The sequence below is a fragment of the Streptosporangium heterodermiicola genome (assembly GCF_051390675.1).
In the GTDB taxonomy this organism is placed as follows: Bacteria; Actinomycetota; Actinomycetes; order Streptosporangiales; family Streptosporangiaceae; genus Streptosporangium.
On the sequence record NZ_JBPJSR010000005.1, the window covers coordinates 338669 to 393541 of the forward strand.

Here is a 54873-nt window from a genome sequence, read left to right on the forward strand (position 1 = left end):
GGTTCGGGGTGGGTGTCACGGTCGGGTTGGGCGTGGGGCCCGTCCGGCCGACACCGGTCACCTCGCCGTTGCCGCCGTCGAAGACGACGTCGGAGCAGTTGTAGAACGTCTCCGCGCTGTCGGAGCGCTTCCACACCGAGTAGATGATGTGACGGCCCGACTTGCCGGACGGGAGCGTGGCGTTCCAGTAGTAGTGGGCGTCGTTCGTGCCCGGCGAGCCGACGCTCTGCGGGTGGTCGGCCGTGTGGAAGGGTTCGCTCTCCAGGTCGTCCCAGGTCAGCGCGCGGTTAGGGTTCCAGCCGTCCTTGGTGATGTAGAGGTAGAACCAGCCGGGGTGCGCGGCCCACTTGTTGTACTTGAACTGGATGGGCGCGCCCGAGGTCAGGTGCGTCACCGGCCAGTTGGCGCTCGGGAGGTCGTACCCGCTGTAGCCGGGGTTGCCGCCGCTGCACGCCTGGCCGTCGGGGATGAACCCGCGGGTTCGCCCGGCCCCGTCGGACCGCAGCAGGCTGAACCAGTTGTACAGGGAGTTGGCCCCGCTCTGGGCCACCGCCGCCGAGCACGCCTGGTTGATGGGCACGATGTTCCCCTGCGGGGAGAGACCGTCCTGCCAGCAGAAGAAGGTCCGGCTGCCGGGTGTCATCATGGCGCCGTGCGCCGAGGCCGACTGGGGAATGAGGACGACGGCAAGAAGCGCGGTCATGAACGTGACCACACCGGCGATAGCCATACTTCGCCATTTACTCACAGAATTACCCTCCCTTTCGAGGGGTGACGAGCCGCTGATCAATGGCGGTGAGGCGCTCACGCGAGACGGACTCTAGGTCGCCGATCCCGGGGTGTAAACGAAGCGCCTTTCCCGTGGTGCGGCGACGACTCGTCGTACCAGTTCAGGGAGGGTGTGCGGGGGTTTCGCGAGATGAAAGGTTCACGGCCGGAGCCGTGTCCCCGTGAGGTTTTCCCGTGCGGCTTCCGGGAGATGGGAGAAAGCCGTGCGGGGGATGGAAGATCGGCCGGAAGGGCGTTCCGGCCGATCCTCGCCGCGGCCCGGCCCGGGACGAAATCCCTTTTCCGGTACGGCTACCGCGTGTTTCCCGCCGCGACCTTCTCCAGCGCGGGGCCGGAGAGCCGGTACCTGTCCCATTCGCCGAGCGGTTCCGCGCCGATCGCCCGGTAGAAGTCGATGGCCGGGGTGTTCCAGTCGAGCACCGACCATTCGAAGCGGCCGTAGCCGCGCTCCACGCAGATGCCCGCCAGCGTGGCGAGCAGCTTTTTGCCGTACCCGCCACCCCGGTGGTCGGGGTGGACGAAGAGGTCCTCCAGATAGATCCCGTGGGTGCCGAGCCAGGTCGAGTAGGAGACGAACCAGATCGCGAACCCCGCGATCCTCTCCCCGTCGACGGCGATGTGGCAGAACACGCTGGGAGAGGGGCCGAAGAGCGTCTCGTGGAGCATGCCGGGGGTGTTCCGGACCTCGTCCAGCGCTCTCTCGTACTCCGCGAGTCCACGGATCATGTCGATGATCGCCGGGACGTCGTCCGGCGTTGCGGGGCGAATCATGCCCGAAGTCTAGGTGCGGGTCGGGGACACGCCTGTGTCAAAAAGGGATTTTTGGTGATAAAAGATGTTATATGGGGTCGCTTGGCTGGACGGGGCGCCCCTCCCGTAAGTTGTCTGCTGATCGAAGTGCGGGTCGTTGAGAGAGGTGGGTCACCATGTCGACAGAGCCCAACGGGGAGCGTCTGGCGGAGCTCAGGCAGGCGTTCGCGGCCATCGACACCGATGGCGACGGGTTCATCACGGAGCGGGAGTTCGGTGCGCACTTTCCCGCGCTGCCCGCCGAGGCCATCGGGTCGCTGAACCAGAACGGTGACTCCGACGGCGACGGCCGGTTCTCGTTCGAGGAGTTCGTCCGCCTGGTCTCCCGCGACTGATCCGCCTCCCGCTCCCGGAAGCGGACCCTCCCGGAAGTGGCTTCGCGCTCGTCGCCGGAACCGGCGGCCCCTTCCGGGAGCGGGTCCCTTCCCCGTCCGGGCCCTCCGCCGACGGGAGTTCCGTCGATGAGAACGTTGACGGGAACGTCGATGGGGAACGGTTGATGGGAACAACGGGAACAGGGCGGGGTCAGCGCGAGACGGGGACGATCCCGTCGTAGACCTCGCGCAGTGACTCCTCGACGGTGGAGTCGATGGGGAACGCCTCTCGCAGCCTGGTCAGGTCGAGCAGGCGGCCTAGGAATCCGTGCACGCCGACGAGGCGCAGCCACCCCTTCCGCTCGTAGGCGCGCCGCAGGCTCGTCAGCAGCACCCAGATGCCCGTGGAGTCGCAGAATCCCAGCCCCGTCGTGTCGACGATCAGGCAGACGTGGCCGCGTCTCATGAAGTCCGTGAGTCTCTCCTCAAGCAGGGGTGCCGAGGACTTGTCCAGATCGCCGATCAGAGTCACCACGGAGAAGTGTGGATGCGCGTCCACAGTGACGGATAGTCGAGTCATATCGCCCCGCTGTCTACGGCAGTTGGAGACAGCGCCCTGTTGGGAGCCGTACGAAGGACGGGTGCCATTGGCCCCACCGTACGCCCGTCGCTCATGACAGTTCAACAAGCGATTGTGAAACGCCGGCGGTCAAATATCCCGGTGGCCTGGTGCCGCGACCCGTTCCGGTCACCCGGTCCCGAGCATCGTCACCCCAGGTCGTCGCGGTAAAACAAGCCCCCACGGCGCCTCGGCGACCCCCCTCGGGCGCCCGCGCGGAGCGGTGAACAACGGGACACCGTTTACCCCGTTCACCCTCGGGCGCGCCGGGAGAGAGGGGGCGCCGTTTGTCCTGTTCGCCCTCGGGCACGCCAGGAGAATGGGAACCACTGATCCGGCGGTGCTCACCGTCAACGCGGGATCGTCGAGCCTCCAGCTCCACCTCGTCCGGGACGGCGAGGTCCTGCGCACCGAGCACAGCGAGCGGAGCCCCGGCCCCGAGACGGCCGAGCGGGCGATCACGGACTTCCTCGACGCCGCCCCCGGCACGGACCTCGCCGCGGTCGGCCACCGCCTCGTCCACGGGGGCGAGGCCGTACGGGAGCCGGTGGTCGTGGACGACGGCGTGCTGGAGGCGGTACGGGAGTACGCCGACCTCGCCCCGCTGCACGTGCCGCCCGCCCTCGCGCTCGTCGAGGCCGCCCGGCGCAGGCTGCCCGGCGTCCCGCACGTGCTCTGCCCCGACACCGCCTTCCACGCCGGGCTTCCCGACGCCGCCGCCACCTACGCGCTGCCCGCGGAGTGGAGGAGCCGCTACGGGTTGCGGCGCTACGGCTTCCACGGCCTGTCGTACGCCTGGGCGCTGGGGCGGGCCGCGGAGCTGCTCGACCGGCCCGCGGGAACCCTCCAGGTGGTCCTGGCCCATCTCGGCGGAGGCTCCTCGGTGTGCGCCGTCCGCGAGGGCCGCAGCGTGGACACCTCGATGGGGTTCACCCCGCTGGAGGGGGTCCCGATGAGCAAGCGGTCGGGGAGCGTCGATCCCGGCATGCTGCTGTGGCTGCTGTCCGGTTCCCGGCTCACGCTCGACGAGCTGCGCGACGGCCTGGAACACGGGTCGGGACTGCTCGGGCTCTCGAACGGGAAGTCGGGCGACACCCGGGAACTGGTCGCCTCGGGGGATCCCGCCGCCGCGCTGGCTCTGGAGGTGTTCGAGCACCGGGTGAGCCGGGAGATCGCCGCCGCGGCGACGAGCCTGGACCGGCTCGACGCGCTCGTGTTCACCGGCGAGATCGGCTGGGACCAGCCCGAGGTCCGCGAGGCCGTCTGCCGCAGGCTCTCGCTCCTCGGCGTCGAGCCGCCCGCCCGTACCGCTCCCGACGCCGACGCCGACGGTACGGTCAGCGCGCCCGGCGCGTCCGTGCCCGTGCTGGTGGTCCGGCCGAGAGAGGAACTGCAACTCGCTCGCGACACTCTCGGCGCGCTCGGCTGACATCGCCGAGAGGCAGGCGCGAGGGCCGTTCGTCCTCAAGGCCGTTCGTCGCCGTCGCTGTCGGTCCGACGGATTCGACGGGTCGGGGGAGTTCGATGGATCCGGGGAGTTCGGCGGGTCCGGGGAGGGAGAGTTCGGCGGGTTCGTCCGCGAGTTCTCGCGGGGCGGCCCGCCCCTTCCGTGTCCCTGCCGGGAAGGAACGGGGCGGGCCGCCACACTGATCGCGGAGACGGTGGAACGGTCTGCCCCGCGAAGGGGATCCGCTCCTACGGGCGGTCGCCGAGATACTAGGAGGCGGCCACCGAAGCCGTGACCGGCTGCCCGGCCGAGAGCGTCTGCCGCATCGGCTTGCCGACGTTACGCGCCGTGTTGGGGCCTTCCGGCGCCTCCTGGACGTCCGCGGGATTGATCCGGCCGCCGTGCTCGTCGTGGTGGTCCGCGTCCGCGTCGTCGAACCACACGCCGCCGTCCGCGAGATAGCGGAAGCGGATGGGCTGCCGTGCGGGGACCATCAGGCTCACCTGGTAGGTGCCGTCGTCCCTGCGTTGCATGGGATGGGCGTAGGGGTCCCAGCCGTTGAAGTCGCCGACCAGCGAGACTCCTCCGACGGTCGGGCTCTCCGCTATGCTGAAAGTCAGCTTGACCTGGCCGTTCTTGGTCGGCTTACCGCGCTTGATCACTGAAGTCCTCCTGACATCGCTGTCTCCGTGCGTAACGTGCCGTGATCTTGGTTGCGGAAAGACGTGAAGATCACGCCAACTACCGGATCGCGCCGACATGGATGTGACGCGACCAGGAGGCCGACGCCCAGTCACGGCCGAACCGTCGATCCATATGGATCGTTACCGCCCGTAGCGGCGGGACAACCCGGACAGACCGATATTTGATCGGCATCACGTCCGACTTTGACCGGGTCATGATGGTTGCCCGGTCCCGGCCGGAGACGGGTGCGCGTCGGCCAGGATGGTGGGGTGAACATACGGCCGATCTCCCCGTCGTCGCTGGTGGAGCGACTCGCCGACCGGGTGGCCGCGGAGCCCCGCGACTCCTGGGTGCGCGTCGCGCTCGACGGGGCTCCGGCGGCGCGTCCGGAGAGCCTCGCCGACGCGCTCGTCGAACCGCTCCGGCTCCGCGGCAGGGAGGTGCTCCGCGTCTCCACCGCCGACTTCCTGCGCCCGGCCTCGCTCCGCTTCGAGTACGGCCGGACCGACCCCGACTCCTTCTACGCCGACTGGTTCGACTACGGAGGGCTGGCCAGGGAGGTCCTGAAGCCGCTCGATCCCGGCCGGTCGGGGAAGGTGCTGCCCACGCTGTGGGACAGCGCCGTCGACAGGGCCACCCGCGCGCCCTACGTCACGGTTCCCCCTGGCGGGGTGCTGCTGCTGGCCGGACCCCTGCTGCTGGGCCGGGGGCTGCCGTTCGAGCTCACCGTGCACCTGCGGCTCTCCCCGGGCGCGCTCGCCCGGGGCACCCCGGACGAGCGGCGCTGGACGCTGCCCGCCTACGCGCGCTACGAGGAGGAGGTGGCTCCGGCGGAGGTCGCGGACGTGGTCGTCCGCGTCGACGACCCGAGACATCCGGCCCTGGTCACCCGGCCGTGACCCGTCCCCGGACGGAAGCCCGGACGGGGTGACGGGCGGACGCGGAGGCAGGGCGCGTCCCTCGGGACGCGCCCTGCCTCCGATCGTCCGGCGGTGGCGCTACACGCCCGCGCGCGAGGGAATCCTGCCCTCGGAGTCGGAGTACGAGCCGCGGAGCGAATCCTGCTCGATGGAGGACCCCATCTCCTCGCGGGTCTCCTCCATGCGCAGCGCGATCCCGATCGCGAAGAAAGTCGGCGCCCACTCGCCGATGAAGATCCCCCACCGGTCGGCCCGGTCGACCCCCGCGCTCTCCTTCGAGTTCGACGTGAACCACACCGCGACCGACGCGCCGATCGAGGCGAGCCCGGCGACGTACATCGTGCTGGACTTTATGCCCATCTTGTGAAGCGTATTGATCATTTCATCCCCCTGATGATGGTTCGTTCTTATGGTTACCCCGGGAAACCATGGATAACCGAATGTGACGAACCGCAGGTGGGGGATCCCCCGGACGGGTGGACGTCGTCGTCTATGTCGTCCCGCGTGGTCGCACGTGGTCGTGCTCGTCCTCCCCGCCGAGGCGTTTGAGGAGGTCCTCGCGCCGGGCTTCGAGCTCGCCGACAAGGATCTCCTGCTCGTCGGCCTGATTGATCATCATCGACCGCTCGGCGGGGTCGGTGGGGCCGACCTCACCGACCTGCCTCCGCATCTCGGCGACCTCGGCGCGCAGCCTCTCCAGATCCTCTTCGACTTGCCGCAGTTCTTCCTGAAGGCTCATTCGCTGTCCATACCCCTGCGTCCGGCTTCAACCCCACGGCCCCGGCCGTGTCGCCCCGGTCCGTGACCTCGACGGCCGGGAGATACTTCGCGGTGGCGGGAACCCGGCCGGCCCGGCCGGTGTACCTCCCGCATGAGACGAATCCTTCTCCTCCTGGCGTTCATCGTCCCCCTGCTCGCCCTCGGTGCCCCGGCGCGTGCGGGAGGCTGGGCGCTCACCGTGATGGACCCGGTCCCGGCGACGAGCCCGGACACGACGTACACCCTCGGCTTCTGGTTGCTCCAGCACGGCACCCACCCGTACGAGGGCGCCGACCTGGGTGAGGTCGCGCTGAAGTTCACCGACGGCAAGAGGACCTTCCAGTTCTCCGGCGTGGCGCTCAAGGAGCCCGCCCACTACGCCGCCGCGGTCTCCCTGCCCAAGGGCACCTGGGAGGTGGAGGGAATCCAGGGCTGGTTCTCGCCCTACCCGATCGGCACCCTGACCGTGCCCGGCGGGCTGAAGGTCGCCCCGGTTCCCAGGGAGTTCAGGCAGATGATCGCCAACCAGCCGCCGCAGCGAGATCACTGGGGTGTGATCCGCCCGCCGAGTGTGCCCGTCGGCGACGTCACTCCCGGCACTCCTCCCTCCAGGGCCGCCACCCCCACCCCCGCCGCCACTCCGGCGGCGGCGCCCGCCGGAGGCTCGCCGGGGGAGACGACCAGCGTCGCGATCATGGAGCAGGGATCCTGGTGGCGACCCTCGTACGTGATGGCGGCGCTTGCGGGGGCCGCCGCCATCACGTTCCTCGTCCACCGGGTACGGCGGCGCTGACCGACGGGACGGGTACGGCGGCCCCGAACGCCGTGGGCGAGCCCGGAACGGCTCGCCCACGGCCCGGGCCGGCTCACGTTTCGGGCCGGCTCACGTTTCGGGTCGGTGAGGGTCGGTGAGGTGAGGGCCGGTGCGAGTCGGTGGAGTCTTGCCCATGGTTCGGGCCGGGTCGGTGGTCTCGCCTGCGGCCCGGGTCAGCGGAGCAGGGATCTCGCCGTCGGCGTCAGGTTCATCCGCTCGGGAGGAGAGACCAGGCGCGCCGACAGTTCGGGAAGGACCTCCCGTGCCCACCTCTCCGAACGCGCGAGCCGTGCGGCGTGCTCGTCGTGCCGTTCCCGGCTCGCGAAGGCGGAGAACCACACGAAGACGTCTTCGCCCGTCCGTACCGGCAGGGCCGGGTAGGTGTTCTCGGCGTGTTCGGTCCGCAGGCGGGCCAGCGGGGCGGCGCCCGTCTCCGACAGCAACGGTGCCACCCGATCGTCGAAGAACCGGGCGAACTCGTCGCCGGGTATGCCCGGGTGACAGATGGTCGCGGTGAACCACGACGAGGTGACCTCGTCGTGGTTCACCGAAGGACCGGCTGTCGCCTCGTCCGCCGGATGGCCGGCCGTCGCCTCGTTCACCGAGGGATCGGCTGTCGCCTCGTTCGCCAGGTGGCCCGCCGTCGCCGTGCCGTCCGCTGCCGGGCGGGCGGCGCCCGAGAGGTCGAAGCCCGCTCCCGGGGCCGCCGGGCGGAGCAGCAGGACGTCGTCCGAGTCGATCATCGTCCCGTTGGCCTCGTCGCAGTGGGCCTTCCACACCGGTCCTTCGTAGAAGGCCGCCAGTGCCTCGGCCCGCGACTCCATGTCACGGAACCCGCGCAGCCAGACGAACCTCTCCGGATCGTCCCGTTCGCGGAACTGGCCGATGACGCGCATGCCCACGGCCTCCTGGGACTCGACGAACTCCCTGTCGAACAGGGTGATCAGGTCGTCCCTCCTGCCGGGGTGCAGCGTGTAGCGCCTCAGTTCGAGGATCGGGCAGCGGGTGTTCTCCGTCTGCTCGTGACGGGTGTCGTTCGTCACCGTGGTGGGTCCTTCCCGGAACTGCTCAGTGGTGCCCGCATGCTAGGAGCGGGTCACTGACACCTCGCGTCAGTGACCCGCTCCCGTGGCGGGGCCGCCACCGTCGTGCCCAACCGGCTCGAAGGCCGGTTCGAAGACCGGTCCGAGGGTCGGGTCAAAGACCGGTTCGGGGGCCGATCAGAAGGCCGGTTCCGGGGCCGGTCCGGACACGGAGGAGCCCGTGACACGCGAGGTGTCACGGGCTCCCTCCCCGTCAGCCGACTTCCCGCTTCCTGTCAGTCGTCGTCCTGGTCGTCCTGGTCGTTGTCGTTGGCGTCGTCGTCGGTGTCGTTGGCGTCATCGGCGGCGTCGGCGGCCCGCTCCGCGGCGGTCTCGGTCTCCTGGTCCTGCTCCAGGATCGTGCCGCTGGTGGCGTCGATGTCGAACTCGTGCTCCACGTCACCCTGGAGGAGCTCGATCTCCCAGCTGGTGGGAGTGTCGTCGCCGTCGAACTCGGCCTTGACGAGCTTGGCGCCGGGCACCTTGTCCTGAGCGATCTTGATGGCCGCGTCCCGCTTGACCTTGGCCTCGGCCTCGCCGGGCGCGGGGGTCGCGGGAGTGGTCTGGGTCCCGGGCGTCTCGGTCACCGGTGCGGGAGTCGTCGCCGTACCGCTGGGGGCCGGGGTGGGCGTCGCGGTTCCGGCGAAGGCTACTGCGCCACCTCCGGAGACGACGGCGAGAAGTCCGGCGGCGGCGATGCTGAGTTTCGTCGTGTTTCGCATGTCCGCAACATTGCCGTGCCACCCGTTAGCGGCACGCTGCGGAAACCCTAAAGGCAGGTTAAGGCCGTCGCGCTGCTCCGGTTCCCTGTCTCCGTCCCCGCTCAGGCCCCCGGTATCCGCTCCGGTTCGATCCGGTCGCCGGGAATGTCGCGGGAATCCGGGACCCGGATCCGGGAGACGGCCGCAGGAACATCACGAATGGGGTCTTGTCGAAGTGCGGTCGGAGGATCACTGTCGAGGCAGGGGGGTTCCGCAACCCTGGAGGATCGCCATGACTGAAGTCACCCGGTCCCATCCGCTCGGAGTCAGCCGCCCCGATCTCGCCGTCGCGGACCTGCCCGAGCCCGAGGAGGTCTTCGGAGTCTCCCGGCTCGGCAAGAAGGAGCTGTTCAAGTTCGCCGTCGGTCCCAGCCTCATCGCGCTCGGCATCTCCATCGGCAGCGGCGAGTGGCTGCTGGGGCCGCAGGCCGTCGGCCAGTACGGGTTCGTCGGGGTGGGCTGGGTCATCCTGGTCTCGGCCGTCCTGCAGACCTTCTACAACGTCGAGTGCTCCCGGTACATCGTGGCCACCGGTGAGGCGCCGGTGGTCGGCTGGGGACGGGTCCCGCCCGGCTTCAAGCTCTGGGTGCCGCTCTCGGTCTTCGTCGTGATCTTCGCGTTCATCGCCGGAGGTTGGGCCGCCGCCGCCGGGCAGGGCGTCTACGCGCTCGTCCACGGGGAGGTCGCGCCCGCCGGGGCCGAGGAACCCCGGCTGTGGGCGATCGGCCTGCTCCTGCTCGTCTTCCTCATCACCGCCGCCGCCCGCAAGATCAGCCGGGCCCTGGAACTCGCCAACTGGGGCATGGTCGGCACGATCCTGGTCGCGCTGCTGGTCGTCGACCTGTTCGTGGTGCCGTTCGAGATCTGGTGGGACGCGATCCGCGGTTTCGTCACCCCCGCGGCGCCACCGGCGGGCATCACCGCCACCCAGCTCGGCGCGCTGGCCGGGTTCACCGCGCTCGCCTCCGGGCTGAACTGGTACGTCATGGGCCACTACCGCGACAAGGGCTACGGCATGGGCTACCGGACCGGGTTCATCGCCGGGATGCGCGGGCCGAAGAGCGAGCTGCTGGCCAGCGGTGTGACCTTCCCGGACGACGAGGCCAACGCGGGCCGCTGGCGCCGCTGGTACCGCCTGCTGCTGGTCGACATGTGGGGCGTCTTCTTCGTCGGGGCCGTCCTCGGGATGCTGCTGCCCACCATCCTGATGTCCAGGGCGGTCGAGCTGTCCGGCGAGCGGCCGACCCAGGAGAACGTCCCGACGTTCGTGGCGAGTGCCCTGGGCGACGAGTACGGCCAGGCCATGTTCGTCGGCGCGCTGGTCCTGGGGGTGCTCATCCTCTTCTCCACCCAGCTCGGCATCTTCGAGGCGATGGTCCGGGTGGTGACCGACGCCGCCCACGCCACCAGCCCCCGGCTGCGGGTGCTCATCGAGGGCGATCCCCGCAGGTTCTACTACCCGTTCATGTTCGGGCTGCTGGTGGTCATCGCCGTCGTGCTGCACCTGGCACTCCCGGTGAGCCTGGTGCAGTGGTCGGCCAACATGTCCAACCTGGGCGCGCTGATCTATCCGTTCATGCTCATGTACCTCAACGCGAGGTTGCCCCGCCCGGCGCGTCCCCGCTGGTGGCACTACGTGGTCCTGGTGCTGAACTTCCTGTTCTTCGGGTTCTTCTTCGTCAACTTCATCGCCGACTTCGTCGGTGACCCGCTGGTCACCTTCTGATCCCGCCCTGTCCCGGGTACGGAGGGGCCGGAGGGAGGGCGGCTGAACCCGGCACGCCGGTCCTGCGTACCTGCTGGTGAAAGCGACCTCGAAACCGGTGGCGCGAGCCGGGACCGAACCGCGGTCCCGGCTCGCGGCCGGGCGCGATCCGCCGTCGTGCCCGCACGCCCTCGACGACGCGAATCTCCACGCTGGAAGGATTGGGATGGACGACATCACGGCCTCCGCCGGGACTCTTCGCCCCCGCTCCGGGGCCTCGTGCCCCCCGTGGTGCGAGCGCGAGCACTCCACCACGTACGTCACCCACGCGGCCGACATCGCCGAGCTGCGCAACCCCGACGGGTCCACGGTGACCGTCACGCTCTCCCAGCACGTCCAGCCGGGGTACGTGGGGGAGAAGGTGGTGCGCGTCTACACCTGCCTCGGTGAGGAGACCGGCATCGCCGACCTGTCGCCGGACTCCGCCGAGGCGGTCGGGCGCTCGATCGTCTCCTTCTCCGCCGACGGATCCATGCGCGCGTACGGGCTGGCCCTGCAGCGGGCCGCCGCCCACCTGCTGCTTCCCGGGCTGGAGGTGTCGCGCGACGGGGAGGACGCGACGCGGCCGGTCAAGATGCCCGGCCGGTCGCCCGCCGAGTCGCCCTCGCAGGAGAAGCTGTTCAGGATCGCGTTCCTGTCCGGCTATCTCAACGTGACGAGGGCGCCAGAACCGTTGAGCGGGGGCGTGGTCGAGCGCCGTCTCAGCCGGGTGCTGTCGCCGAGGGAGACGAGCGAGCTGTGCGACATCGTGCGCGGCCTGCTGTCACGCCGTGCCGCCGCGAGCCGGGGAACCTTCCGCGGCGAGGCACACGGCGACCCGCGCGAGGACACGTACGACCTCGCGTCGGGACTGTGACGTCGCGTTGGGGCCTGGGCGCCGAGGGGTTTCGGACGCGATCCGCTGAGCGGGAAAGCAGCGGAAAAGGGAGATTTATCTCGATCTGCACATGCGGCTGCAAGTGCAGACGCAAGGGCGTGCGTGACGGAGCTGTGCGAAACGCGTTGTATGTGTGAAACTGTGGCACCGTAGGAAGGTGCGACAGGGAGCCCACATGGCCAGACAGACCGCGGAAGACAGCGGCGAGCAAGGCGGCGTTCTCGCGTACGCGGGTGGTGGCGGCCCCACTATCCTGCGGATTCTTCTGGGCGCCCAGCTGCGGAGGCTGCGCGTCGCCAAGGACATCACCCGCGAGCAGGCGGGCTACGCCATCCGCGCCTCCCACGCCAAGATCAGCCGGTTGGAGCTCGGGCGGGTCGGCTTCAAGGAACGCGATGTCGCGGACCTGCTGACGATGTACGGGGTGACCGATACCGAGGAAAGGGCCCCGCTGCTCACGCTGGCCCGCCAGGCCAGCGCCCCCGGCTGGTGGCACAAGTACGGGGACCTGCTCCCCAACTGGTTCCAGGTCTACGTCGGGCTCGAAGAGGCCGCCTCGATCGTCCGGACCTACGAGGTGCAGTTCATCCCCGGTCTCCTGCAGAGTCCCGAATACGCGCGGGCCGTCATCATGCTCGTGCACGGCGGCGCCGCCCCGGACGAGGTCGACCGCCGCGTCGCGCTCCGCATGGCCCGCCAAGAGCGCCTGAACAGGCCGGACGCCCCGACGCTCTGGGCCGTGATGGACGAGGCCGTGCTGCGGCGGCCCATCGGCGGGCCCCGGGTGCTGCGCGCCCAGATCGACCACCTGCTCGACGCCGTCGAGATGCCCAACGTCAAGCTGCAGATCATGCCGTTCGAACGGGGCGGTCACGCCGCGGCCGGTGGCCCGTTCTCCATCCTGCGCTTCCCCGAGCGGGACCTGCCCGACGTGGTCTACATGGAGCAGCTGACGAGCGCCCTCTACGTGGACAAGCTTGAGGAGACCGACCACTACATGCAGGTCATGGACCGTCTGTGCATCCAGGCGTACTCCGTCTCCGAGAGCAGGCGGTTCCTGCGCGACCTGCGCGAGGAGCTCCAGGACTGACCGGGCTTTGCGTGGTTTGGGGTAATTGCGATGTCTGATGACTGGGAGCTGTCTTGTTCAGTTATTGGGCGAAATATCGGTTCATGATCTGAACGCGTCGATCGCTCGTCTACCATGCGGGAAAGACGTGGTGAAGGCGAGGACATGACCGAGCACGAGCAGGCTCCCCCGGGCATCGACCCCACGGTCCCGAGTGTGGCCCGTATGTATGACTACTACCTGGGAGGCAAGGACAACTTCGCCTCCGACCGGATCGCCGGTGAGAAGATCGTTGAGCTCGTCCCCAACGTCAAGGACGTGGCGCGCTCCAACCGCGCCTTCCTCGGGCGTACCGTGCGGCACCTCGCCGCCGCGGGGATCCGCCAGTTCATCGACATCGGCACGGGTCTGCCGACGCAGGAGAACGTGCACCAGGTCGTCCTGCGCGAGGCACCGGACTCCCGGATCGTGTACGTCGACAACGACCCCATCGTGCTCGTCCACGCCCGCGCGCTGCTCGCCGACAACACGCGGACCGTCGTGATCCCCGGGGACTTGCGGGAGCCGGAGGCGATCCTCGACCACCCGGACGTCCGCGAGCGCATCGACTTCGACCAGCCGGTCGCCGTCCTCATGGTGTCCATCCTGCACTTCGTCGCCGACGACGAGGAGGTCTCCGGCATCGCCGCCTCCTTCGGGAAGCGGCTGGTCTCCGGCAGCCACGTGGTGATCTCCCACGTCACCTCGGGCGACCTCACCGAGGAGCAGGTCCGCGAGGGCCGCGGCGTCTACGGCACGACCACCGCGGGCGGCATCTTCCCCCGTACCCTCACCCAGATCCGCGGCCTGTTCGGCGGGCTGGAGGTGCTCGAACCCGGCCTGGTGCCCGTCTACGACTGGCGGCCCGACTCCGGCGACGTCGTCATCCCGCCGGGAGCCGGAGCCGTCACCGTGGGAGCCGTCGGGCGCGTCCCGTAGGACCGTCTCACCTCCGTCCACGTCCCATAGGGACGGCTCACCTTCGTCCGCGTCCCATAGGGACGGCTCACCTTCGTCCGCGTTCCTCCCAGGGGGAACGCGGACGGGGATCGGCCGGGGCGCGGAAGCGGAATGAAATCGGCCGGGGCGCGGGAAGGGATCCCCCTCCGCCGACACCGGGCCGGAGAACGGTGAACCCGCCGGAGCCGGTGAGCGTATCTGAAGGATGTTGACACATTCGCGCCAGACCGGTGTCGCCAGGAACGCCCGGGTGGTCGCCACGGTGATTCTCGCCCTGTCCTTCTCCCTCGCCTGCAGCGCGGACCAGCCCACGAGCTCCCCTGCCGCCGCGGCCGGAGCCGCCGCCCCCGCGGGCCCGCCTCCAACCGTCGAGCAGCTCGCCAAGAAGGTCGACTGCAAGCCCAAGATCCAGGTCGACGCCGTCGACATCCGGACGGGAGCCTGCAAGACCTCCGTCGGCCAGTTCTTCATCAGCACCTTCGTCACCCAGTCCGGCAAGGACCAGTGGATGGACCAGGCTCCGGAGTACAACCCCCACCTGGTCGGAGAGCTGTGGACCGTGCTCGGCGCCAGGAAGGTTCTGGACGAGCTGCGCGTGACGCTCGGCGGAGACCTGCACCTGACCGACCACCGGGTGTCCCCGACCCCCACGCCGCCCGCGGGGTGACGAGCGCGGCCGGCCCGCGCCGGGCGAACGCGCCTGACGCGGGCCGGGGCGCGCCCGGCCATCCACCTTCCGGAGCCTCGCTTGCCATAGCGGTGCTAGATGTGCGAGCAGCGTTATTGCTAGCAAAGATCGGCTTGATAGCGGTGTTAGCATCTGCGGGATGTCCACACATGAGCGCCGCGAGCGCGAGCGAGCGCGACGCCATCGGCTGATCGTGACGGTCGCTCGCGAGCTGGCCGAGGCCGAGGGGTGGGAGGCGGTCACGACGCGCCGCCTCGCCGAGCGTATCGAGTACAGCCAGCCGGTCCTCTACAGCCACTTCGCGGGCAAGGACGCCATCGTGGCGGCCGTCGCCCTGGAAGGCTTCGCCGAGCTCACCGCCGAGCTGGGCAAGGCCCGCGCGGCGGCCGGCACCCCGCGCGAGGCGCTCGCCGCCCTGATCCACGCCTACGCCGGCTTCGCCGATCTGAACCCGTCGCTGTACGACGCCATGCTCACCCTCGCCGTCGACCTTCCCTTCGGCCGTCCCGACACGCCCGCCCCGCTCCAGGCCGCCTTCACCGAGTTCCGTGAGGCGATCGCCGCCTTCGCCGACGGCCGTGACACCGGCATCCTGGCCGAGGTCGCCTGGGGCTCCGTGCACGGTCTCGTCACCCTCACCCGCAGTGGCCGTCTTCCCGCGGGTCACCACGAGCGACGGCTGGCGATGCTGATCGACCAGCTCGCCGCGTCCGCCGTCCGGCGGTAGTCCCCGGGATTCCTCTCGGGCCCTCAGGGAGGGCGAACTTTATCCCTGAATGAAATAGATACGGCATTGCCTGCTGATTCGCCGGTCCGTAGCATCCGTCCCATGTCCATCACACGTGAGTTCGCCTACGCATCGCCCTCGCGTCCCGCTGACGGCGAGTGCGTGTGGTATCGCTCCAAAGGCGATCTCTACGACCTGATTCGTACGGGCAGCAACGGAGATTTCCGCTATCACATCTTCCATGCCCGCGACGGCCGCTACCTGCAGGCCTTCGCCTCCTGGCAGGACGGCCTGGAATGGATCAAGGAGCGTGTCGAGGGCGAGTAACCGGAGCGGAGGTCAGGGAACCAGGCGCAGCGCCGGGCGCTGGTCGGGCAGGTCGAGCAGCTCGCGGACCCGGGAGACGGGCCAGGCCAGCTGGGCGGCGAGTTGCGCCATGGTGAGGCCGGTCTCGGAGACGGCCAGGTCGAAGGCCCTGCGCAGCAGCACGGGCTGCTCGCCGGGATAGCCGCTGATCGGCTCGGCGGCGAAGCCCGGCTGGTCGCGCAGCGTCTTGAGCCGCTGGTAGGCGCGGCTCGCCGCCGAATCGGAGATCAGCCCGACCTCGCGGCAGCGGTACAGCAGCGAGTCGACCGACACGCCCCAGGTGTGCTTGAGCTCGACCAGCCTGCGCAGGTCGAGGCGGCCGGGCAGCTCCGGCAGGATGCTGTCGCGCGGAGTGAGGAACTCGGCGGCGAAGACGTCGGCCTCCCGCTCCTGCTGGGTGTCCCCTGACGCGGTGTCGCCGTGCAGCACCAGGTGCCCCAGCTCGTGGGCGGCGGTGAAGCGGTAGCGGTGGATGTCGTCGAACCGGTTGGCGGTCAGCACCACGATCGGACGGGGCAGCTGGGAGGTGGAGAAGGCGTCCACCGTGGTGGCGTCCTCGTCGGGCGGCGGGAAGACCACGACGATCCCGTGGGACTCCATGTGCCGTACGACGTGCGACAGCGGGCCGGTGCCCAGCCCCCAGAGCCGCCGCAGGGCACGGGCGGCCTGCGCCGGATCGCCGGGCAGCTCCACGCCGGAGTGGACCTCCCCGCCGGAGAAACCGGGGAGGGCGACGTGCGGCAGCCTGACCTGTCTCTCCAGGGCGTGGGCCAGCTCCCACACCTGCTCGACGAAGGCCGCGGCCTTGGCCCGCTGGTGCGCGCGGGTGGAGCGCAGGCTCCTGAAATGCGCCATGGACCCGTCCAGCTTGCCGTGCGGGCGGCCCAGCAGGAAGAACGCCGCCGGTACGCCGAGCGCGTCGGCCAGCCGGGGAACGAGCTCGGGCCGGGGACGGGTCATGCCCGTCTCGTACTGCCCCACCGCCGCGGGAGTGACGCCGATTCGTTCGGCGAGGTCCTTCTTCGTCATCCCCGCGAGCTGCCGCGCCTGGGTCAGACGCCCCTGGTCGAACGCGTCGGCCACGGCCTGCGGGCTCGGCCCGCCACTCCCGGAGACCCCGGGAGCGCCGAACAGAGGGGTCTGGTTACGGTTGCTCATTGTCGCCGGTGACCGCGGTTTCCTCGGGTGCCTCGCTGCTTACGGGGAAGATCTTGCCATTCTTCCGCTCGGCCGGAGACCTCGTGCTCAACGAGAGGGCGGGTACGAGACCGTCGTCGAAGCGTGACGCTGCACCGGGCTCGGTCGCCCACAGGTCGCGGACGGCACCGGAGGAGGTGGCGGGCAGCGGGATCGGCTCGTGGTGCAGCCACCGGATCCTGCCGAACTCGTCGATGAGCTCCGCCTCGCCCCAGTAGAGCCGCAGCAGACCGGCCTGCGCGTTGCCCGCGTAGGCGACCGGGACCAGCCGGGTGTCGCCGGGCAGCCCGGTGAGGGCGGGACGCACCGTGGCGGGCCCGTCCGCCCCGGCGGACAGGTCCAGCTCCTCCTGGGTGGACCGGGAGGACAGCGCGGACTCCTGCCCGAGTGCCAGGTCCAGTTCTTCCTGGCGATAGGAGGTCGCCGGGCCGAACCGGTCGAACAGCTCGCGTACCAGCGAGGAGATCCGGCCGTCACTGACGCGGGCCTCGGAGATCGGCGTGCGGTCGTCCTCGGCGTAGCGGAAGGGCAGCAGCAGGTTGCCGCCCAGGACGACCAGGTGGTGCGGCGAGCCGTGCGGCCTGACCAGCTGGAAGCCCGGCTCGTCGCGCAGCCCCTCGGCGATCGCCTCGTAGCGCCTGGCCATCATCGTGAAGCCGTAGGTGTATCGCTTGTCGCTGTGCCCGGAACTCTGCGCGTCCTGCGCGTTGCCCATCGCCTCCAGCAACGACGCGGCCAGCTGCCGCCGCACGACGTCGGCGCGGTCGCCGAACCGCTCGCCCGCCCAGCCCGACCCCCGGCCCGACGCTCGATCCGAGGTCCGGTCCGAGGTCCGGTCCGAGGTCCGGTCCGAGGTCCGGTCCGTCCTCTGGCCCGGCCTCGCCCGGCCCGGCTCCTCCCGGTGCGGCAACGACGACCCCGCGCCCATCGGCGACCTCCGCTCACACTTCGCTCCGCGCCGGGCGACCGTCGCCGACACTTCATTTCCGCGCATCATACTCCCGCGAAGGCTCTAGTTGATGTTGCGCGTCTCTGGTGTCGCGGGTGGCGACGAACTCCCGGCGGGGTGCGGTCGAGCGAGTCGGGGCCGGTCCCGATCGGCAGGGGCGAGGGGGTAGGGGTGGAGGGCGGAGAGCCAGGGGTAAATGAACTGTGAACTGTCGGTGGGACAGGCGATGATTGGTCCCATCATGGTCATCTCCCCGTCCCTTCCGTTCACCGCCACGACGTCCCCGAGCGGCGACATCGTGGTCTTCTACGTCGGCACCGAGCCCCGCATGACACCGGAGCAGGCGCTCGCGTTCGCCGACATGCTCCGTGACCTCGCGGCCGGAGCGCGACGCCCCGCCCTGGCCTGAACGTCGGCCGGTGCCCCACCTGTCCTGACCGAGGCCTCACCGGCCCCGGCTCTCCTCGTTCTCCTCGCCCTCCTGGCCGGTCTTCGATTCTTCGACGTCGGACGGGTGAGTGTCCTCTCGCGTCCGGGACCGGCGCCCCTGGCTCCGGTCCCGGTCCCGGTCCCGGTCCCGGTCCCGGTCCCGGTCCCGGTCCCGGTCCCGGTCCCGGTCCTTGACCCGGACCTGATCCCGGTCCCGTACCGGAACCCGCACCCGTACCGGAACCCGGATCCCGTCCCCGCTCCGCGCCGGGACCGGAGCCGTCCCCGGACCCCGGCCTCGCGCGGGGCCGGAGTGCGCCATGGGGATTCGTGGCAATCCCTTTCACTCTCCGTGGCCATTGCGTAACGTTCTGGCTGGCGTGACTGCCGGAGGGCAGGCCGTCTCGCCGATCCGCCCCCCGCTACTCCGTCGCGGTCCCGGCGTCCGATGCCCAGGGCGTTCCAGAAAGCGTCGAAGTCAGATATGGAAGGACAGAACATGCAACCCTTCGAGCTCCCTGACTTCTACCTGCCGTATCCGGCCAGGCTGAACCCCCACGTGGAGACCGCCCGCGAGCACACCAGGGCCTGGGCGTACGACATGGGCATCCTCGATCCCGACCTCGGCGTCTGGGACGAGCACAAGCTCGACGCCATGGACTACGGCCTGCTGTGCGCCTACACCCACCCCGACGCCCCCGCCGCCGAGCTCGACCTCATCACCGACTGGTACGTGTGGGTGTTCTTCTTCGACGACCACTTCCTGGAGACCTTCAAGCGCGGCGGCGACCTGACCGGGGCCAAGCAGTATCTCGACAGGCTGGCGGCCTTCATGCCGGTGCGTCCCACGGGCCCGCCCCCCGAGCCGGAGAACCCGGTGGAGCGCGGCCTCGCCGACCTGTGGGCCCGTACGATCCCGGCGATGTCCGCCGACTGGCGGGCCAGGTTCGTCGAGAGCACGAAGAACCTCCTCGACGAGTCCCTGTGGGAGCTGGCCAACATCAACGAGGGACGCGTCGCCAACCCGATCGAGTACGTCGAGATGCGGCGCAAGGTCGGCGGCGCCCCCTGGTCGGCCAACCTGGTCGAGCACGCGGCGGGCGCCGAGGTGCCGGCCGCCGTCGCCGCGAGCAGGCCGATGCGCGTGCTGAGAGACACCTTCTCCGACGCGGTGCACCTGCGCAACGACCTCTTCTCCTACGAGCGGGAGGTCGGCGACGAGGGTGAGCTCAGCAACGGCGTGCTGGTCTTCGAGCGTTTCCTGGGCTACGACACCCAGCGGGCGGCCGACGCCGTCAACGACCTGATCACCTCCCGGCTGCACCAGTTCGAGAACACCGTCGTCACCGAGCTGCCCCCGCTCTTCGAGGAGCACGGCCTGGACCTGCGGTCCCGTCTCGACGTCCTCGCGTACGTCAAGGGGCTCCAGGACTGGCAGTCGGGCGGCCACGAGTGGCACACGCGCTCCAGCCGCTACATGAACGGGGCCACGCGGGCGGCCCCGGCGGCTCCGGCCCTCCTCGGCGGGCCCACCGGTCTGGGCGTCTCGGCGGCGCGCGTCAGGCTGGCGCCCGGCATCACGGGCCCGGGAGGTCCCAGAAGCCACACCCACGTCCCCCCGCGACGGGTGGGACCGCTGCCGCTGCCCGAGATCTACATGCCGTACACCGCCAGGATGAATCCCCACCTCGACGCCTCCCGCCGCAACGCCGTGGTGTGGGCGCGCGAGATGGGGATGTTCGAGCAACTCCCGGGTCTCCCCGGCCTGGCCGTCTGGACCGAGCACAAGCTCGGCACCTACGACTTCGCCGTCTGCGCCGGGGCCATCAATCCGGACGCCCCCGGCCCCGAGCTGGACATCTCGACGTTCTGGCTCACCTGGGGGACCTACGCCGACGACTACTTCCCGGTCGTGTTCGGGCCCCGCCGCGACATGGCCGGGGCGAAGGTGTTCAACGAGCGGTTGTCGGCGTTCATGCCGCTCGACCTCTCCGCCACCCCGCCGCCGGTCAACCCGATCGAGCGGGGCCTGGCCGACCTGTGGTCCCGTACGGCGGCCCCCATGTCGGAGGCCGCGCGCGCCGGGTTCCGCCGGGCCGTCGAGGACATGACGGAGAGCTGGCTGTGGGAGCTGGCCAACCACATCCAGAACCGGGTCCCCGACCCGGTCGACTACATCGAGATGCGCCGCAAGACGTTCGGCTCCGACCTCACGATGAGCCTTTCGCGGCTCGCCCACGGCCAGGCGGTGCCGCCCGAGATCTACGGCACCCGGACGATGCGCGGCCTGGACGACTCGGCCGCCGACTACGCCTGCCTGGTCAACGACCTCTGCTCGTACCAGAAGGAGATCCAGTTCGAGGGCGAGCTGCACAACTGCGTCCTGGTGGTCCAGAACTTCCTCGACTGCGACGCGAGGCAGGCGGCCGACATCGTCAACGACCTGATGACGTCCCGGATGCGGCAGTTCGAGCACATCGTCGCCATCGAGCTCCCGGCGCTCCTCGACGACTTCGACCTCGATGGGGAGACGAGGGAGACGCTCGGCGGATACGTGACGGAGCTGCAGGACTGGATGGCGGGCGTGCTGCTGTGGCACATGAGGACGCGTCGCTACGACGAGTCCGAGCTGCACCACCCGCCCGCGACGGTCCGCCCGGTCGGCGGCCCCGCCGGTCTCGGCACCGCGGCCGCACGCGTCGGATCGCGGCTGCGGGCGGTGCCGGCTCCGCTCCCCTGACGCGGCAGGGGGCCGGGGTCTTCATGGGCGTGGGTGGGGCCGGCGCGGTCGCCCGGCGACGAGCGGTTGTGGCGGCTCGCCGGCTTCTCCGGAAGGGCTCGCCGGTTCTCCAGAAGAATTCGGCGACTCTCCGGAAGGACTCGCTGGTTTTCCAGAAGGACTCGCTGGTTTTCCGGAAGGGCTCGCCGGTTCTTCGGAAGATCACGCCTGCCCGCCGGAGAGGTAGGTCAGCGCACCCGCCGCGATCTGAAGTCGTACCTGCGCGGCCCGGCTCGCGGCGATGCCTGCGCCCGCGGTTCCGCCTCCACTTCCGGCTCCACTTCTGGCTCTGCTTCCGGCTCCGGCTCCGGCTCCGGTTCCTCCCGCACCGGCGGCTCCGCCCTGATCTCGGGGATCGCCGGTGCGGTGACGACCTCCGTGCGCGGCTCGCCGACGGGCCGCCGCGTGGTCAGGTCGATGACCGTGCCGTAGCGGCTGGTCGCGGCGTGCGAGGCGGCGAACAGGATGAGCACGTTCACCAGCTTCAGGAACAGCAGCATGCCCACCGCGCCCGCGACGACCTGGTACGCCGGACTCGCCGAGCTGAAGTTGAGATAGACCTGTCCGATCGTCTTCAGCAGTTCCAGCCCGATGGTGATGACCAGGGCCGGTCCGATGACCCGGCGCGGCGACAGGCGCAGCCGGGGGGCCAGCGTCAGCAACGCCGTAGACAGCAGGATGTTCACGCAGATGCCGAGTATGAAGGCGACCGCGGACAGCGCCCACTGCGCCGGTAGCGCGTCGGCCCCGATCGTCTGCCCGGCCAGCCAGGTCAGCGCGGTCTGGGCGCCGAAGGACAGGGTCAGCGAGACCGACAACAGCAGCCCGAGCGTGACCAGCACGGCCAGGTCGATCAGCCACCGGAGGAAGAAGTTGCCCGGATACTGCTCCAGGCCCCAGACCGCCCGCATGGAGGAGCGCATCGAGTCGATCCAGAACAGGCCGGTCAATGGAAGGCCGAACGAGGCGATCACCCCGGCCGTGTCCCGTGCGTCGCGCAGCGCCTGCACGTCCAGGCGCGGGAACGTGTCGCTCAGATAGCTCTCCACCTGACCGAGCGCGGCGGGCGTGTCCAGCACGTGTCCCATGATCACGAAGGCCAGCAGGGCGAGCGCGAAGGTGGCGTAGAACGCGTAGTAGGTCATCCCCGCGGACAGGCGGCCCGCGTCGGTGCGGTCGTAGTGGACGGCGGCCCGGACAAGATGGTCGAACCAGCCGCACCGATCCCGCGCCGCGGCCCATGCCCTGACGAACCCGCTGGTCCAGTGGCTCGCCTCGGGGGTGGCCTTCATGACCGCGCACTCTACCCTCAAGCGGTCGTTTCACCGCTCATGGACCGGCCGACCTTGGTGAAATCCGGAGCGGAACGGCTCGCCGCCGTCCGGGGGCGGTGTTGTTCCCGGAGGGTGGGCGAGCCCCGGCTCCGGCCCGATCCACAACGAGCCGACAAAGGTGTCGTTCTGCCGTAGCGCGAGACGCGATTAACCGTATAGAAATACGACACCACTTCGTTTAAGGCTTGACGTAAGCGTGGCGGTGACGAGAGAGCGCTCTCTCGCATCCCGGTGACGTCACGCCGCCCGTTCTCGACAGGCAGGTCGATGAGAACAGCCCGTGACCAGGATGTACGCGCGGAGGCATCTCCTTGGTCCGTCTCCTCGCGATGGCCACCTCGATGGCGGCATCGAGGTCACGAAGACGCCAGGGGCCAAGTTCCGCAACACGGTGACGGTCTTCCTCGGCGGCAGCGGCGGCATCGAGCCGACGATCGACGACATGGGCACCCCCGTCGTCGGTTCGTACGGGACGAGCAGTGTCGTCAGCTACCCCTGACCTGATCTGACCCATTCGTCCGCGGGCGTGCCCCCGCCCGCGGGCCCGGTGGTGGCCGTCCGCCGGCGCCGACCCGGAATCCTCCGGGCCGGCGGGCGGTCACCGCTCCCGCGCCGGAGGCACGTCCACCCTCGGCCCGCGCAGGAGCCACCACAGGATCGACGCCTGGACGAACCCGGCGGCGGTGAGCAGCAGCAGATGCGCGCTGACGGGAATCGTCTCCGGGGGGATCATCATCACCAGCCACGAGAGCGGCAGGGTCACCAGGATCAGCGTGACCGCCGACAGGCCCTGGTCGCTCTGGCGCATGCCGACCTCGGCGAAGACGTGCGCACCGATGACGAGCAGCATGTAGCCGCCGCTGAGGACGAGGGCGAGGGTGCCCCGCTTGTACCGGGAGGCGAACCGGACCGCGTCGCGAACTGGTCTCATGCCCCAATCCTGCCCCTCGGACCGCCGGTGAGGCCTCCGTACGAATACCTGATCCGTCCCGGTACGAGTACTCAGAAACCGGTCCAGTCGTTCCGACCGCGGCCCGTTGCGGCCCGTCGCGGCCCGTCGCGGTTCCGTTCGGGAGCGCGGCTCGGCGGGGAGACTCACGTGTGGTTCGGCGGGGGAGACTTACGCGCGCGGTTCGGACGGGAAGCCGGTCCAGCGCAGTTCGGCGGGCAGGTGGCCCATGTCGTTGTAGCAGAGGAGGCTGGAGAGGTGGCCGGGCGCGTACCGGATCACCGTCAGGGCCGCGTTGCAGTGGTTGAGCCCCAGCCAGCGCCACCGCGGGGCGTCCTGCGCGGCCCGGACGAGCCAGCCGACCAGGAAATTGTGGGTGACGACCAGCTCGTGACGGGCCTCCTCGCCCTCCACCGGACCCGTCAGCCGTTCCAGGGCCTCACGGGCCAGCGCCGCGCCGCGCTCGCGCTCCTCCGCCGGGAACAGGTCGAGGAAACGGAGCAGGTAGTCGGCGGACTCCGGCGGCAGCTCCTCCCTTTCCGGTACGTACGGGATGTAGTCTCCGGCGAGTTCCGAGACGCGCACGGGGACGCCGTCCAGCTGCTCGCCGATGAGGCTCGCGGTCTGCGCGGCGCGGGGCAGCGGGCCGTGGTGGATCGCCGAGATGGGGACGCTCCGGAGCCGCCTGCCGAGCAGCACGGCCTGACGACGGCCGTTCTCCGTCAGCCCGGTCTCGTCCGGTGAGGCCTCGCCGTGCCGGGTGATGTACAGATAACGGGGAGAGTGCGACAAGGTGCTCCTTCCGGGTCCGGGTCACCTTATCGACGCGGGCGCGGCGGTGGCCGGTGTCTCATGCGAAGCACCTGGGAGGTCGCGGGCCCTCGGCCCGCGTGCCACCTTCCGAGGCGATGGCCGGTGTCTCGAAGCTCACTCGCCTCCGGGGACCTCGGCGAGGAGGGTGCGGACCGGCTCCTCGATGTTTCCCCCTCAACGTCTTCCCGCTCGGGCCAGCGCGTCCTCGGCCTGCGCGGCCAGGGCGGGGACGAGATCGGCCGCGGACGGCAGGTCGTTGACGAGGTCGACGGCCTCGCCGGCCCATACCGGCAGCGGGGGCACGTCGCCTCCTGCCACGGCGTCGAGATAGGCCTGCCTGGCCTGGGGGTCGGCGGCGAGTTCGGCTTCCCGGCCCCGCCACCGGTCGAGGTAGGGGTGGCCGAGAGTGCGGGCGGTGTATCTCGACGGCCACCGGGAGCCTCGGACGATATCCAGCACGCTGCTGCGCTCGGTGTCCTCCCCGACTCCCTCGATGATCGTCTTGATGATCGAGGGATCGGCGAGAGCCTCGGTCGTGACCTGGAAACGGGTGCCGATGAGCGCCCCGGCGGCGCCGAGGGCCAGGGCCGCGGCCACGCCGCGGCCATCGGCGATCCCACCGGCCGCCAGTACCGGCACCGGTGCCGCCAGGTCCACCACCACGGGCACGAACGGCAGGGTCGACCGCCCGTGCCGCGCCCCGTGCCCACCGCTCTCCGTGCCCTGCGCCACGATGACATCGGCGCCCAGGTCCACCGCACGCCTCGCCTCGTCCAGGTCGGTGACCTGGACGATCAGCGCCGCACCCGCCTCGCGGACGCGGCCGGCGAACGGGCTCGGGTCACCGAAGGACAGCATCACCGCCGCGGGGTCGTGCTCCAGCGCGCGCTCGACCGCGCCGACGTCTATCGCCCAGGTCAGGAAACCGATTCCCCACGGCTTGTCCGTACCTTCCGCGAGGAGCGGCAACTCGCGGGCCAGCCAGTCGCGGTCCCCGTCCCCCGAGCCCAGCAACCCGAGCCCTCCGCCGCGAGAGACGGCCGCCGCCAGCGCGCCACCGGCCGATCCGCCCATCGGTGCCAGTGCGATCGGGTGCTGAACACCGAACAACTCCGTGAACGCCGTCGACAACGTCATGACCGCCATCATCCTCTTCGCCGATCTTCAGGGACTTTTCGCGGCCCGTCGGTGGCGATCGTCCGATGAAGGATTTCGGCCCGGCGCGGTAAGTACAGGTGACCTCATACGCCAGGAAAGGCCAGCATGTATGACAATCCCCCGCGAAGCCATCGAGGTCGATGACGCGACCATCATCGAGAGGTCGCTGAACGAGCCCGAGGCCTTCGCCGTCCTGTTCGACCGGCACGCGCCACTCCTGCACCGCTACGTGACCAGGCGACTGGGACCCGGCGAGGCGGAGGACGTCGTGGCCGACACCTTTCTGGCCGCCTTCCAGCGCCGGGGCGTTTACGACCGGGGCCGCTCCGACGCCCGCCCGTGGCTGTACGGCATCGCCTCCAACGTGATCGGCAAGCGCCGGCGCACCGAGACGAACCTCTATCGCGCGTACATCCGCAGCGGCGTACATCCGGCGGAGATACCCGGTCTCCAGGTGGAGGACGGAATCAACACCCTGGCCGTCAACCGGCCGCTGGCACGGGCCCTGCTGGGGCTCAAACGGGCCGATCGCGACGTACTGCTGCTCGTCGCCTGGGCCGAACTGAGCTACCAGGAGGTCGCCGACGCGCTCGCCATCCCACCCGGAACCGTGGCCTCGCGACTCAACCGGGCCCGTCTCCAGATCCGTCAAGTCCTGAACCAGGAAGAACAACGAGGAGAATGACGATGGACACACTGAAATCCATGTGGGCGACCATCCCACCGGCCACTCCCGGGGAACTCGCCGGAGCGCGGCGACGGCTCCTCGCCGGGATGCGCCCCCGGCGGCGCCTCGCCACCGCCCCCCGGCTGCTGGTCGCGGCCGGTGTCGCGGCGGCGGCCGTCGGCACAACGCTGATCATCGGAAACGACACCCCCGCCTACGCGCTGGCCATGAGCCCGGACGGCACGCTCACGGTGACCGTCAACGAGCTACGCGACCCCGAGGGGCTGCAGGCCAAGCTGGGCGCGGCCGGCGTCAGGGCGGACGTGACGTTCCTGGCCACGGGCACGCGGTGCGCGGCCCCCCGGTTCGCCGCTGTGGATTCGACCTACGACGGTCCGCCCGCCGCCGGACCGGAGGAACTGCGTACGGCCGTGAACGAATCGCGTTCGCCCAAGGCCGCCACGGTGACCTCCATACGGACGATCCGGATCTCCCCGGAGCACATCAAGCCGGGCGAGACGCTCGTGATGGAGTTCCGCGACAACGCGAACGCGCAGGCGCCCTGGCGGCTCGGCACGTGGCTGGCCCAGGCGAACACCCCGGTGCGGCCGTGCACGCCTGTCGAGGACACCGGCTGAGGACCTCCGGAACCGGCCTTCCCGGCGAAAACCGGTAGATCACCAGATCGTCGCCGTACAGACTGGGCCGCATGACGGGAGACGACCTGGTGTCGGCGGCGACGATCGGGAGGGCCGAGGAGGTCAGGAGGCTGCTGGAAGGTGCTGTGCCCCCGGACGAGCCCAGCGAGGACGGCGGCACGGCCCTCTATCGGGCCGCCGTGCGGGGGGACGCGGGCATCGTGCGGATGGTGCTGGCGGCCGGAGCCGATCCCGATCGGGAGAGCGGGGGCGAGGGCGAAGGGCTGCCCCTGTGCGCCGCCGCGTGCTGGGGGCACGTCGAGGTGGTTGCCGCGCTGCTCGACGCCGGCGCCCATCCCGACCGGCGAGAGGACGTCGAAAGGACCGCGATGACGGCCCTGCACTGGGCGGCGTCGAACGAGCACCTGGCCATCGTGAGAACGCTGCTCGACCGGGGCGCCGTCCCCGACCTCGATGATTCCGCCGGGCGCACCGCCCTGTCCCACGCCGCCGAGCGCGGCGCGGCGGCCGTGGTCAGGACCCTGCTCGACCACGGGGCGAACCCCGCGTCGGCCGACGGCCGGGGCCGGCGCCCTCTCGATCTCGCCCGGCGCTACGCCGGTCGCGACATCGAGGCGGAGGTGCTCGCGCGGGCCACGGAACACGCCCCGCGGGGAGCGCGGATCACCGTCCGCCGCGAGGGGTCCGAAGGAGGCGACGTGCGGATCGTGGCCGAAGTGCGCGACGACACGGGCGAGCTTCGCTCGGAGTCACGGCTCGGCACCGGCCACGCCGAGATCGTCCGCCTCATGGAGATCTGAACGCCGGCTACGCCGGCCGCTCACGGCGCTCCCAGGAGCGGGAATCGACGACGTGACGCACCGGACCGATCCCACGTTCGCGGACCGTGACTTCCGGCGTTCCATCACCTCGAACGGACCTGGAACGGACCTGGAACGGAGCCGGGGAGCCCGCCTGGAGATCGCGCTCAAGCGGAACGCTCGGCCGGTCAGGCTGTTCCGGCCCGGCCGCGCAGGCGGTCGCTGAGTACGACGGTGTGCGGGAGCGTCCGCAGCGCGTCCGGATCCGCTGCCACACCATGCCCTCCCAGAACGGCGGCCAGGTGCGTCCAGTGCGCGGCCGCCACCTCCTCGTACGTCTGATTTTCGGCCGGCTCGTCCGGGCCGACCACGGTCCGGGAGGTGTCCTCGATCTCGCCGGCCGTCGTCGTCTCCCACAGGCCGGTGCCGCCCCAGCCCCGGTCGTCGAGCAGTGTGATCCGGCGACCGTCGTCGAGGACGGCCGAGAGCGTCGCCGACACCGACACCCGGCGCGGGTCGCTGTCAGCCCGTTCGTCGAGGTCGACTGTGGTTTCGAGGTGAACGACCGTAGTCACAAGGACATCCTGCCCTGAGCCAGCTGATTGACTCCACACCGACGGGCTTGGCCCAGGAGGCCATCACGGTGACCTGCTTCCCGTCCGCCTCGTCCCACCCCGAGGGCAACATCTCGGGGACGGAGGATCAAGGTCGTCCTCGCGCGTATGCCAGCCGGTAGACGTTCCTCGGTATCTCATCCAGTAGCCGGCGGGACTGTGCCGGATGGTCCAGGACGGGAAGGCCTCGGTGAGGATCCGCTGCCACTCGGTGTCGTCGTCGGCAGCCGGGACCGCGAAGACGAGGTAATCCTGGAAGTCGGGACGGTTCCGCTACGTGATGGGTGCCCGGATCCACGAAGCAGCGGAGGAGGAAGAAGTCGGTGTCATGAACGGCCTGCTGCTGCAAAATGACCAAGGCGCTCCTCGATGATCAAGGAACGCCCTGTTCAAGAGACGCGCACCCTGCAGGATTCGAACCTGCGACCGTCGGATTAGAAGTCCGATGCTCTATCCAGCTGAGCTAAGGGTGCTCCCGCTCAATTGTGCATGATCCGGGGAGTGCCCACGTATCGGTTTTGGGCTGGTGTCGTGAGGATCACTCTGTGGATCCCCCTCTCTGCGGGGGGAGTGGCCGCCCTCCCGCCCCGGCTCAGGCGGGTGACGGCCGTTCGAAAGGGGGAGCCGGGGCGGCGGAAGCGGCTTATGGCGGGCTGACCTGGTCGTTCTTCCGCCGGGCGCGGCGGGGGCGGGGGCCGGGTGTTCGGAAGTTCGGGGGTACGGCCTTCGGGGAGGGTGCGGGCCGGATGTTCGATAGGCAGGGAAGGCCTCCGGGTGGCTCGTCTGGTGAGGGCGGTGTGCCCGAATCGTTCTCCTGACTAGACGAGGCGGTCTAGGCTCGTATGCCATGTTCGTCACCACGGTCCAAGAGGAGATCCCCCTTCTGGGCGGTGATGTCACCGACGGGGTGGTGCGGGTCGGGGACACCGTCCGGCGGCCCAGCAGGGCTTCCACGGGGTCGGTGCACGCGCTCCTGCGTCACCTGGAGCGCTCCGGGTTCGAGGGTGCTCCCCGGGCGCTCGGGGTGGACGAGCGGGGCAGGGAGATCCTGAGCTACGTCGAGGGGGAGTCCGCGGCCAGGCCGTTGCCCTCGTACGCGCTCACCGGGGAGTCCCTGGCCGCGCTGGCGCGGCTGTTGCGCGGGTTCCACGACGCGGCGGAGGGGTTCGTCCCGTCGCGGGGGGCCGTCTGGGAGGCCGGGTCCAACGACGACGCGGCACCGGAGCTGATCGGGCACTGCGACGTCAACCTCGACAACGTGATCTTCCGCGACGGGCTTCCCGCCGCGCTGATCGACTTCGACATGGCCCGGCCGACGACCCGGCTGTTCGACGTGGTGACCACGCTGCGCCACTGGGCGCCGATCGCCGATCCCGTCGATCTGGAGCCGCTCCAACGCCGTCTCGACGTCGGTCCCCGGCTCCGGCTGTTCTGCGACGCGTACGGCCTGACGTCCCGTGACCGCCGTCACCTGCTGGATCTCGCCCGGCTCCGCTTCGACCGCTCGTACCACGCGATGCGGGTCAAGGCCGAGGCGCAGGGCGAGGGCGGCGGATGGGCCCGGATGTGGGCCGGTGGGGCGGGGGAGCGCATCCGGCGGGCCTGCGTGTGGCTGGAGACCCACCAGGATGAGCTCCATGAGCATCTCGTTTAGGCAGTCGAAGACCAGGAGGAGGCCGGGGATGGCCGAGGGGGTGGGGATGCTCGCCGGGGTCGCGATCGACGCCGTGCTCGCCGACCCCCGGCGCGGGCACCCGGTCGCGCTGTTCGGTACCGCCGCGGCCGGGGTGGAGCGGCGGGTGTACGGAGACGGCCGGGCCAGGGGCGTTCTGCACGTGGTCCTGTGTGTCGTCCCGGTAACGCTGCTCGGCCACGTCGCCTCCCGGGCGCGCAACCCGGTGGCGCGGGCCGCGCTGAGCGCGGCGGCGACGTGGGCGGTCGTCGGCGGTACGACGCTGGGCCGCGAGGGCGCGGCGATGGCCGGACTCCTGGAGGACGGCGATCTGGCGGGGGCGCGGGGACGGCTGTCGCACCTGTGCGGGCGCGACCCGTCCGGGCTGGGGGAGTCCGGGCTCGCCAGGGCCACCGTCGAGTCGATCGCGGAGAACACCTCGGACGCGGTGGTGGCGCCGCTGTTCTGGGGGGCGGTGGCCGGGGTGCCCGGCCTGCTCGCGTACCGGGCCATCAACACGCTGGACGCGATGGTCGGCCACCGGAACGCGCGCTACGAGCGCTTCGGGTGGGCGGCGGCCCGCCTCGACGACGTCGCCAACTTCGTCCCGGCCCGGATCACCGGGCTGCTCGCCGCCCTCGGCGCGCCGCTGGTGGGGGGTTCGCCGAGGCGGGCGGCGGCGGTGCTGCGCAGGGACGGCCACCGCCACCCCAGCCCCAACGCGGGCCGCTGCGAGGCCGCCTTCGCGGGCGCGCTGGACCTCACGCTGGGAGGGGTCAACGTGTACGGCACCCGCGTGGAGCACCGGCCGGAGATGGGCGACGGGCCCGAGCCCTCGGTCGCGGACATCCGCAGGTCGGTACGGCTGGCGCGGGCGGTGGGACTCGGGGCCGCGGCCCTGGCGGTCCTCGCCGTCCTGCGGCGCCGATAGGTGGTCCCGGGGAGCCGGGGGAGGACCGAAGGGCCCGGACGGGGGCGCCGGGGGCCCTCCGGGAGTCCGGGTGGGCGGTGCGGACGCCGGGGCGGCATGCTGGTCGCCATGATGGTTGATTCCCCCGGAGAAGTGCCCGTGATTCTGATTTGCCCTGATGTCCCCCGTCGTTCCGGTGCTGTGGGTCGGGCCGGGGTCGCCGGTCCTCTGGACGGGGCGAACGCGTGAAGGGGGCGCTGCTGGTCGCGGGGACGACCTCCGACGCGGGCAAGAGCGTCGTCACCGCCGGGATCTGCCGCTGGCTGGCCCGGCAGGGGGTGAGGGTCGCGCCGTACAAGGCGCAGAACATGTCGCTCAACTCCTTCGTCACCGCCGACGGCGCCGAGATCGGCCGGGCCCAGGCGATGCAGGCCGCCGCGTGCGGGCTGGAGCCCAGCGCGGACATGAACCCGATCCTGCTCAAGCCGGGCAGCGACCGGCGTAGCCAGGTCGTGGTGATGGGCAGGCCGCTGGCCGAGGTCGACGCGATGGAGTACTGGGACGTCAAGGAGCGGCTCCGCCAGGTCGCGGTGGACGCGCTGGAGCGGCTGCGGAGCGCGTACGACGTGGTGGTCTGCGAGGGGGCGGGCAGTCCGGCGGAGATCAACCTGCGCCGGGGGGACATCGCGAACATGGGGCTGGCACGTGCCGCGAACCTGCCGGTCGTCGTGGTCGGCGACATCGACAGGGGCGGGGTCTTCGCCGCGCTGTACGGGACGGTGGCGCTGCTGGAGCCCGCCGACCAGGCGCTGATCGCCGGGTTCGTGATCAACAAGTTCCGGGGGGCGCCCGAGATCCTCGAACCGGGACTGGACATGATCAGGGAGCTGACCGGCCGCGAGGTGTACGGGGTGCTGCCCTGGCTGGACGGCCTCTGGCTGGACGTCGAGGACTCCCTGGCCCTGGACAACCGGCCCGCGATCGGAGCGCGCGCCCCGTACGGCAGGCAGACCCTGCGGGTGGCGGTGGTGCGGCTGCCGCGCATCTCCAACTTCACGGACGTGGACGCGCTGGCCTCTGAGCCCGGGGTGGCGGTCCGCTTCGTGACCTCCCCCGGTGAGCTGGAGGACGCCGACCTGGTGGTGCTGCCCGGTTCCCGGGCCACGGTCTCCGACCTGGGGTGGCTCCGTTCCACCGGACTGGCCGCGGCCCTGCCCGGCCGGGCGGTGCTGGGCATCTGCGGCGGCTACCAGATGCTCGCCAGGACCATCCGCGACGACGTCGAGTCGGGGGCGGGCCTGGTCGAGGGGCTGGGGCTGCTGCCCGCGTCGGTGGAGTTCGCCGCTGAGAAGACGCTGGGCCGGCCAGCGGGCGCCGCGTACGGACACCCGGTCTCCGCGTACGAGATCCACCACGGCGTGGTGACGGCCGACGGCGGCGAGCCCTTCCTGGACGGCCGCCGGGACGGTTCGGTGTGGGGGACCACCTGGCACGGCGCCCTGGAGAACGACGGTTTCCGCCGGGCCTTCCTCGCCGAGGTGGCCGCCGTCTCCGGGCGCGACTTCACCCCGGCGCCGGACGTGTCGTTCGCCGCCCTGAGGGAGGAGCGGCTGGACGCGCTCGGTGACCTGATCGAGCGGAACGTCGACACCGATGCCCTGCTCCGGCTGCTGGAGGGCGGGGCTCCGCGAGGGTTGCCGGTGTTGCCGCCCGGCGGGTCCTCGCGCGAGGCTCCTGACTTCTCGGCCGGTGTCACCACGGCGGGTTGAATCGGTATGTCTTTCGTCGTCGAGCCGAGGTTCCCGCCTGTTCTCTCCTGTTTCCTCCGCCGGTCTGACCGTCGCGCTCTGCCGGTGGAACCGGTTCCCCTCTCCTCGCCTTCCTTCGAAGAGCGAAGACGGATAAATCATCCAGTTGGGGAAAAGGAAGGTTCCTTCCGCCGGGTAAACTCGGTATTCCCCCGCCAGATCTCATGGGGGTATGGGAGGCCGACCATGACCCGCATCTTGATGCTGCTCTTCGTCATCGCGGTGGTCGCGGTGGTGGTCCTCGGCGTGATCCTGTTCGTCCGCTCCTCCGCGGCACGGGCGTCCGAGGCTCGCGCGGCCGTCGCCGACAACCCCCGCGAGATCCTCAAGCGCCGCTACGCGGCCGGTGAGATCGACGAGGACGAATACCTCCGCCGCATGTCGGGCCTCTCCCAGGAGTGGTAGATCCCGCCGGCCGTCCATGACCCCCCGGTGCTCCCGGGCCTCAGCTCCTGGGAGAGGCTTTAAAGCTCCCGAGAAGCGGATTTGTCGGCATATCGCTTTCTTTTCGGTGATCCTCGGTAATCCTTGAACGGAAACTCCGCAATGCGCCGAGGAGCAGGATGCCCGGACTCGAAGCCGTCGCCGCCGCCGCGGGAAAGGCAGTGGTGGAACGCGCCATGCGTGAGGGGCTCGCCGCCCGGACGGCGAGGGCCGAGCGGGGCGCCGACCTCACCACCCTCATCCAGAGCGGGTTTCCCGACCGGTTCCTGCGGCGCAGCCTCGAACGGCAGCTGGAGGCGATAGCCGACGGGGTGGAGAGACGGCTCACGGTGCTCGTCGAGCGTGAGTACGGCGGGCTCGCCGAGAACGACCGGGCGGCTGTCCTGCACGAGGTGGTGACGGCCGTCCAGGCCGCCGACCTCTCCGACCGGGCGCTCCTGGCCGCGGACATGGACCCGATCAAGCTCGCCAGGGCCGTCCGGTCCGGCCTGCCCGATCCGGCCCCGCAGCTCGGCGAGGCCGGGGCACGCCTCTTCGACGTCCTGCTGGACGAGTGCCTCGACTGCCTGGTGCGGATCGTCCAGCAGCTCCCGCAGTATCTGCCCCGCGCGGGAACCGAGCTTCTCGGCCGGGTCTCCTCCGTGGAGAGCCGCGTCTCGTCCGTCGAGGACCGTCTCGCCACCCTCGGCCAGCAGGTCTCCTCGGTGCTCGCCCGCCTCCCGGCCCGTTCCCTCGACGCGCCCTCGGGAACCTGGGACGACGACGAGTTCCTGCGCCGCTATCTCGGGCACGTCAGCACGACCCTCGACGAGGTCGAGCTGTTCGGCGTCCGGGTGGAGAGCTACCGCCCCCGCGCCACGCTGAGCGTCGCCTACATCAGCCTCAACGCGTATCCCGACGACCTCGACCGGGGTGAGGCGCTCCCGCGCGTCCGTTTCGCCGAGCTGACCGGGGCGGTGGCCCACCGCGAGCCCGTCACGTCACGGGTGGAGAGCGCGCTCGGGCGCTTCCGTCGCGTCCTGCTCAGGGGAGGCGCGGGTTCCGGCAAGAGCACGCTGCTGCGCTGGCTCGCGGTGACGGCGGCCCGGGGCGGCCTCACCGGGGACCTGGCCGGGTGGAACGGCTCCGTCCCGTTCGTGATCAAGCTCCGCAGCCACGGCGAGGGGAGACTGCCCGCCCCCGAGGACTTCCTCGCCGACGTCGCGAGGCCGGTCGCCGGGCTGATGCCCGAGGGCTGGGCGCACCGGGTCCTCGGTTCGGGGCGGGCCCTGCTGATGGTGGACGGCGTGGACGAGCTGAGCCCGAGGCACCGCCCGGCCGTCAGGCAGTGGCTGGACGGTCTCCTCGCGGCCTACCCGGAGATCCGGGTCGTCGTGACCTCCCGCCCGGCGGCGGCCGACGCCAGGTGGCTGGAGGGGGAGGGCTTCTCGTCGGTGACGATGGAGCCGATGACCCCGGTCCACCTGCGGGAACTCGTACGGCAGTGGCACACCGCCATGCGGGGTTCCGGGAACCTGCCGTTCGCGGACGAGAAGCTCGACGAGTACGAGGGCGCGCTGCTGGCCAGGTTCGAGAGCAGCCCGTACCTGCGGACGCTCGCCTCGACGCCGCTGCTCGCGGCGATGCTGTGCGCCCTGAACCTGGACCGGGACAAGCAGCTGCCCCGCAACCGGATGGGACTGTACGCGGCGGCGCTGGAACTCCTGCTCCAGCGCAGGGACGCCGAGCGGGGGGTCGTCTCGGAGGTCGTCCTGGAGCCGGAGCAGAAGGTCCGGGTCCTGCAGGACCTGGCCTGGCAGCTCGGGGTGTGGGGCCGGTCCGAGCTGTCCAGGGCGACGGCGCTGAGGCGGGTCGAGGAGAAGATCCGGACCATGCCCCGGGTGGGGTGCACCGCCGAGGCCCTGCTGGACCACCTTCTCCAGCGCAGCGGTGTCATCAGGGAGCCGGTCTCCGGGCGGATCGACTTCGTGCACCGTACGGTGCAGGAGTATCTGGCGGCCAAGCAGGCGGCCGACGACGCCGACGTGGAGCCGCTGATCGAGCGGGCCCACCTCGACCAGTGGCGCGAGACCGTGGTGATGGCCGCCGGGCACGCCAACGCGCCGCTGCGCGAGGAACTGCTGAGAGGACTGCTCGCCCGCGTCGCCGAGGGGGGCAAACACGCCCGGCGGTTGCGGCTGCTCGTGGTCGGCTGCCTGGAGACGATCCAGGAACTGCCACGGGGCCTCGCCGAGGACATCGAGGAGTGCTTCGCGGCGGTGATCCCCCCTCGGAACGCGGGCGAGGCCGCGGCTCTCGCCTTGGCGGGAGAGGAGGTGCTCCGGCGCCTCCCGGACGACCTCACCGGCCTCTCCCCGTCACGGGCGATGGCGACGGTGCGGACCTGCTGGCTGATCAACGGCGCGGAGGCGCTGGAGCGGCTCTCCGGATACATCGGCGACTCCCGTTTCGACGTGCAGCACGAGCTGGTCACGGCGTGGGACTACTTCGATCCCGGGGAGTACGCCCGGCGGGTGCTGGCCGACGCTCCCCTTTGGAACGGGCCGTACGGCGGATTCGCGAGCGTGAGCAATCCACGGGTCTTCCCCCATCTCCGCCACCTGCGCGGCCTGGAGGACCTGCGGATCGGCTTCGACGGCGAGGACCTCGGTTTTCTCAGGGACGTCCGCCCGCTGCGCAGCCTGGGCGTCTTCCGGCTGCCGGGGCCGGGATCGCTGGACGTGCTGGAGCGTCATCCGGACCTGAGGAGACTGTGGGTGCGGTTCAGGGAGGATCCCGTCGCCTCCCCGTGGCCTCCCATGCCGCCCGCGCTGCTGTACGCCTCCGTGTTGCACCACGATCCGGTGCCCGGCATCGAGTTCGTCGACCGTTTCCACATGGTCGAGGTGCTCAGTCTCGACCGTCTTGACGAGGTCACCGACTTCACCCCGCTGACCCTGCTGACCGGGCTGAGGATGCTGTTCCTTTACGACTGCCACGGCCTTTCCGACCCCTCCGTCTTCGGGAGGCTTCCCGGCCTGGTGAAACTGCACCTCACCCATCCGGCCCTCGACGGGCTCGGCGGGCTCGTCGGCAACTGCCCAGGCGTCAGGCGGATCGGGCTCCAGCACGCCTCCTGGCTGGACGACATCAGCCCGCTCGCGTCGCTCGCCCTTGAGGAGGTGGCGCTCTCCGAGTGCGTCAACCTCTCCGACCTCACACCGCTCTCCGGGCTGGGGGAACTCCGGGAGGTCACCATCAGGGGCTGCGACGTCCGCGACCTTTCGCCTCTCGGGCCGTTGGAGAGACTGGAGCAGGTCAATCTGGCCGAGTTGCCCGGTGTGATCGATGTCGCGCCCCTCGCGGGGAAGCCGCGTCTGGTCATCGAGCTCGACGACGGGCAGGAAGTCCGCAACGCGGACCTGCTCGACCCGACCGCAAGGATCCGGCGCCTGTAGCCGGCCGTGGGCGCGGGAGGCGGCCGGTTCCCGGCTCAAGCTTCCGGCTCAACCGGCCCAAGTTTCCGGTTCGGGCCGCGGGAGTGTGAGCGGCCGGTTCCCGGCTCAGGCCGCGGGGGCGGGGGCCGGCTGGTTCTCGGAGATCCAGGTGTCGATCTCCTCCCACTGGTCGAAGAGCCAGCGGATCTGGTCCTCGCGGTCGCGCGGCACGTCGGCGGCCTGGACCCGCCACCACTTGGCCTTGATCTGGGCGCTGAGCGGGAGGCGGGTCCAGATGTCCCCGAAGGTGACCAGGTCGTCGAGGCCGGTGTGCGCGACGAAGACCACGTCCGCCTCGGGACAGGCCTCGATGGCGGCGATGGCCCCGTTGGGGCGGGGAGCCATCAGGTGCTCCAGCCTGCGGGCTCGCGCGGCCTCCTCGGACAGGCCCTTCTGCTCCAGCCGCAGGATGGCCCGCCAGCGGCGCTTCGGGGTGAAGTTGCCGCCCTCGGGGAAGATCACCAGGGCGTCGTCGGCGTCCATGTCGGAGGACAGGCGGCGGATCTCGCCGAGAATGCCGCTCTCGGCGGCCTTGCGGGGGACGAAGGCGTTGGGGAGGCGGTTGATCACCACGTCCAGCGAGGGGTCGAACTGCAGGGCCGCCTTCATCACGATCCTCGGGCGCCTGCCGTACCGGACGAGGAGGTGGTGGACGAGCAGGAACGAGTCGCCGGGGCCCGCGTGGCGGGACAGGACGATGACGGGACGGGTGAGGCGCCGGGAGATCTCGTCGGAGGTCGGCGGTGGCTCGTCGACCTCGACGCTCAGGCGGAAGATCCGCACCGCGGCCTCGTAGATCTTGGACAGGAACCACTGGATCAGCTCGTAGTGCCGCTCCTGGTACTCGTCGCGGTTGAGCCGGCCGCCCAGGCCGTTCGTCACCCACAGCCACAGGCAGGCGCACAGCGCCATCGACTCCAGCGTCAGCCACGCCAGCGCGAACCAGACCAGCCGGGTGCCGCGCCGCTGCGGGGGCGGCAGGCGCAGCGAGGCCGCGGTCACCACCAGCAGCCAGATCGGGAGCGTGAGCACCGCGACGACGGTGAGCACGATGACGAGCGGGGCCAGGACCAGGCGGCGGATGATGCGAGGAGGCAGCACGAGCGACTCCTGCCTGTGTGGATGTGCGGTTGTGGTGCGCGTACGGGATGCGGAGTGTGCTGCGGTCGTGCGCGTGTGTGTGCGGTTGTGGTGCGCGGGTGGGGCCGGTGTGACTCCGGGGGCGATGGTCCGGACATATCCCTAATATGGAGTGGAATACCCCGGTGTGGACGTACGACGCGGTGTGCTTCACATCGGTGCGGGTGAGGGCGGCTCAGGGGGACGATCGCCGGGCCAGGTAGTCGGACGAGGCCCGGTATGCGCGGTCGATGTATTCAGATATATGCGATAAATCCCGGTAACGCAGCTGAGACAGATCTATTCCTGGACGGGATTCGGCCCCGGCCGGCATGACATGGACCTCGATGTCGTCCGGCAGGGTGGCCATCTCCTCGGTGAAGCGGTGCCGCCTGGCGATCTCGAAGGCGGTCATGCCGACCTCCCACGGGCGCCGGGGCACCACCAGGGGACGCTCGATCCTGCCCACGTGCAGCACGTAGACCCGCCGGGCGCCGAGCGCGACGGCCCGGCCGACCGGGATGCTGTGCACCAGCCCGCCGTCGAGGTAGTGGCCGTCGCCGATACGGACGGGCGGCAGCAGCCCGGGGACGGCGCAGGAGGCGAGGACCGCGTCGACCAGGGGGCCCTCGGTGAACCAGTGCGCGGCGGCGCGCTCGACGGAGGCGGCCACGCACTGGAACGGCACGGAGAGGTCCTCGATGCGGGAGACCGGCAGCGTCCGGGCCAGCAGGTCGCGCAGCGGCCCTGAGGAGTGCAGGTGGGTGCCGCTTTTGGCGAGGGTGGACAGCCGGGTCACCCAGGATCCCGCGAACGCCGTGCGGACGATGTCCGAGGCCCACAGCGTGGTCAGGCGCGCGACCGCGTCACCGGGGGCGGCGGCGAGCACGACGCCGTTCAGCGCGCCCACGGACGTGCCGATGATCACATCGGGCTTGATCCCCGCCTCGTCGAGCGCCCGCAGCATGCCCACCTCGTGGGCGCCGAGAACGCCCCCGCCACCGAGTACGAAGGCAGTGTCCAGGCTCATGGGCTCACCCTAGCCCCGCTGTCGAGCGCGGCACGGCGGAGCGGACTCCTCCGGGGTGCGAACACATCGCCGGGCGGCCATGGTCCCGCGATCGGGCGAGGCAGGACCGGGCGGGTTCCGGATCCGCGCAACGAAGGGGCGGTCAGCTGTCCGGGTCCGGCAATGCCCCCGGCGGCGCCGGGAGGGCACGATCTGAGGCATGACAGCGGTAGTGGAGACCGAGGGGCTCACCAAGTTCTACGGCGCGCGCCGCGGGCTTGAGGATCTCGACCTGGAGATCCGGCCCGGGGAGGTGTTCGGGTATCTCGGCCCGAACGGCGCGGGAAAGACGACGACGATCAGGCTGCTCCTGGACGTCATCCGCCCGACCAGGGGCCGGATGACGGTCCTCGGCAGGGATCCCCGGCAGGCGGAGGTGCGGAGCCGGATCGGTTACCTGCCGGGAGAACTGGCCCTGGAGGGCAGGGAGAGGGCCGGGGAGTTCCTCGCCTTCCTCGGCGCGGTGCGCGACGGCGTGCCCAAGGGGCGCATCGAGGGGCTGGCCGAACGGCTGGAGGCCGACCTGTCGGTGCCCATGGGCAAGCTCTCCAAGGGCAACAGGCAGAAGGTCGGGCTCATCCAGGCATTCATGCACGAACCGGAGTTCCTGATCCTCGACGAGCCGACCAGCGGCCTGGACCCGCTGGTGCAGCAGGAGTTCCTCGCGATGGTCCGCGAGGTCCGCGCCTCGGGCCGTACCGTGCTGATGTCCTCCCACGTGCTGGCCGAGGTCGAGGACGTCTCCGACCGGGTCGGCATCGTGCGCGGCGGCAGGCTCGTCGCGGTGGAGGACATCTCCGCGCTCAGGGAGAAGGCGGTGCGCCGGGTGGAGTTCCACTTCGACGCCCCGGTGCCGCGCGAGGCGTTCGAGAACCTGCCCGGGGTGCGTGACCTGCGGGTGGAGGGGGCCGGGCTGCGCTGCACCATCGACGGCCGCCCGGACGCGCTGGTCAAGGCGGCGGCGCGGTTCACCGTGGTGCACATGGTCAGCGCCGAGCCCGACCTGGAAGAGATCTTCCTGACCTACTACAGCCAGAACCAGGAAGGGGAGGCGCGCGATGCCCACGCTGGTGTCGAAGAGCCTGCGTGACTACCGCAGGCCGCTGCTCGGCTGGACCGTCGGGATCAGCGCGTTCTTCGCGCTCTACCTGGCCTACTACCCGAACGTCAGGGGCAACCCCGAACTCTACGGGGACGTGGCGCTGGCCAAGTTCCCCGGGGCCATGCGCGACCTCATGGGCGGCCTGGAGGGCGGCTTCACCAGCGGCTCCGGCTTCCTGCAGGCGCTGGTCTACCAGCTGTTCGGGCCGCTGCTGTTCATCATGTGCGCCGCGGTGATCGGCAACCGGGCGATCGCCGGGCCGGAGGAGTCGGGCACGCTGGAGCTCGTCCTCACCCTCCCGATCGACCGCGGGCGGCTGGTCCTGGAGCGCTTCGCCGCCCTCGCCCTCGCGCTGCTCGGCGTGGCGGCGGTCACCTTCGTCGTCGTGCTGGGCCTGGCGACGGCCGTCGACATGGGCGTCCCCGCCGACAGGATCCTCGCCGGTCACGTCGGCGTCTTCCTGCTCGCCCTCTTCTTCGGCACGCTCTCCCTCACGGTCGGCGCCGCGACGGGACGCCGGGGGGTCGCCCTGGCGGTGGTCGGGGTGGTCGCCGTGGCCGGGTACGTGGTCGAGACCATGGGAAAGGACGTGGACGGGGTGTCCTGGCTGCGCTGGATCTCGCCGTTCCACTACTACCTCGACGGACGGCCGCTCCAGCTGGGATTCCCGGCGTGGGACTATCTCGTGCTGGCCGGGGCGACCGTCGCGCTGGTCCTGATCGCGATGCCGGCCTTCGACAGGCGTGACGTGGGAGTCTGATGGACGAGCTGCTCGGCGGCCATCTCCGGGTGTTACGGGAGGCGGCCGCCACCGGCAGGCCGCCCGGCCGGGCCGAGCTCGACGACTGCCGCGCCGCCGGAGCGCTCGCCGCCGAGCGGGGCGCGTCCGTGCGGGCCCTGGTCGAGGCCGCGCTGGCCATGGCCGAGTCGGTGACCCCCACCCCGCTCCCGGCCCTGCGCCGTACGGTCTCCGCCCTGATGGAGGGGTACGAGAACGCCCAGCGGTCGGCGCTGCGCCAGGAGGAGGCGGCGCGCAGGGAGTTCGTCGACGACCTGCTCCAGGGACGCGCCGACAGGCTCGCCGAGCGGGCCGAGCACTTCGGGCTCCGGCTGGCCGAGACGTACGTGGTCGCCGTCGCGCGCCCCGCCGGAGCCGCCACGACCGCCACGACCGCCACGACCGCTGTGGCCGCCGGGGCCGTCGCAGCCGCTGGAGCTGTCGAGGGCGCTGTCGAGGGCGCTGGAGCCGCCACGGCCGCCACGGCCGCCACGGCCGTCGCGCCCGGAGGCGGCGGAGAGCTCGCGGGGGAGGCGGCGGGGACGGCCCGGCGGATCGAGGACGCGCTGGTCGCCCGGTTCGGCTCGCACAACGTGCTGGTCGCGGTCCGCGACGGGATGCTCGTGTGCGTCGCGCCGGGCAGCCTCACCGTCGCGAACGGCGAGTTCACCCACCACGTGCGCCAGGCGTTCGCGCCCGGCTGGCGGGTCGGGCTCGGCCGGGCGCACCGGGGCCCGGGCGGGGTCGTCACCTCCTACCGGGAGGGCGCCAACGCCATCGAGCTCGGTGACCGGCTGGGACTGCGCGCCCCCGTGCTCAAGGCCGCGGACCTGCTGGTGTTCCCGGTGCTGCTGCGGGACCGGGCGGCCATCGAGGACCTGGTGACGAGCGTGCTCAGCCCGCTGCTTGAGGCGCGCGGCGGTCCCGAGCCGCTGCTCGCCACGCTGGAGGCCGTCTTCGCCTCCCAGGGCAACCAGACCGCCGCCGCGCGCAGGCTCGGCGTCAGCACCCGGGCGGTGACCTACCGGCTGGAGCGGATCCGCCGCCTCACCGGGTTCTCGCCGGACGACGCCACCCAGCGTTTCACCCTGGAGACGGCGGTCCTGGGCGCCCGCCTCCTGGACTGGCCCGCCCACCCGCTGCGCTGACCGGCCCGGCTCGCCTGCCCGCTGTGCCGACCGGCCCGGCTCGCTCACCCGCCGTGTCGAGCGGACGCGCCCGCGTCGCGCCGGGCGGACCGGCCCACCCGTCGCGCCGACCGGCCCGGTCCGCCCGTCCGTCGTACGGCCGCCGCCTCGTCAGGGGATCAGGAGCAGCTTGCCGGTCGTACGGCGGGCTTCGAGGTCCTCGTGGGCGCGGGCGGCCTCGGCGAGCGGGTAGCGCTCGGAGACGTGCACCCGAAGTTGGCCGGAGGCCACCCAGCCGTAGAGGTCGGAGGCGCGCCAGGTGAGCTCGTCGCGGGTGGCGATGTAGGAGCCCAGGGTCGGGCGGGTGAGGAAGAGGGAGCCGTTCTTGGCGAGGATCTGCGGGTCGAGCGGCGGGACCGGGCCGCTGGCCTGGCCGTACAGCGCCATCATGCCGCGCGGTCGCAGCGAGGCGACGCTCTCGTCGAAGGTGGCCGCGCCCACGCCGTCGTAGACGACGTGCACGCCGGAGCCGGTCAGGTCGCGTACCGCGTCGGCGAAGCCCTGGTAGCGGAACACCTCGTCGGCGCCCGCCTGGCGGGCCAGGATCTCCTTCTCCTCGGTGGAGACCGTGCCGATCACCCGGGCGCCGCGCAGCTTGGCGATCTGGGTGAGCAGCAGGCCCATCCCCCCGGCGGCGGCGTGCACCAGGACGTCGTCGCCCTCCTTCACCTCGTACGTGGAGTGCGTCAGGTAGTGCGCGGTCAGCCCCTGCAGGGTGACGGCCGCCGCGACCTCGGCGGTGACCCCCTCGGGCACGGCGAGCAGCTTGGAGGCGGGCACCGCGGTCCTGGAGGCGTAGCTGCCCGGCACGCTCGACCAGGCCACGGTGTCGCCGACGGCGACGTCACGGACGTCCTCGCCGACAGCGGCGACGGTGCCGGCCCCCTCCTCCCCGGGGACGAAGGGCAGGGAGAGCTGGTAGCGGCCGATCCGGTGGTAGACGTCGATGAAGTTCACCCCGGCGGCGGCGACGTCGACCAGGACCTCGCCGGGATTCGGCTCCGGGTCCGGGTGATCGTCGGTGTAGGCGAGAACCTCGGGCCCGCCGGTGGCGGAGACGACTATGGCGCGCATCGTGCTGAACTCCTTCGGTCGGTCAAATGTCTTGATGGTCCCCAACGCCGCGCGGATCACTCACCGTCGCGGCGATCAGGTCGGGCCGGTCAGGGCTGCTTGGTGGTGGCGGGGCCGTGCAGGGTGAAGTTGTCGAACGCGATCCTGAGGACGGCGCTGCTGTTCTCGCCCACCCGGGCGATCACGCCGACCAGCCCGTTGGGCAGCGGGTTGGTGTCGAGGAACGACTGCGCCTGCTCGTCGTTGACCCACATGGTGAGCCGCACGCCCCCCTCGGCGCCGGTGCACTCGGCCGCGAGCCGGATGACCTCGCCCTTGGGCAGGTCGACCTTGACGGGCTTGGTGAGCTCGCCCCCGGCGCTCTTGACGGTCTTGCGGATGCGGGCGTTGCCCGTGGTGTCGAGCAGGAACTCGTACCGGGTCGCCTTGTTGTCGTCCTCGCCCCGGCAGAACAGCCCGTACTCGCCCATCCCGGCGGTGCCGGAGCGGATCCTGATGTCGGAGCCGAGCAGGATCCGGCTCGGGGTGATCGGGGTGGGGCTCGCCGAGGGGTCGGGGGTGGCCGGGGGAGCGGACACGAACGGGATCGGTGCCTGCTCCCGCCTCACGGGGGAGTATCCGCTGACGTCGACGGCGTAGTAGCCCTCGGGGGCGTAGCCGTACGTGCCGGTCATCGGGCTGTAGGTGCCACCGCTCCAGCCGGTGCCGCTCTGGGTGAAGTCGTCCTGGTAGAGCAGGGCGAGGTTCTCCGGCGGGCCGGGGGGAGCGAGCGCGAGGCGCAGGCCGAGCCCTCCGGCCACCACCATCAGGGCCGCCACGGACACCCCGACGAGCAGTTTCCGCCGCCCGGCCGTCCCGCCCCCGGGGAAGAACCCGGTGTCGCCCCGCGGCCGCTCGGGGAGGGTGTGGCCGGGACCGTCGTGGCCCGGCCCCGCCTGCGAGGCGCCGGAGATCGTGTGACCGCCTCGTGCGGACGGCGCGGTGTGGCTCCACCCGGAATCGGCGCCGTGGTCCCGTCCGGGGGAGGGCGCCCCCGCGGGGCCGGTCCAGGGGGCGCCGACGGGCGGTCCCTGGGGTGCCTGAGGTGCCTGCCAGGAGGCCTGGACCGAGTGGGCGGCCTGCTCGGGAACGGCGGAGCGGCCCACCAGGTGGTCGAGGAGCTGCTGCGAGGTGGGCCGGTTCCGGGGGTCCTTGGTCAGCGCGGAGGTGACCAGCTCGCGCAGCGCGGGCTCCATGCCCTCCAGGGAGGGCTCGGTGTTGAGCACCTGGTACAGCACCGCGGGCAGCGCCTCGCCGCCGAACGGCGCCCGCCCGCTCGCCGCGAAGGCCATCAGGCAGCCCCACGAGAACACGTCGCAGGCGGCCGAGACCGGCTCGCCGCGCAGCACCTCGGGCGCCATGTAGCGGGGGGTGCCGAGGATCTCGCCGGTCCCGGTCATCCCGCTGAGGGTGTCCAGCGCGCGGGCGATGCCGAAGTCGATGACGCGCGGGCCGACGGGGGAGAGCAGCACGTTGGAAGGCTTGAGGTCGCGGTGCACCACCCCGGCGCCGTGGATGGCGGTCAGCGCGGTCGCCACCCCGACGGCGAGCGCGTCGAGGCTGGAGCCGCGGAGCGGGCCGTCGGCGTCGACGGCCTCCTCAAGGTTGGGGCCGGTGACGTACTCGGTGACGACGTAGAGCTGGTCGTCGTCGAGCGCCGCCTCGATGACCGCGGCCGTGCAGAACCTGCGGACCCGCTGCGCCGCGTCGGCCTCCCTGCGGAAGCGCATCCGGAACCGTTCGTGCTGGCTGTACTCCGGATTGATGACCTTGATGGCGACCTGCTGCCCGTCGGCGGACTCGCCAAGGTAGACCGTGCCCATCCCGCCCCGGCCCAGCCTGCTGAGCACGCGGTATCGGCCTATCTGCAGGGGTTCGTCGGGACTGAGGTTGTTCACCTTTGTACCTAACCGCATCTGCCGTCACATGAGTGGTTCAGCCTATCGATCTCTTGCCGCTCGCCAGCAGTCGCAACAGCGGCAGGTCCACTTTTTCCAGACTGTCCACGCTCAGCACGTCCTCCGCCACCGGGTCGCCGGAGACCGACACCACCCGGCACCCCGCCGCGCGGGCCGCCGCGAGCCCGGTGGGACTGTCCTCCACGGCCACGCAGTCGGCGGGGTCGAGGCCCAGCCCGGAGGCCGCCCGCAGGTACGGGTCGGGCAGCGGCTTGCCGCGCGCGGTGTCCTCGGCGGCCACGACCAGGGCGAACCGCTCCGCCCCGACGGTGTGCAGCACCATGTCGACGATGAGCCTCGGCGAGGCGCTGACCAGCGCCGTGGGCACACCCTCCGCCCCCAGGTCGTCCAGCAGCCGGATCGCGCCGGGCAGCGGGGTTACCCCGGCGGAGACCCGCTCGGCGAAGGCCTCGGTGAGCCGCGCCCCGATCCGTTCGACCTCGGCCTCCGCCACCTCGGCCCGTGTCACCTCGATCCGTTCTACTTCGGCTTGTGCGACCTCGGCCTCTACGACCTCGGCCCGTTCAACCTCGGGTTCCGCCACCCCGGCCCGTCCGGCCCCGCGCGGTACGGGCCCGCGGCGCGCGAGGTAGCCGGCCGCGTCCTCGACCAGGCGGCCGAGGACGCGGCCGGCGTCGGCCTCCGTCAGCTCCAGGTCCAGCTCGGCGGCGACCTCCACGCACGCCTGCCACCACAGTCCCTCGGTGTCCACGAGCGTGCCGTCCATGTCGAACAGGACGGCTCCGAGCTCACCCGACACCCGCGACGTCCTCCGGCTCGGCCGCCTTCGAGGACTTCGAGGACTTCGAGGACTCCGAAGGGGGCTCGGAGGGGGACTCCGCAGGGTCCTCGGAGGTGAGAGCGGGCGCGGGGGTGGTGCGCGCCGCGACGAGCACGGGCCGCTGCACGAGGGCGACGTCCACCCGCGTGCCGGGCGCCAGGCGTACCGCGTCGTGTCCCGGCACGTCGCTGAGGACCTCCAGCTCGCCCACCCGCACCCGCAGCCGCGCGGTGGAGCCGCGGAAGGAGGAGGCCACGATCGTGGCGTTCCCGTCGGGGGAGGGCGTGACCAGCACGGCCTCGGGGCGTACCAGCACGTCGACGTCGGGCGAGGACGGCAGCGGGCCGTCCACCGGCATGAGCTTGCCCATGACGGTGACCTCCTGGCCGGACAGGCGGCCGGGGACGTGGTTCATCGCGCCGACGAACTCCGCGACGAACGGGGTGGCGGGCCGGTCGTAGACCTCGGCGGGCGGGCCGCACTGCTCCAGCCGCCCCGCGCGCAGCACCGCGACCTTGTCGGCGACCGACAGGGCCTCCTCCTGGTCGTGGGTGACGAAGATGGTGGTGATGCCCAGTTCGAGCTGGAGCCGCCGGATCTCCTCGCGCAGCGAGACGCGGACCTTGGCGTCCAGCGCGGACAGCGGCTCGTCGAGCAGCAGCACGCGCGGCTCCAGCGCCAGCGCCCTGGCGAGGGCGACGCGCTGCTGCTGGCCGCCGGACAGCTCGTGCGGGTAGCGCTGGGCGTGCGTCGGCAGGCCGACCAGCTCCAGCAGCTCGTCGGCCCGCGCGTGCCGCTTGGCGGTCGGCACCTTGCGCACCCGCAGCCCGAAGGCCACGTTGTCCCTCGCGTTCAGGTTGGGGAACAGGCTGTAGGACTGGAAGACCATGCCCGCGTCACGGCGGTTGGCGGGGACCCGGGTGATGTCCTTGCCGTCCACGAGCACCGCTCCGGCGTCGGGGTGCTCGAAACCGGCGACGCAGCGCAGCGCCGTGGTCTTCCCGCAGCCGGAGGGGCCGAGCAGGGCCATCAGCTCGCCCTGTTCGACGGTGAGGTCCAGGCCGTCCAGGGCCACCGTGCGGCCGAACGCGCGGCGCAGCCCCCGGAACTCGACGGTCATCGACGTTTCCTTCCCGCACCCGAGAGGGTGAGCAGCAGCAGCCAGATGAGGAGCAGGCTGATGATCGACAGTGCGACGGAGAGCTGCCCGTCGTTCCCGGAGATGGTCACGATCCAGACCGGGAACGTCTCGTACCCGAGCAGGGCCGCGATGGTGTACTCGCCGAGCACCAGCGCGAGGGTGAGGAACGAGGCGCTCGCGATGGAGGACCGGATGTTGGGGATGATCACCCGGAACAGCACGTACGGCCACGAGGCGCCCAGGTTGCGGGCCGCCTCCACCAGCGTCCGCACGTCGATCGCGCGCAGCCCGGCGTCCAGCGACCGGTAGGCGAACGGCAGCGTCAGCATCACGTACGCGAGCACGAGGACGAACGGGAACCTCTCGTCCTGGACGGCGATCAGCGTCGCCCAGAACGGGGTGGCGGCCAGCGCGTCGACGCCCTCGCGCAGCGCCGTGCTGATGCCGACCACGTAGGTGATCGGCGGTACGACCAGCGGGAGCGTGGAGATCAGCTCCAGCACCGGCCGCAGCCGGGGCGCGCCGAGCCGTACGGCCAGCATCGCCGGGAGGGTGAGCAGCAGTACCGCGACGATGGTGCAGGCGGCGAGCGCGAGGGAGAGCAGCAGGCTGGGCAGGAAGCCGGGCGCCGACAGGATCCGCCCGTAGGCGGCGAGCGAGAAGCCCTGGCCCTCCGAGTAGACGGTGAACCAGAAGGACACCGCCATCGGCACGACGAAGTAGACCGCCGCGACGACCAGCACGATCCCCCGCCAGGCCCGCCGCTGCCCGGGGCGGGCGGTGGCCGCGGGACCCGGGGTGACGTCGGGCAGGGTGGCTACCGCAACCATCGGGAGCTCCTCTTCTGCAGCGGCAGATAGACCGCCATCACCAGCAGCGCGACGACGATCATGTCGAGGCTCAGCGCGAGCGCGACGTTCTCGTACCCGATGAGGACGTCCCCGGTGAGGGCCTCGGCGATCTGCAGGGTGACCAGCGGGACCGTGCTGCCCACCATGGCGTAGGCGGTGGCGTAGGCGGCGAACGCGCCGCCGAACAGCAGGACGACGCCGCCGAGCAGGGCCGGGGTCAGCACCGGGATGCCGACGTAGCGCCAGAACTGCCAGGTGGTGGCGCCGTTGTTCTGCGCCGCCTCCCGCCACTGCGGGCGCAGGCCGTCCAGCGCCGGGGTCACGACGAGCACCATCAGCGGCACCGAGAAGTACATGTAGACCAGGGCGAGGCCCCAGAAGTTGTACAGCACCCCCGGGCCGAGGCCCAGCGCGGTGGTGATCACCCCCGAGTTGCCCAGGGTGGCGATCCAGATGAAGGCGAGCGGCACGCCGCCGAAGTTGGACAGCACGCCGGAGAAGGTGAGCACGGCCTCGCGCAGCGCCGTGAACCGGGAGGTGATCACGGCCTGGGCGAGGAACGTCCCGGCGACCGCGGCGACGACCGCCACCACGGCCGACAGCTGGACGCTGCTGAGCAGGGCGTTCAGGTAGGGGCCCTGGAGGCTCCTGGACAGGTTGGCGGTGCCGAGGGAGGACACCTTGGTCGCCGGGTCCTTGACGGTGAACGCGCCGACCAGCAGCGTGAGCGCCGGGATCCCGAAGGCCACCGCCGTCACGACCAGCAGCGGCAGGGCTCCCAGCCAGTTCTTGGAGCGAGGACGGCCGCCGCCGCGCGGGGCGGCGGCCGTGACGGCGGGGACGGTCATCCCGAGACCGCGGCGCCCCAGCCTCCGGCCAGGACCTCCTTGGCCTTGTTGACCTGCTCCTCCGTCGGGAAGGTGGGCTCACCCTCGACCGGCGGGAGGTTGGCCTCGGCGGCGGCGTCGACCGTGCCGTCGGCCTTCATCGCGGGCAGCAGCACCGGGCGGGCGAAGCCGCCGAGGTAGAGGTTCTGGCCCTCGGGGCTGTAGAGGAACTCCTGCCACAGGCGCGCGGCGGCCGGGTGCGGGGCGTCCTTGTTGATGGCCTGGGCGTAGAGCTGGAAGTACTTGCCGTCGCTGGGGATGACGGTCTTCCAGTCGAGGCCCTTCTCGGCCATCTTGGGGGCATAGGCGGCGTTGTTGTAGTCCCAGTCGATGCTGATCTGGGTCTCGCCCTTCTCGATGGTGGCCGGGGTGGTCTCGACGGGGTTGAAGTTCCCGGCGTCCTTCAGCTTCTTGAAGAAGTCCAGGCCGGGCTGGATGTCGTCGAAGGAGCCGCCGTTGGCGAGGGCCGCCGCGTACACGCCCGCGAACGCCGAGCCCGACTTGGTCGGGTTGCCGTTCAGCGCGACCTTGCCCTTGTACTCGGGCTTGAGCAGGTCGGCGTAGGTCTCCGGGCACTTGGCGATCTTCTTGGCGTCGCAGCCGATGGAGACGTAGCCGCCGTAGTCGTTGAACCAGAGGCCACTCGCCTCCTTCTGGTTCTCGGGGATCTTGTCCCAGGTCTCGACCTTGTACGGCGCGAAGAGGCCCTCGGCGGCGCCGCTGATCGCGAAGGACTGGCCGAGGTCGAGCACGTCGGGGGCGCGGTCCTGGCCCTTGCGGGTCTTCACCGCGTTGATCTCGTCGGCGCTGGCGGCGTCGGGGGTCTCGCTCTCGATCTCGATGCCGTACTTGGCCTTGAAGGCCTCGATGATCTTTCCGTAGTTGGCCCAGTCGGGCGGGAGGGCGATGACGTGGAGCTTGCCCTCCTTCTTGGCGGCCTCGACGAGCTTGTCCAGCCCGCCGAAGTCGGCCGCGGAGGTGGCGGTTTTGGCGTCCACTCCGGCCGCGGCGCCTGAGGCGCCTGAGGCGCCTGCCGACGGTGCCTCCGTGCCGGGGGCGGCGCCGCACGCGGCGGTGCCGACCAGGAGGAAGGCCGCCAGGCCTGCAAAGCGAACTCGGGATGCGATCACTGTGTCTCCCAAGGGGGTGTCGCGCAATATTTCACGAAAGTAGACGAACTTGTACAAACAAGCTAGACCTCCTCTGTCGTGAATCAGTTGCTGTTTGGTGAACGGACGGAGTACGGCGGTGAAATGCGCGAACCTGGGCTATGTGAGCGATTAATGCTTGTTTAGGGTGGGGCTGAGCCGGCCGCCAGGTGCGCGCAGCGAGGGATCCCGCGGACGCGCGCCGGGCCGGATGAGACAGGCGGCTTGAGAGGCGAGGCGAGATTGCGCGGTCACCGGGTGTGCGCGGATGTGCGGAGAGGTGCCCTGGAGTTCGCGGGCGCGCGGGGCGGTACGCGGGTGTTCGCGAGCCGTCCGGAGGGGGCGCGGGTGCTCACGGAGACGTGGACGTTCGCGGACCGTCGGGAGGGCGCGCGGGTTCTCGTGGGCCGTCCGGAGGGGGCGCGGGTGTTCACGGAGACGCGGACGTTCGCGGGTCTCCCGGGGGGAGTACGGGTTCTCGCGGGGCGTCCGCGGAGGGCGCGGGGCTTCATGGAGGCGTCCGCGGGCGCGCCGGACGGGACGCGGGCATGACGGCCCGCTACATGGGCATCGCGGAGGAGCTGCGCGACGCGATCATGCGAGGCGAGCACCCCGTGGGCGCCCAGCTGCCCTCCGAGGCCGAGCTGGCGACCCGCTTCGCCGCCTCGCGCGGCACGATCCGCCAGGCGGTCGCCGTACTCGCCACCGAGGGCCTGGTCGGGTCCCGGCAGGGGGCGAGGCGCATCGTGCTCGGTCGTGAGCGCAGCCAGAGTTTCGCCGAGCTGCACAGTTTCGCCCAGTGGGCGCGGGCGATGGGCTACCGGGTCAGCGGGCAGGTGCTGCAACAGCTCCGCAGGGGCGCCGACACCACCGAGGCCGTACGGCTGGCGCTCCAGCCAGGTGACCCCGTGCTCTTCGTGCTGCGGCTGCGCTCCCTGGAGGGCGAGCCGGTGATGCTGGAGCGCACCGTCTACGCCGGGTGGATCGCCCCGGCCGTCGAGCGCATCGAACCCGACTGCGAGTCGGTCACCCAGGCGCTGTACGACAGCGTCGGCCTCGTCTTCGCCTACGGCGAGCACCTCATCGACGCGGTGGCCGCGGGCGTCCAGGACGCCAGGCTGCTGGCCGTGCGCAGGGGCAGCCCGCTGCTGCGCCAGCGCCGGGTCACCACCACCCCCGAGGGACGGCCCGTCGAGTGGTCCGACGACCGCCACCGCGCGGGCAGCGTGACCTTCAGCATCCGCAACTCGGTGGACGCCAACCCGCTCGTACGGCAGCTGGGGGACTTGCGCCCGGCCCCATAAGAACGTATGTTCGATACGCCAGGCCCGCCTTCCCCCGGGTGCTCATCCGAAAGCCCGGGAGAGGCGTCTTGAGCAGACTTTACGGCGACCCCATCGAGGTGTGGATCCGCGACGGGCAGCCCGTCCAGTTCGTCTGGCGCGACCGCCTCCACATCGTCCGCCGGGTCCTCGACCACTGGGTCGTCGCGCGAGAGTGGTGGAAGATCTCCGACAGCGATCCCGGCGAGCGCCGGTTCTGGCGGATTGAGGCCGCCTCGGGCGACCGGGCCGGGACCTACGAGCTCCGGTTCGACACCGCGGGCGAGGGCTGGCTGCTGATCAGGGCATGGGACTGACGCCCCACCCGGACACGCCTTTCGCCGGTGCGGGCGCGGAGCCGACACCCCGCCCAGAGGTGTCTCCCCGGCGGAGGCGTGCCGATGAGGACGTGAGGCCGATGCCCCGGCCCGCCTTCCGGCGGGCGGGGCGGCCCTCGTTCACTGCCCGGCGGGGTGGACCTCCTGAGGCCGGTCCCGTTCGGACATCTCCGGAGAGGGAGACTCCACAGGGAGAGAGTCCAACGAGAGGTTCTCCCGTGAGGAGGTCTCCCGTGCGACGGGCTCGGGGAAGGCGGGCGAGAGGGGAGGGGCGTTCCTCACGAGCAGGTGCGGGACCGCCTCCGCCGGAGGCGGCGGCAGGTGGCGCTCCGCGTCGGCCTGCCGCCGGTGCCTGGCACCCGCGGCCTGGATGCCGGTGATCTGCCGTACGGTCGCCGCGCACAGCAGGGACGCGACCGCGACGGCGGCCAGTTCGGTCGGCCCGAGACCGGTCAGGTTCGTGCCTCCCTGGGAGGCCCCCGGCCACAGCCGGGCCAGCAGCAGCGCGAACGCGACCAGCCAGCTCAGCCACCAGGCGGTGAGCAGCGCCGTCCAGCGGAGGCGGCGGTCCAGCGGCGGGCCCGAGGCCCACCACAGCCGGTCGGCCAGCACGGCGGGCGCGACCAGGTTGACCACCGGCACGAACCAGCTCACCAGGACCGGTGCCACCGCGGGCAGGCCGGCGCCCTGCCGGGCACGGAGCAGCCAGTTCAGGTACGCGGCGACGGCGGCGATCGCCGTCGCGGCGAAGAACATGATCAGGATGGCGAAGACGGTGACCGCGCCGAAGACAGCGTCGGCGCCGGGGGCGTCGGGGTCACCGCCGAGCCTGGATATCTCCAGGACGAGACGCCTGCCACGGGCCTGTTCGAACACCGCCAGGGCGGCGATCGCGATCACCAGCGCGGTGAGAGTGAGATAGACGGCCGAAGCCGACCTTTTCTGTAGAGATGGGATAGAGCGCATGTAAATCTCCCCCCGCCATGCGCCGAGGACCTGCCCTCTTTCTATCCCGTCAGCTCTTCCGCTAATCAGCCCATACGACCCGCTCAGCTGACGATGCCGGACTCCCACGCCCACGCGGCGGTCTCCACCCGGTTCCTGGCGCCGAGCTTCGTGTGGATGCTCCCCAGGTGCGTCTTCACGGTCGACAGCGAGACGAACAGCTCGGCGGCCACCTCCTGGTTGGTCCGCCCCCTCGCCACCAGGCGCACGACGTCCAGCTCGCGCTCGGTGAGGGGCTCGCTGGGCGGCCGGACGGCACCGCTCCGGGGATGGGAGAGGTGTTCGAGCAGGCGTACGGTCACCGACGGCGACACCAGCGCGTCTCCGGCCGCCGCGGCCCGGATCGCCTCGATGAGCAGTGTCGGCCCGCTGTCCTTGAGCAGGAAGCCGGTCGCCCCGGCGCGCAGCGCCCCGTAGACGTACTCGTCGAGGTCGAAGGTGGTGACGATGACCACCTTCATCGGGTCCTGCACCCCCGGTCCCGCGAGGATGCGGGTGGCCTCCAGACCGTCCAGCTTGGGCATCCGGATGTCGAGCAGGCACACGTCCGGCCGCAGCCTCCGTGCCAGCTCGACGGCCTCGGCTCCGTTGGCGGCCGTCGCCAGGACCTCCATGTCCTCCTGGGCGTCCAGAATCATCTGGAACCCGGTTCGTACCAGCTCCTGGTCGTCGGCGATGAGCACCCGAATCGTCACCTGATGGATTGTGCCAGCCCACGGGCGGTTCCGGATCGGGCATCCGGCCGATGTACCGGTGAACGACGGCGAATCGTCCTTTCGGCCGACTCCGCCGTGGACCGTGGAGACCATCGGTCGATCTGCCGCCGCTCCCCGCGCGGGAAAGTGCTCGGCATGAATGTTGTCCTTGAGGGATCCGGGCTGGTCAAGCGCTTCGGAACGACCGTGGCGCTGGGCGGTGTCGGACTGGCGATCCACGCGGGCGAGGCCGTGGCGATCATGGGCCCGAGCGGGTCGGGAAAGTCGACGCTCCTGCACTGCCTGGCCGGGATCGTGAAGCCGGACGCGGGTGAGGTGCGCCTGCTCGGCGAACGCGTCGACACGCTGGGGGAGCGGAGGCGCAGCGCCCTGCGCCGCACGCGGTTCGGCTTCGTGTTCCAGTTCGGCCAGCTCCTGCCGGAACTCCCCGCCGACGAGAACGTCGCGCTGCCGCTCATGCTCGGCGACGTTCCCCGGGCCGACGCCGTACGGCGGGCGCGGGAGTGGTTCGGCCCGCTCGGGCTGGGCGGGATGGAGGGGCGGCGCCCCGGGGAGCTCTCCGGCGGCCAGGCGCAGCGGGTGGCGATCGCCCGCGCGCTGGTCACCCGCCCCGCGGTCGTCTTCGCCGACGAGCCGACGGGTGCGCTCGACCAGAACACCGGCCAGGACACGATGCGCCTGCTGACCGGCGCCACCCGGCACAACGGGGCCTCGCTGGTCGTCGTCACCCACGATCCCCAGGTGGCCCGCTGGTGCGACCGCGTGGTCGAGGTACGCGACGGCCACCTCCTGCCCGGTCCCGGTACGCGGGAGCCTTACGAGGACGTCGGGGAGCGGGACGGCGCCGAGGCGGTGACCCGGGCGTTTCCCGGAGCGGAGACGTTTCCCGAGACGGAGACGTTTCCCGGGGTGAACCGGTGAGCGGGCCGCTCGGCCTGAGCTGGCGGCTGCTGCGCGGCGGGGGCCGCCGCGGCCTGCTGGGGGCGGGGCTCACCGTGGCGGCGGTCGCGGTCTCCACCGCGCTGCTGCTCTTCGCCGTCGTGGCCAACCTCGGCTTCCAGGACAGGGCGGCCCGGGAGGCGTGGCGCAACCCGGTACCGGCCGCGAGCGGGGCCGTGGCGGTCCAGGCCGTCCGCACGGACTACGTGCGCGACCGGTGGATCACGGTCGTGGACCTCGCCGCGCTCGGTCCGCGGGCACCCGCGCCGCCCGGCCTGGACCGCTTCCCCGCACCGGGGGAGGTCTGGTTGTCCCCGGGGCTGGCCGAGCTCGCCGGAGAGCTCCCGGCCGCGCAGCTCGCCGCCCGCTTCCCCGGGAGGCGCGGCGGGACGATCGGCGACGAGGCGCTCGTGTACCCGGGAGAGCTGGTCGTGGTACGCGGGCAGGCGGCGGACTCGCCGGTGATGAGGGCCACCTCGTCGGACGACTCGCGCGGCGGTGCCGTACCGACCGGGATCTCCGGCTTCGCGGGGAGGACGACGGAGGACGCGACGGGCTACAGCGCGCTCGGGTTGATCGCGAGCGTGCTCATGGCCGTACCGCTGCTGGTGTTCGGCGGCGCGGCGGCCCGGCTGACCGTCGCCCGCCGGGACCGGCGCCTGGCCGCGCTCCGGCTGGTCGGCGCCTCTCCCGGCCAGGTGGTCGCCATGACCGTCTGCGAGGCGGTGATCACCGCGTTCGGCGGCGCGGTGCTGGGAACGGCGCTGTACGGGCTGCTCACCCCGCTGCTGGCCCGGATCGAGATCAGGGGAGGGCCCTGGTTCCTCGCCGACGTGTGGCCGGGGGTGCTTCCCACGCTCGCCGTGCTGGTGGCCGTGCCGCTGCTCGTCGGCGTGTCGGCCGTGGTCGGCCTGCGCCGCGTGGTGGTGAGCCCGCTCGGCGTCGCCAAGCGGGAGACCCCTCCGGCGATGCGCTTCCTCCGGGTCGTCGCGCTGCTCGCGGCCCTGGCGGCGGTTCCCCTGCTCGGCCGCGGCGCCGAGGTGGGGGTGATCGCCGCGGCCATCGGCGGCGCCTTCCTGTGCGTCAACCTCGCCGGTCCGTGGGTCGTCGCGCTGATCGGCCGGATCACCACCCGCGCGGCCCGGACCCCCGCCCGGCTGCTCGCCGGGCGCCGGTTGACCGACGACCCCAGGTCCGCCTGGCGGACGGTGAGCGGCGTGGCCCTGACGGGATTCGTGGCCGGGTTCATCGGTCTCCTCGCCCCGGGCGAC

55 protein-coding genes and 1 tRNA gene (2 of these 56 only partly in view) are annotated in these 54873 nt (G+C 71.3%); 29 read left to right on the forward strand and 27 right to left on the reverse strand.

The features are described 5' to 3' along the window. A protein-coding gene (locus ACSC1Q_RS13860) for a lytic polysaccharide monooxygenase auxiliary activity family 9 protein (protein WP_436759095.1) crosses the window boundary here: on the reverse strand, positions 1-703 show its 5' portion. It extends 344 nt beyond the left edge of the window; only the first 703 of its 1047 coding nucleotides appear in the window; it begins with the start codon at positions 701-703; its stop codon lies beyond the left edge, outside the window. Between the two features lie 377 nt (positions 704-1080). Then, complete coding sequence (locus tag ACSC1Q_RS13865; RefSeq protein WP_436759096.1) at positions 1081-1560, reverse strand: GNAT family N-acetyltransferase; 480 nt, start codon at positions 1558-1560, stop codon at positions 1081-1083. 155 nt (positions 1561-1715) lie between these two features. Here ACSC1Q_RS13865 and ACSC1Q_RS13870 point away from each other — a divergent pair, with 155 nt between their 5' ends. Next, positions 1716-1934: an EF-hand domain-containing protein gene (locus ACSC1Q_RS13870; protein WP_436759097.1), complete on the forward strand. Its 219-nt coding sequence runs from the start codon at positions 1716-1718 to the stop codon at positions 1932-1934. Between the two features lie 190 nt (positions 1935-2124). On the opposite strand, the gene ACSC1Q_RS13875 is transcribed toward ACSC1Q_RS13870, so the two are convergent. Further along, positions 2125-2493, reverse strand: a complete 369-nt coding sequence (locus ACSC1Q_RS13875; RefSeq protein WP_436759098.1) for an STAS domain-containing protein — start codon at positions 2491-2493, stop codon at positions 2125-2127. A 358-nt stretch (positions 2494-2851) separates the two neighbouring features. On the opposite strand from ACSC1Q_RS13875, the gene ACSC1Q_RS13880 reads away from it, so the two are divergent. Further along, the gene (locus tag ACSC1Q_RS13880; RefSeq protein WP_436759099.1) at positions 2852-3961 is read left to right on the forward strand and encodes an acetate/propionate family kinase; all 1110 of its coding nucleotides are present in this window, start codon (positions 2852-2854) and stop codon (positions 3959-3961) included. A 287-nt stretch (positions 3962-4248) separates the two neighbouring features. Here the strand turns inward: ACSC1Q_RS13880 and ACSC1Q_RS13885 are convergent, their stop codons facing one another. Then, complete coding sequence (locus tag ACSC1Q_RS13885) at positions 4249-4641, reverse strand: isoamylase early set domain-containing protein (RefSeq protein ID WP_436759100.1); 393 nt, start codon at positions 4639-4641, stop codon at positions 4249-4251. 291 nt (positions 4642-4932) lie between these two features. Here ACSC1Q_RS13885 and ACSC1Q_RS13890 point away from each other — a divergent pair, with 291 nt between their 5' ends. Then, positions 4933-5562: a nucleoside/nucleotide kinase family protein gene (locus tag ACSC1Q_RS13890; RefSeq protein WP_436759101.1), complete on the forward strand. Its 630-nt coding sequence runs from the start codon at positions 4933-4935 to the stop codon at positions 5560-5562. Between the two features lie 99 nt (positions 5563-5661). Here the strand turns inward: ACSC1Q_RS13890 and ACSC1Q_RS13895 are convergent, their stop codons facing one another. Then, positions 5662-5943 (reverse strand): hypothetical protein, encoded by a 282-nt coding sequence (locus ACSC1Q_RS13895; RefSeq protein WP_436759102.1) that lies wholly within the window; start codon positions 5941-5943, stop codon positions 5662-5664. Between the two features lie 130 nt (positions 5944-6073). Further along, entirely contained in the window at positions 6074-6322 is a 249-nt protein-coding gene (locus ACSC1Q_RS13900; RefSeq protein WP_436759103.1) for a hypothetical protein, read from the reverse strand. Between the two features lie 132 nt (positions 6323-6454). On the opposite strand from ACSC1Q_RS13900, the gene ACSC1Q_RS13905 reads away from it, so the two are divergent. Beyond that, positions 6455-7135 carry a hypothetical protein gene (locus tag ACSC1Q_RS13905; RefSeq protein WP_436759104.1) on the forward strand — a complete coding sequence of 227 codons (681 nt, stop codon included), beginning with the start codon at positions 6455-6457 and terminating at the stop codon, positions 7133-7135. A gap of 194 nt (positions 7136-7329) precedes the next feature. Here the strand turns inward: ACSC1Q_RS13905 and ACSC1Q_RS13910 are convergent, their stop codons facing one another. Further along, positions 7330-8199, reverse strand: coding sequence for an NIPSNAP family protein (locus ACSC1Q_RS13910; RefSeq protein WP_436759105.1), 870 nt, complete (start codon positions 8197-8199; stop codon positions 7330-7332). Between the two features lie 275 nt (positions 8200-8474). Then, positions 8475-8960 (reverse strand): PepSY domain-containing protein, encoded by a 486-nt coding sequence (locus ACSC1Q_RS13915; protein ID WP_436759106.1) that lies wholly within the window; start codon positions 8958-8960, stop codon positions 8475-8477. Between the two features lie 271 nt (positions 8961-9231). On the opposite strand from ACSC1Q_RS13915, the gene ACSC1Q_RS13920 reads away from it, so the two are divergent. The 7 genes from ACSC1Q_RS13920 to ACSC1Q_RS13950 all read left to right on the forward strand — a co-directional run bounded on the left by ACSC1Q_RS13920 (position 9232) and on the right by ACSC1Q_RS13950 (position 15451). Continuing rightward, positions 9232-10725 carry an Nramp family divalent metal transporter gene (locus ACSC1Q_RS13920; protein ID WP_436759107.1) on the forward strand — a complete coding sequence of 498 codons (1494 nt, stop codon included), beginning with the start codon at positions 9232-9234 and terminating at the stop codon, positions 10723-10725. A gap of 205 nt (positions 10726-10930) precedes the next feature. Next, entirely contained in the window at positions 10931-11620 is a 690-nt protein-coding gene (locus tag ACSC1Q_RS13925) for a hypothetical protein (protein ID WP_436759108.1), read from the forward strand. 196 nt (positions 11621-11816) lie between these two features. Further along, the gene (locus ACSC1Q_RS13930) at positions 11817-12731 is read left to right on the forward strand and encodes a Sco1979 family transcriptional regulator (protein ID WP_436759109.1); all 915 of its coding nucleotides are present in this window, start codon (positions 11817-11819) and stop codon (positions 12729-12731) included. A gap of 144 nt (positions 12732-12875) precedes the next feature. Further along, the gene (locus tag ACSC1Q_RS13935) at positions 12876-13688 is read left to right on the forward strand and encodes an SAM-dependent methyltransferase (RefSeq protein ID WP_436759110.1); all 813 of its coding nucleotides are present in this window, start codon (positions 12876-12878) and stop codon (positions 13686-13688) included. A 226-nt stretch (positions 13689-13914) separates the two neighbouring features. Then, positions 13915-14376 (forward strand): hypothetical protein, encoded by a 462-nt coding sequence (locus ACSC1Q_RS13940; protein WP_436759111.1) that lies wholly within the window; start codon positions 13915-13917, stop codon positions 14374-14376. A 160-nt stretch (positions 14377-14536) separates the two neighbouring features. Beyond that, on the forward strand, positions 14537-15124 hold the full coding sequence (locus tag ACSC1Q_RS13945; RefSeq protein ID WP_436759112.1) for a TetR/AcrR family transcriptional regulator: 588 nt from the start codon (positions 14537-14539) through the stop codon (positions 15122-15124). A gap of 102 nt (positions 15125-15226) precedes the next feature. Further along, positions 15227-15451: a hypothetical protein gene (locus ACSC1Q_RS13950; RefSeq protein WP_344745099.1), complete on the forward strand. Its 225-nt coding sequence runs from the start codon at positions 15227-15229 to the stop codon at positions 15449-15451. 12 nt (positions 15452-15463) lie between these two features. On the opposite strand, the gene ACSC1Q_RS13955 is transcribed toward ACSC1Q_RS13950, so the two are convergent. Together ACSC1Q_RS13955 and ACSC1Q_RS13960 are read right to left on the reverse strand one after the other, a co-directional pair. Beyond that, a complete protein-coding gene (locus tag ACSC1Q_RS13955; RefSeq protein WP_436759113.1) occupies positions 15464-16648 on the reverse strand; it encodes a helix-turn-helix domain-containing protein in 1185 nt (394 codons plus the stop codon). After that, on the reverse strand, positions 16635-17615 hold the full coding sequence (locus ACSC1Q_RS13960) for a hypothetical protein (protein ID WP_436759114.1): 981 nt from the start codon (positions 17613-17615) through the stop codon (positions 16635-16637). The genes ACSC1Q_RS13955 and ACSC1Q_RS13960 overlap by 14 nt, the downstream gene beginning before the upstream one ends. A gap of 217 nt (positions 17616-17832) precedes the next feature. On the opposite strand from ACSC1Q_RS13960, the gene ACSC1Q_RS13965 reads away from it, so the two are divergent. Together ACSC1Q_RS13965 and ACSC1Q_RS13970 are read left to right on the forward strand one after the other, a co-directional pair. Further along, positions 17833-18045: a hypothetical protein gene (locus ACSC1Q_RS13965; RefSeq protein ID WP_436759115.1), complete on the forward strand. Its 213-nt coding sequence runs from the start codon at positions 17833-17835 to the stop codon at positions 18043-18045. Positions 18046-18564: 519 nt separating this feature from the next. Continuing rightward, the gene (locus ACSC1Q_RS13970; protein ID WP_436759116.1) at positions 18565-20805 is read left to right on the forward strand and encodes a family 2 encapsulin nanocompartment cargo protein terpene cyclase; all 2241 of its coding nucleotides are present in this window, start codon (positions 18565-18567) and stop codon (positions 20803-20805) included. A gap of 227 nt (positions 20806-21032) precedes the next feature. On the opposite strand, the gene ACSC1Q_RS13975 is transcribed toward ACSC1Q_RS13970, so the two are convergent. Continuing rightward, positions 21033-22136, reverse strand: coding sequence for a YihY/virulence factor BrkB family protein (locus tag ACSC1Q_RS13975; protein WP_436759117.1), 1104 nt, complete (start codon positions 22134-22136; stop codon positions 21033-21035). Positions 22137-22458: 322 nt separating this feature from the next. Between ACSC1Q_RS13975 and ACSC1Q_RS13980 the strand changes: the two genes are divergently transcribed. Continuing rightward, positions 22459-22677, forward strand: a complete 219-nt coding sequence (locus tag ACSC1Q_RS13980; protein WP_436759118.1) for a hypothetical protein — start codon at positions 22459-22461, stop codon at positions 22675-22677. A gap of 99 nt (positions 22678-22776) precedes the next feature. On the opposite strand, the gene ACSC1Q_RS13985 is transcribed toward ACSC1Q_RS13980, so the two are convergent. From ACSC1Q_RS13985 to ACSC1Q_RS13995, 3 genes are all read right to left on the reverse strand, one after another. Then, complete coding sequence (locus ACSC1Q_RS13985) at positions 22777-23109, reverse strand: SCO4225 family membrane protein (protein ID WP_436759119.1); 333 nt, start codon at positions 23107-23109, stop codon at positions 22777-22779. Between the two features lie 189 nt (positions 23110-23298). Next, complete coding sequence (locus ACSC1Q_RS13990; RefSeq protein WP_436759120.1) at positions 23299-23919, reverse strand: histidine phosphatase family protein; 621 nt, start codon at positions 23917-23919, stop codon at positions 23299-23301. A gap of 195 nt (positions 23920-24114) precedes the next feature. After that, on the reverse strand, positions 24115-25077 hold the full coding sequence (locus ACSC1Q_RS13995) for an NAD(P)H-dependent flavin oxidoreductase (RefSeq protein WP_436759121.1): 963 nt from the start codon (positions 25075-25077) through the stop codon (positions 24115-24117). A gap of 130 nt (positions 25078-25207) precedes the next feature. Here ACSC1Q_RS13995 and ACSC1Q_RS14000 point away from each other — a divergent pair, with 130 nt between their 5' ends. The 3 genes from ACSC1Q_RS14000 to ACSC1Q_RS14010 all read left to right on the forward strand — a co-directional run bounded on the left by ACSC1Q_RS14000 (position 25208) and on the right by ACSC1Q_RS14010 (position 27224). Beyond that, positions 25208-25783 (forward strand): RNA polymerase sigma factor, encoded by a 576-nt coding sequence (locus ACSC1Q_RS14000; RefSeq protein WP_436759122.1) that lies wholly within the window; start codon positions 25208-25210, stop codon positions 25781-25783. Between the two features lie 2 nt (positions 25784-25785). After that, positions 25786-26403 (forward strand): hypothetical protein, encoded by a 618-nt coding sequence (locus ACSC1Q_RS14005; RefSeq protein WP_436759123.1) that lies wholly within the window; start codon positions 25786-25788, stop codon positions 26401-26403. A 71-nt stretch (positions 26404-26474) separates the two neighbouring features. Then, positions 26475-27224, forward strand: a complete 750-nt coding sequence (locus tag ACSC1Q_RS14010; RefSeq protein WP_436759124.1) for an ankyrin repeat domain-containing protein — start codon at positions 26475-26477, stop codon at positions 27222-27224. 188 nt (positions 27225-27412) lie between these two features. Here ACSC1Q_RS14010 and ACSC1Q_RS14015 read toward each other — a convergent pair whose 3' ends face one another. Both ACSC1Q_RS14015 and ACSC1Q_RS14020 read right to left on the reverse strand, forming a co-directional pair. After that, positions 27413-27799: a hypothetical protein gene (locus ACSC1Q_RS14015; RefSeq protein ID WP_436759125.1), complete on the reverse strand. Its 387-nt coding sequence runs from the start codon at positions 27797-27799 to the stop codon at positions 27413-27415. A gap of 438 nt (positions 27800-28237) precedes the next feature. Beyond that, positions 28238-28311: transfer RNA gene (locus tag ACSC1Q_RS14020), tRNA-Arg, on the reverse strand. Positions 28312-28685: 374 nt separating this feature from the next. Here ACSC1Q_RS14020 and ACSC1Q_RS14025 point away from each other — a divergent pair. The 5 genes from ACSC1Q_RS14025 (at position 28686) to ACSC1Q_RS14045 (ending at position 36109) form a co-directional block, all read left to right on the forward strand. Then, positions 28686-29492: a phosphotransferase enzyme family protein gene (locus ACSC1Q_RS14025; RefSeq protein ID WP_436759126.1), complete on the forward strand. Its 807-nt coding sequence runs from the start codon at positions 28686-28688 to the stop codon at positions 29490-29492. Then, positions 29476-30441, forward strand: coding sequence for a cobalamin biosynthesis protein (locus ACSC1Q_RS14030; protein ID WP_436759127.1), 966 nt, complete (start codon positions 29476-29478; stop codon positions 30439-30441). The genes ACSC1Q_RS14025 and ACSC1Q_RS14030 overlap by 17 nt, the downstream gene beginning before the upstream one ends. A gap of 224 nt (positions 30442-30665) precedes the next feature. Further along, positions 30666-32189, forward strand: coding sequence for a cobyric acid synthase (locus ACSC1Q_RS14035; RefSeq protein WP_436759128.1), 1524 nt, complete (start codon positions 30666-30668; stop codon positions 32187-32189). Between the two features lie 225 nt (positions 32190-32414). After that, on the forward strand, positions 32415-32633 hold the full coding sequence (locus ACSC1Q_RS14040) for an SHOCT domain-containing protein (RefSeq protein ID WP_436759129.1): 219 nt from the start codon (positions 32415-32417) through the stop codon (positions 32631-32633). 158 nt (positions 32634-32791) lie between these two features. After that, a complete protein-coding gene (locus tag ACSC1Q_RS14045) occupies positions 32792-36109 on the forward strand; it encodes an NACHT domain-containing protein (protein WP_436759130.1) in 3318 nt (1105 codons plus the stop codon). Positions 36110-36214: 105 nt separating this feature from the next. Here the strand turns inward: ACSC1Q_RS14045 and ACSC1Q_RS14050 are convergent, their stop codons facing one another. Together ACSC1Q_RS14050 and ACSC1Q_RS14055 are read right to left on the reverse strand one after the other, a co-directional pair. After that, entirely contained in the window at positions 36215-37249 is a 1035-nt protein-coding gene (locus ACSC1Q_RS14050) for a 1-acyl-sn-glycerol-3-phosphate acyltransferase (protein WP_436759131.1), read from the reverse strand. A 214-nt stretch (positions 37250-37463) separates the two neighbouring features. Further along, entirely contained in the window at positions 37464-38297 is an 834-nt protein-coding gene (locus ACSC1Q_RS14055; RefSeq protein ID WP_436759132.1) for a patatin-like phospholipase family protein, read from the reverse strand. Positions 38298-38496: 199 nt separating this feature from the next. Between ACSC1Q_RS14055 and ACSC1Q_RS14060 the strand changes: the two genes are divergently transcribed. From ACSC1Q_RS14060 to ACSC1Q_RS14070, 3 genes are read left to right on the forward strand one after another with little or no spacing between them, the layout of a single operon-like run. Further along, positions 38497-39426 (forward strand): ABC transporter ATP-binding protein, encoded by a 930-nt coding sequence (locus ACSC1Q_RS14060; RefSeq protein WP_436759133.1) that lies wholly within the window; start codon positions 38497-38499, stop codon positions 39424-39426. Further along, the gene (locus tag ACSC1Q_RS14065; RefSeq protein ID WP_436759134.1) at positions 39395-40198 is read left to right on the forward strand and encodes a DUF2705 family protein; all 804 of its coding nucleotides are present in this window, start codon (positions 39395-39397) and stop codon (positions 40196-40198) included. Before ACSC1Q_RS14060 ends, ACSC1Q_RS14065 begins: the two co-directional genes overlap by 32 nt. Then, positions 40198-41364 carry a PucR family transcriptional regulator gene (locus tag ACSC1Q_RS14070; protein ID WP_436759135.1) on the forward strand — a complete coding sequence of 389 codons (1167 nt, stop codon included), beginning with the start codon at positions 40198-40200 and terminating at the stop codon, positions 41362-41364. Before ACSC1Q_RS14065 ends, ACSC1Q_RS14070 begins: the two co-directional genes overlap by 1 nt. 150 nt (positions 41365-41514) lie before the next feature. Here the strand turns inward: ACSC1Q_RS14070 and ACSC1Q_RS14075 are convergent, their stop codons facing one another. From ACSC1Q_RS14075 to ACSC1Q_RS14105, 7 genes are all read right to left on the reverse strand, one after another. Then, positions 41515-42477: a quinone oxidoreductase family protein gene (locus ACSC1Q_RS14075; protein ID WP_436759136.1), complete on the reverse strand. Its 963-nt coding sequence runs from the start codon at positions 42475-42477 to the stop codon at positions 41515-41517. 89 nt (positions 42478-42566) lie between these two features. Beyond that, positions 42567-44414, reverse strand: a complete 1848-nt coding sequence (locus ACSC1Q_RS14080; protein ID WP_436759137.1) for a serine/threonine-protein kinase — start codon at positions 44412-44414, stop codon at positions 42567-42569. Positions 44415-44451: 37 nt separating this feature from the next. Beyond that, positions 44452-45234, reverse strand: a complete 783-nt coding sequence (locus ACSC1Q_RS14085; RefSeq protein WP_436759138.1) for an HAD family hydrolase — start codon at positions 45232-45234, stop codon at positions 44452-44454. Further along, positions 45224-46375 carry an ABC transporter ATP-binding protein gene (locus tag ACSC1Q_RS14090; protein ID WP_436759139.1) on the reverse strand — a complete coding sequence of 384 codons (1152 nt, stop codon included), beginning with the start codon at positions 46373-46375 and terminating at the stop codon, positions 45224-45226. The genes ACSC1Q_RS14085 and ACSC1Q_RS14090 overlap by 11 nt, the downstream gene beginning before the upstream one ends. After that, positions 46372-47226 (reverse strand): ABC transporter permease, encoded by an 855-nt coding sequence (locus tag ACSC1Q_RS14095; RefSeq protein ID WP_386161382.1) that lies wholly within the window; start codon positions 47224-47226, stop codon positions 46372-46374. Before ACSC1Q_RS14095 ends, ACSC1Q_RS14090 begins: the two co-directional genes overlap by 4 nt. Beyond that, positions 47214-48095 carry an ABC transporter permease gene (locus tag ACSC1Q_RS14100; protein ID WP_386161380.1) on the reverse strand — a complete coding sequence of 294 codons (882 nt, stop codon included), beginning with the start codon at positions 48093-48095 and terminating at the stop codon, positions 47214-47216. The genes ACSC1Q_RS14095 and ACSC1Q_RS14100 overlap by 13 nt, the downstream gene beginning before the upstream one ends. Further along, complete coding sequence (locus tag ACSC1Q_RS14105; RefSeq protein WP_436759140.1) at positions 48092-49132, reverse strand: ABC transporter substrate-binding protein; 1041 nt, start codon at positions 49130-49132, stop codon at positions 48092-48094. Before ACSC1Q_RS14105 ends, ACSC1Q_RS14100 begins: the two co-directional genes overlap by 4 nt. Positions 49133-49830: 698 nt before the next feature. On the opposite strand from ACSC1Q_RS14105, the gene ACSC1Q_RS14110 reads away from it, so the two are divergent. Next, positions 49831-50586, forward strand: coding sequence for a GntR family transcriptional regulator (locus tag ACSC1Q_RS14110; RefSeq protein ID WP_436759141.1), 756 nt, complete (start codon positions 49831-49833; stop codon positions 50584-50586). 68 nt (positions 50587-50654) lie between these two features. Next, complete coding sequence (locus tag ACSC1Q_RS14115) at positions 50655-50921, forward strand: DUF6504 family protein (protein ID WP_436759142.1); 267 nt, start codon at positions 50655-50657, stop codon at positions 50919-50921. 141 nt (positions 50922-51062) lie between these two features. On the opposite strand, the gene ACSC1Q_RS14120 is transcribed toward ACSC1Q_RS14115, so the two are convergent. Together ACSC1Q_RS14120 and ACSC1Q_RS14125 are read right to left on the reverse strand one after the other, a co-directional pair. Beyond that, positions 51063-51908, reverse strand: a complete 846-nt coding sequence (locus ACSC1Q_RS14120; protein ID WP_436759143.1) for a DUF4328 domain-containing protein — start codon at positions 51906-51908, stop codon at positions 51063-51065. Positions 51909-51991: 83 nt separating this feature from the next. Further along, the gene (locus tag ACSC1Q_RS14125) at positions 51992-52642 is read right to left on the reverse strand and encodes a response regulator (protein WP_436759144.1); all 651 of its coding nucleotides are present in this window, start codon (positions 52640-52642) and stop codon (positions 51992-51994) included. 156 nt (positions 52643-52798) lie between these two features. On the opposite strand from ACSC1Q_RS14125, the gene ACSC1Q_RS14130 reads away from it, so the two are divergent. Both ACSC1Q_RS14130 and ACSC1Q_RS14135 read left to right on the forward strand, forming a co-directional pair. Beyond that, on the forward strand, positions 52799-53584 hold the full coding sequence (locus ACSC1Q_RS14130; protein WP_436759145.1) for an ABC transporter ATP-binding protein: 786 nt from the start codon (positions 52799-52801) through the stop codon (positions 53582-53584). Continuing rightward, positions 53581-54873: the 5' portion of an FtsX-like permease family protein gene (locus ACSC1Q_RS14135; RefSeq protein ID WP_436759146.1), read on the forward strand. It continues 750 nt past the right edge of the window; only the first 1293 of its 2043 coding nucleotides appear in the window; it begins with the start codon at positions 53581-53583; its stop codon lies off the right edge, out of view. The genes ACSC1Q_RS14130 and ACSC1Q_RS14135 overlap by 4 nt, the downstream gene beginning before the upstream one ends.

Bases quoted from the DNA above. Each gene is read 5' to 3' on its own strand.
- ACSC1Q_RS13865 (WP_436759096.1), bottom strand. From the start codon at position 1,560: ATGATTCGCCCCGCAACGCCGGACGACGTCCCGGCGATCATCGACATG.
- ACSC1Q_RS13870 (WP_436759097.1), top strand. From the start codon at position 1,716: ATGTCGACAGAGCCCAACGGGGAGCGTCTGGCGGAGCTCAGGCAGGCG.
- ACSC1Q_RS13875 (WP_436759098.1), bottom strand. From the start codon at position 2,493: ATGACTCGACTATCCGTCACTGTGGACGCGCATCCACACTTCTCCGTG.
- ACSC1Q_RS13880 (WP_436759099.1), top strand. From the start codon at position 2,852: ATGGGAACCACTGATCCGGCGGTGCTCACCGTCAACGCGGGATCGTCG.
- ACSC1Q_RS13895 (WP_436759102.1), bottom strand. From the start codon at position 5,943: ATGGGCATAAAGTCCAGCACGATGTACGTCGCCGGGCTCGCCTCGATC.
- ACSC1Q_RS13900 (WP_436759103.1), bottom strand. From the start codon at position 6,322: ATGAGCCTTCAGGAAGAACTGCGGCAAGTCGAAGAGGATCTGGAGAGG.
- ACSC1Q_RS13905 (WP_436759104.1), top strand. From the start codon at position 6,455: ATGAGACGAATCCTTCTCCTCCTGGCGTTCATCGTCCCCCTGCTCGCC.
- ACSC1Q_RS13915 (WP_436759106.1), bottom strand. From the start codon at position 8,960: ATGCGAAACACGACGAAACTCAGCATCGCCGCCGCCGGACTTCTCGCC.
- ACSC1Q_RS13920 (WP_436759107.1), top strand. From the start codon at position 9,232: ATGACTGAAGTCACCCGGTCCCATCCGCTCGGAGTCAGCCGCCCCGAT.
- ACSC1Q_RS13925 (WP_436759108.1), top strand. From the start codon at position 10,931: ATGGACGACATCACGGCCTCCGCCGGGACTCTTCGCCCCCGCTCCGGG.
- ACSC1Q_RS13930 (WP_436759109.1), top strand. From the start codon at position 11,817: ATGGCCAGACAGACCGCGGAAGACAGCGGCGAGCAAGGCGGCGTTCTC.
- ACSC1Q_RS13935 (WP_436759110.1), top strand. From the start codon at position 12,876: ATGACCGAGCACGAGCAGGCTCCCCCGGGCATCGACCCCACGGTCCCG.
- ACSC1Q_RS13940 (WP_436759111.1), top strand. From the start codon at position 13,915: ATGTTGACACATTCGCGCCAGACCGGTGTCGCCAGGAACGCCCGGGTG.
- ACSC1Q_RS13945 (WP_436759112.1), top strand. From the start codon at position 14,537: ATGTCCACACATGAGCGCCGCGAGCGCGAGCGAGCGCGACGCCATCGG.
- ACSC1Q_RS13950 (WP_344745099.1), top strand. From the start codon at position 15,227: ATGTCCATCACACGTGAGTTCGCCTACGCATCGCCCTCGCGTCCCGCT.
- ACSC1Q_RS13955 (WP_436759113.1), bottom strand. From the start codon at position 16,648: ATGAGCAACCGTAACCAGACCCCTCTGTTCGGCGCTCCCGGGGTCTCC.
- ACSC1Q_RS13960 (WP_436759114.1), bottom strand. From the start codon at position 17,615: ATGGGCGCGGGGTCGTCGTTGCCGCACCGGGAGGAGCCGGGCCGGGCG.
- ACSC1Q_RS13965 (WP_436759115.1), top strand. From the start codon at position 17,833: ATGAACTGTGAACTGTCGGTGGGACAGGCGATGATTGGTCCCATCATG.
- ACSC1Q_RS13970 (WP_436759116.1), top strand. From the start codon at position 18,565: ATGCAACCCTTCGAGCTCCCTGACTTCTACCTGCCGTATCCGGCCAGG.
- ACSC1Q_RS13975 (WP_436759117.1), bottom strand. From the start codon at position 22,136: ATGAAGGCCACCCCCGAGGCGAGCCACTGGACCAGCGGGTTCGTCAGG.
- ACSC1Q_RS13985 (WP_436759119.1), bottom strand. From the start codon at position 23,109: ATGAGACCAGTTCGCGACGCGGTCCGGTTCGCCTCCCGGTACAAGCGG.
- ACSC1Q_RS13995 (WP_436759121.1), bottom strand. From the start codon at position 25,077: ATGACGTTGTCGACGGCGTTCACGGAGTTGTTCGGTGTTCAGCACCCG.
- ACSC1Q_RS14000 (WP_436759122.1), top strand. From the start codon at position 25,208: ATGACAATCCCCCGCGAAGCCATCGAGGTCGATGACGCGACCATCATC.
- ACSC1Q_RS14005 (WP_436759123.1), top strand. From the start codon at position 25,786: ATGGACACACTGAAATCCATGTGGGCGACCATCCCACCGGCCACTCCC.
- ACSC1Q_RS14010 (WP_436759124.1), top strand. From the start codon at position 26,475: ATGACGGGAGACGACCTGGTGTCGGCGGCGACGATCGGGAGGGCCGAG.
- ACSC1Q_RS14025 (WP_436759126.1), top strand. From the start codon at position 28,686: ATGTTCGTCACCACGGTCCAAGAGGAGATCCCCCTTCTGGGCGGTGAT.
- ACSC1Q_RS14030 (WP_436759127.1), top strand. From the start codon at position 29,476: ATGAGCATCTCGTTTAGGCAGTCGAAGACCAGGAGGAGGCCGGGGATG.
- ACSC1Q_RS14040 (WP_436759129.1), top strand. From the start codon at position 32,415: ATGACCCGCATCTTGATGCTGCTCTTCGTCATCGCGGTGGTCGCGGTG.
- ACSC1Q_RS14045 (WP_436759130.1), top strand. From the start codon at position 32,792: ATGCCCGGACTCGAAGCCGTCGCCGCCGCCGCGGGAAAGGCAGTGGTG.
- ACSC1Q_RS14055 (WP_436759132.1), bottom strand. From the start codon at position 38,297: ATGAGCCTGGACACTGCCTTCGTACTCGGTGGCGGGGGCGTTCTCGGC.
- ACSC1Q_RS14060 (WP_436759133.1), top strand. From the start codon at position 38,497: ATGACAGCGGTAGTGGAGACCGAGGGGCTCACCAAGTTCTACGGCGCG.
- ACSC1Q_RS14065 (WP_436759134.1), top strand. From the start codon at position 39,395: ATGCCCACGCTGGTGTCGAAGAGCCTGCGTGACTACCGCAGGCCGCTG.
- ACSC1Q_RS14070 (WP_436759135.1), top strand. From the start codon at position 40,198: ATGGACGAGCTGCTCGGCGGCCATCTCCGGGTGTTACGGGAGGCGGCC.
- ACSC1Q_RS14075 (WP_436759136.1), bottom strand. From the start codon at position 42,477: ATGCGCGCCATAGTCGTCTCCGCCACCGGCGGGCCCGAGGTTCTCGCC.
- ACSC1Q_RS14090 (WP_436759139.1), bottom strand. From the start codon at position 46,375: ATGACCGTCGAGTTCCGGGGGCTGCGCCGCGCGTTCGGCCGCACGGTG.
- ACSC1Q_RS14095 (WP_386161382.1), bottom strand. From the start codon at position 47,226: ATGGTTGCGGTAGCCACCCTGCCCGACGTCACCCCGGGTCCCGCGGCC.
- ACSC1Q_RS14100 (WP_386161380.1), bottom strand. From the start codon at position 48,095: ATGACCGTCCCCGCCGTCACGGCCGCCGCCCCGCGCGGCGGCGGCCGT.
- ACSC1Q_RS14110 (WP_436759141.1), top strand. From the start codon at position 49,831: ATGACGGCCCGCTACATGGGCATCGCGGAGGAGCTGCGCGACGCGATC.
- ACSC1Q_RS14120 (WP_436759143.1), bottom strand. From the start codon at position 51,908: ATGCGCTCTATCCCATCTCTACAGAAAAGGTCGGCTTCGGCCGTCTAT.
- ACSC1Q_RS14130 (WP_436759145.1), top strand. From the start codon at position 52,799: ATGAATGTTGTCCTTGAGGGATCCGGGCTGGTCAAGCGCTTCGGAACG.